We start from the raw sequence: 57,671 nt of genomic DNA on the forward strand, positions 1-57,671 counted from the left end.
TCCATTTCTGTCGTCTTACCCGCCTCGCGCGAAGGTAAGTTCTGGTGAAAACTCTATTCGTTGGGGACCGCTTGGCCTGACACTAATTGCTATCTTTGTTTTTCAGGCCGCCAATATGGGGCTTTTGGCTTATATCATCAGACTTGGTCTCGACTACGGATTGACCCGAGCGTATGTATCGACAGCGTTGGGGCTTGCAACTTGGGTTGCTTTACTCGGGCCCCTGCTTGTGATGATTTGTGGACTGAGGTTTGGCCGCTTCAGGCTATTGCTGGCCTCTATCGCATTGACCCTGATCGGGACTGCGGTGTTCCACTATAGTGCCAACCCCGCTGCCTACATGATCGCGAATTGCGGTACGGGAATTACTTGGGGATTCGTTATTGCCTACCTTCTTGGCATGACAGCGGAGTTCGATAAGGCAGGACGTGCGTCAGCATTCGGTGGCTTTGTCTCGAAACTTGGCCTGGCTTCCGGCCCTATGGTTGCAGGTTGGGTATTGGCGGGAGGGGGCGGATACTCGGTTTTGATAAATCTGGCGGTAGCCGGTCTTGGGATAAGCGGCCTGATCATGCTGGTCCCGGCGTTGGCGCTGGACCGTGCACGCGCGCCGGGTGGTTGATCCGATCTGGCGCAACATACGCCCTCGAACTGGCTCTATGGGTTGGGCCAGTTCGGCTTAATCTGCACCAACACATATTTCAGGGATCATGCCTCCATGTCTGACCGCGACATTCAATGCCCAGTGAAGGCCTACATTGACGGGCGCTGGTCCGACGCCAGCGATGGGCACACATTTGATGTCACCAATCCAGCGACGGGCGAGATTATCGCGACTGTGGCAGATTGCGGAGTTACTGAAACACGCAGGGCAATCGCTGCTGCCGGTGCGGCCCAAAAAGCTTGGGCCGGTTGGACGGCCAATGACCGTGCAAATGCACTCAGGCATTGGCGTGATTTGATGGTCGCGCATGCAGACCGGCTCGCCAGGATCCTGATGCTTGAAAACGGCAAGCCTTTAACAGAGGCGCGAGGCGAAATTCTGTATGGCGCATCGTATCTCGAGTGGTTCGCTGAGGAAACTCGGCGCATATATGGCGAGGTCATTCCAGCTCCGGCGTCCGACAAGCGGGTCGTTGTGATCCGCCAACCTGTCGGAGTCTGCGCTGCGATCACACCTTGGAACTTTCCTAACGCCATGCTCGCGCGAAAAGCCGCCGCTGCGCTTGCGGCAGGTTGTACCTTGGTGGCAAAACCCGCGGAAGATACGCCCCTGTCAGCATTGATCATGGCAGAACTAGCCGGCGAAGCGGGTATTCCAGACGGAGTGTTCAATGTCCTGCCAACTTCTCGGCCAGCGGATGTTGGAGGGGAGCTGACGTCCAGTGAAACTGTTCGCAAAATCAGCTTTACGGGGTCAACCGAAATTGGCCGGCTTCTCCTCGGACAAGCTGCGGGTACAATCAAAAAGGTCTCTATGGAGCTTGGCGGTAATGCGCCGTTCATAGTGTTCGATGATGCGGACCTCGATGCAGCGGCTGATGGCCTTATGGCGTCAAAATTCCGAAATGCTGGGCAGACCTGCGTTTGCGCCAACCGCATTTTCGTCCATGCGAAAGTTATGGATGCTTTCGCTGAAAAAGTGCTCGACCGGGTAGCAATGCTTAAGGTCGCAGACGGCAATGTTGCTGGTGCAGAGATTGGTCCACTGATTAATGAAGAGGCGGTCAAGAAAGTTGAGCGCCTCGTCGGCGCGGCTGGAACGGCGGGAGCCCGGCTTGTCACAGGCGGTCAGCGTCATGACGCGGGGAGGCTATTTTACCAACCGACAATTCTGTCCGGCGTGACGCCATCGATGGATATCGCACGTGAAGAAATCTTTGGGCCGGTTGCTGCGATGATTGCCTTTGACAAGGAGGATGACGTCGTGGCTATGGCGAACGATACGCCCTATGGGCTGGCCGCCTATGCCTATACGCGTGATCTCGGTCGTGCTTGGCGCGTTTCCGAGGCCCTCGAATATGGCATGGTTGGAATCAATGAAGGCGCCATTTCAAATGCCGCGGCGCCGTTTGGCGGGGTGAAGCAATCCGGTATGGGGCGCGAAGGATCTCACCACGGCATCGATGACTATCTGGAACTCAAGTACATCATGATGGGAGGCCTCGGCGCTTAATCGCCGAGCGAATGATATGACAAATGAAACGCTTTGGTCGAAACGCGAAGCCGCTGTCCCCCGTGGTGTTGGCAGCATGCATCCGGTCTTTGCCGTTCGTGCCCTCAATGCTGAGATCTGGGATGGTGAAGGTCACCGGTATATCGACTTTGCGGCCGGGATTGCAGTTACCAACACAGGTCATAATCATCCGAAGGTCAAAGCCGCGGTTGCGGCTCAGTTGGATAATTTCTCGCATGTGTGCTTTCAGGTGACGCCGTATGAAAGCTATATCTCTCTTGCCGAAAAACTAAGCGCTCTCGCGCCCGGACCTTCTCCAAAGAAAACCATCTTCCTGACAACTGGTGCCGAAGCGGTAGAGAATGCCGTCAAGATTGCCCGAGCCGCAACCGGCCGGCCTGGCGTCATCGCGTTCTCTGGCGGTTTCCATGGTCGCACCATGATGACGATGGCCCTGACGGGTAAAGTGGCACCGTACAAGACCGGGTTTGGTCCGTTCCCGGGAGATGTCTGGCATGTGCCGTTTCCTGCACCATATCTCGGGATATCAGAAGCCGATTCGCTCAACGCGTTGGAGGCTCTGTTCAAAGCTGATGTAGAGGCTACCCGTATCGCTGCAATCATTATTGAACCGGTTCAGGGTGAAGGTGGCTTCTATGCAGCAAGTCCAGCTTTTCTGAAGTCTCTGCGCGCGATTTGTGACGCAAACGGTATCCTGCTCATCGTGGACGAAATCCAATCTGGATTTGCGAGAACTGGAAAAATGTTCGCCACAGAATACGCCGGAATTGAGCCTGATCTGATGACGGTTGCCAAGGCGATGGCCGGAGGGCTCCCAATTTCTGGCGTCATTGGCAAAGCTGATATCATGGACGCGCCTGCTCCGGGCGGGCTTGGAGGAACCTATGGCGGGTCTCCGCTCGGGTGTGTAGCTGGCCTGGCGGTTCTCGACGTGATCGAAAGTGAAAACCTGTGCGCGCGAGCCATTGAAATTGGCGACAAGATCGTGCGTCGGTGCGAAGCGTTACGTCAGTCTGATCGCGGCATTGGTGAAATCCGGACGCTTGGCGCCATGACCGCAATGGAATTGATACAGGACGGAGACCCATCACGCGCAGATCCGGATCGCACGAAGCGCATCGTGTCGGTGGCAAGAGAAAAGGGGCTTTTGCTGTTATCCTGCGGCGTGCGGTCCAACGTCATCCGCTTTCTGTCGCCACTCACGATTCCGTTCGAAGTTCTGGATGAGGGCCTGGACATCCTTGCCGATGTTATCAGGGAAACAGCTTGAATTTGGCTAATGAGCACTGTCAAAAGACCGGGCTTAATGTGAGCAATTCTGATTATTAGCCAACGATAAATGGCGAAAAATCCAAATCGCTAATTCAAGACGTCACTCGAAATGATCCAGCTTGCGGTCATGATGTATGTGCGATTCTTGCTGTCCTGTGGAATGCTGAAGATCTGCTTCACGAACGCAGCACCGACATTTTCTATGAAACGGTCGGCCACTGGGTCGATCAGTACAGGGCTTATTTCGCGCACAAGATTCGCAAATGGCACGAGCTGATTACAGCCTTGGATCTACTGCCTCGCGAAAAAACGGCGGCTAGCTCGCATTCATCTGACAGCACTCTTCCGATAGGTATCTCAGCAAATCGGCGGCCTCAGCACATTAAAGAAATTGACATCAAATTCAATAAATAGGACTCTGGAATCAATATCGGGCATCCCCGATCGAGCGGTTGATTTAGCTGTTCGGACAATTTGAACGAAATGGATCGTGCGCGGCTGAGGCCTGTGAGGCGATTGTCGTGATCGTTGGAGACAGGAGATTTGGAATGCGCAGTTTGATCTTGTTAGTCCTCGCTTTTTTTGTGCAGCAGCCTCTTTCATATGCTGAACTTCGCCCGGATGTGGCGGCTGCCCTGGGTGACTTTGCCAGCCAGGTCCAGTCACCTGGGGCGTCCCTTACCATCATTGAAGGCGAAGAGATTGTTGTGGACAAGGCAATCGGCGTTGCAGATCTTGAACAGCAGGTTCCGATGAGCACGGACAAGCTCAATCGCATAGGTTCGATTTCCAAAACCGTGACTGCTGCTGCGGCTATCCGTATGGCGAGGAACGGTCAGATCGATTTTGACGGCCGAGTATCAGACTATCTCGAAGGTTTCGACGGGCCAGCCCGAGATGACACACTCCGCCAGCTTGCCTCCCACACTGGGTGCGTGAGGGGATACCGGGATGGAGAGGGAATCTCCTATATCCATTATAACGATGTCTTCGCTGCCCTCGCGCTTTTCCGCGATGATGCCCTGGAATGCCTTCCGGGCGCGCAGTTCATCTATTCCAGCTATGGCTATACTTTGCTTAGTGCTGTGATGACCCGTGCGGCTGGTAAAAGTTTGGAAGCCGTCATGCATGACGAAGTCTGGGGCCCCCTCGGGTTGGATCACTTTGACTTTGATGATCTCCGCGAAGTTATTCCCGGTCGGGTCCGAAACTACGAAATGGGGGCTGGCGGTGAGCTGATCAATGCGCCCTATAGTGACAGTAGCTACAAATATGCCGGCGCTGGAATGATCGCATCTACGCAGGATCTTGCGCGCTTCGGCGCTGCGCTCATTGATGGCAAATTCCTGACCGCGGGCGAGCAGGGCAAAATGTTTGCACCGGCGACGCTGAATGATGGCTCAGCCATCGACTATGGTTTGGGCCTCTATGTCGATTTCACGAAATTCATCGAAGCACGCCGCGAATACATTCCGGCGCAGCTCTATGACAGCCTCATAACCCAAGCATCTGGCCGGAAAATCTACTGGCATTCCGGTACATCAGAAGGCGCAGTGGCGATATTGATGTTCGAGCCAGAAGAGGAACGTGTCCTGGCGCTGGCCTTGAATAGGGGCGGGGTTGAGAAGGAGGCAATCGTCTTCGCTATGGGGGTCATGACAATGCTCCGGGAACAGGACGAGGTGTTCCAAACAGGCGGCATTTCGGAAGCTAAGTGACCATTTTGGTGGCGTGCCTCGGCCATATGACAAGATAGATCCAAATAAATATTGAAAGTGATCTCATTTTTGATAAAAGGGGCGTTGGAACTTGGAGCGGATGATTGCTTGGGTCGGCAGCTGACCGCATTTGCCTGAAAACCGGAGGGTTGAGAGAATGATGTTGCAGGAAAAAGAAAAGCCGGTCGGGGCGGCTTCGTGGAAAACGGCGCTATTTGTGGGTGTGGCGATGGCCGCCTGTCTCCCAAGCCCGGCTGCGGCGCAGGAAAGCGCTGCGCAAGTCGCAGACGATGCCGCGGATGAGGCGGTCTTTGACGTCGTCACTGTCACGGCCCGGCGCCGGGTGGAAGCCATCACCGATACGCCGCTGGCCATCACCGCTTTCAGCAAGAATGTCATTGAAACTGGCGCACTCGACGATGTGGGCGACCTGGTTGCTCTTAGCCCGAACGTTTCCTTCGAGCCAGGCGGCGACTTCGTCAGCTCTAACATTGCCGTGCGCGGTGTCAGCCGGGAGCGTTCTACCGAAGAACCCGGCGTTGGCATCTATCGGGATGGTGTCTATGTCGGCGGCCCGGTCACCAGCTTGTCCGACCTTTATGATCTGGAACAGGTGGAAGTTCTGAGGGGCCCTCAGGCGGGTCTCTACGGCCGCAACGCCGTTGGCGGCGCCGTGAACATCACGACTGCCAAGCCGGTTTTCGAGAATGCCGCGAATATCATTCTTCAGGTGGGTAATAAAGAACGCCAGGAACTGGTCGGCATGGGCAACTATGCCTTCAGCGACACGCTTGCAGGGCGTCTCAGCTTCAAGGCTGTTAATCAGGATAAGGGCTTTGCCCGCAACGTCTTTCTCAATCAAGAACTGGACGAGAAAGAAAACGTGTCGGCTCGGGCGCGCGTCCTCTGGCAGCCCTCGGATGATCTGGAAGTTCTCATCACCGGTCTCTACCGGAATGATAAAGGTCAGACGCCGCCCGTATTCCGGGTAGGTGACGACACGCGGCAGCTGTCTTACAATACTGAGACACCCTACAATTCTGAAGAGAGCCAGGTCTCGTCTGAAATCAACTGGCGCATCGGCACTGGCACGCTGACAAACATTCTCAGCTATCGCTCCATCGATGTGTTCCAGCAGGACGATACCGATTTTTCGAGTGCCTATCTGCAAACCTCCACGCGGGACATCACGCTGGACAATTTCTTCGGCGAGCTTCGTTATGCGTCTGCGGACGATCAACGTTTCCGCTACCTTGTGGGCGCGACCGTCCTGAAAGAAGATTCCTTTTTCGACACGGACTTCCTGATCTCGGTGGGCGTTCCGGGCCTCGGCACGTATTTTCCGCCGGACAATGGTGGCCTGACGGGCGATAATCTGGACAGCGTGCTGTTCGTGCTCGACAACAAGCAGGAGCTTCTCTCCTTCGCCGCGTTCGCCGAACTGACCTATGACATCACCGATCGGCTGACCCTGGATACGAGCCTGCGCTATACCCGCGATGAGCGCGACGTGACGTTCGACCAGACAACGCCGGGCTGCACATCCTGTATCTATATCGTTGGGCGTTCACTGGACTATTCTGTCGCGACCGATCCGGTTTTCGAAAACTGGTCGCCTGCCGGAACTCTCAGCTATGATGCGTCGGATGCTGTCATGGTCTACGCGACGGTCTCCACAGGCTTCAAGGCGGGCGGCATAAACGAAGGTGCAAGCCAGCCGCAATACCTGCCGTTTGATAGCGAAACGTCCATCAGTTTCGAGACGGGTGTCAAAGCCCAGTTAGGCGAGCGCGCGCAGCTCTCCCTTGCGGCCTTCTCTCAGACACGCAAGGACGCGCTGATTTCGGTCGATGAGTCTGTGATCGACCCGACCTTCCCGGCGGGTGTGAACGGTCTTGGCATCAATGCGGGCAAAATCGAATCGGTAGGCCTCGAAGCCGAGCTGACCGCCCGTCCGCTTGAAGGGCTGGATGTGAATGTCGCTTACGGATATCTTGATGCGACGTATGAGTCATTTGTTGTGCCAATGTCTGGCGGCGGCGAAGTCGACTATTCCGGAAATCAGGTGCCCCGCAGCTTCAAGCAGAGCTTCAGCATCAACTCAATTTACCGCAAGCCCCTGAACGATACGCTCAACCTGTTTGCCTATGGCAGCTATAGCAACTCGTGGGATGGCTTCCAGAACAATGCCAACACGATCGAGTCCGAACTGCCGGAGATGGTGAACCTGCGTCTCGGTGTTGAGGGTGACAGCTGGAGCTTCAGCGGGTTTGTGAACAATCTCCAGGATACGCGCTACATTACCTATCAGGTCGGCCCATACATCCAGCGTGCGCAAGGGCGGACCTATGGCATCAGGGTCGAGAAAAGCTTCTAGACTGCTTCCGAAAGCTGCGGGCGGAGAGTTGGAAATGAGTAGAGTCAACGCGCCTTACCTGGTGTTTCTCGGCAATGAGGCGCGTCCTCTGATGGCCAAGACCGGGATCGGCATAGTGCAATGGGCGCCGGAACACTGCGTGGGACAGTGCCGGCTATCAGACGATGCGATCAATCTGGGTCTTGAGGACCTGACGCCAGCGGAAGCGGCCGCAAAGGGAGCCCGCTCTCTGTTGATCGGTATCGCGAATGTGGGTGGCACCATATCGCCGGCTTGGCGCCGGGTTCTTGTCGACGCGCTGGAGGCCGGGCTTGATGTAGTCGCCGGAATGCATGAGCGTCTTAAGTCGGACCCTGAACTTGCCGCGTTGGCAGAGAAAAAAGGCCGGAGGCTGGTCGACTTGCGAGATCCGCCCGAAGCTCTTCCGATTGGTAGTGGAAAAGCGCGTTCCGGCCGGCGGGTGCTTACGGTGGGAACCGATTGCGCTGTCGGCAAGAAATACACGGCACTCGCAATCTGGAAAGAGTTACGCCGACGAGGTCAGCATGCAGACTTTTGTGCCACGGGTCAGACCGGTGTGCTTATTTCTGGAAAAGGCTTCGCGATTGACAGTGTCGTGAGCGATTTCATCTCTGGTGCTGCTGAGTATCTTTCTCCCGCTAGCGATCCTGAGCACTGGAGCGTTATCGAAGGGCAGGGGTCTATTTTTCACCCTGCTTATGCCGGTGTGTCTCTTGGTCTGCTGCATGGCAGTCAGCCGGAAGCCATCGTGCTATGTCATGAGGCCGGTCGCGAGCGGCTTGGTTTCTTCGAGGACTTTCCAGTCCCGGATCTCCAGCTCGCAATTGACCGCCATCTGGAGGCGGCCCGGCTGACAAGTCCGGACGTTCGGTGTGCCGGCATCAGCCTCAACACAAGCCGAAAGAATGAGACAGAAGCGCGCCAGCTTTGCGAGGAGTTGGCTGACAGGCTGTCCGTTCCTGTGATCGATCCTATCCGGATAGGTGCTGAGCCAATTGTTGATGCGCTACTTTCCGTGCCAGCCGGGACGTAAGCGCTATGATAAGCATGCGGGTGAGTCAGAAGTCCTGGCCTCTGAAGCAGCCATTGAAGTTTGCGTTTGCTGAACTGCACTCCATCGACGTACTGACCGTTGAACTGGACTCCGGCGCTGCACGGGGACGAGGCGAAGGCATTGGCGTCTTTTTTCATGGCGACAATCCGGAGAAAGGCGCGATTGAACTTGCGGCCTTCGAGAAAGGCTTCGGCAGTCAGGTGGCAGTTGAAGCCGCATTGGGTGGCCTAAAATCCTATGCGGCTCGCAACGCGCTGGATTGCGCCTTATGGGATTTGCGCTGCAAGGAAGCATCGACCTCCATCCATGAAATGATTGGCGCGCCGGCTGGCACAATCCAGACTTTCCAGACGATCAGCCTGGATGCGCCCGGTGCAATGGCGGCCGCTGCCGAGAAGGTTACTGGCCCGCGCCTGAAGCTGAAGGTCGATGCGCCACGCATTGTGGATCAGGTTCGGGCTGTCAGGCAGGTCCGCGGTGATGCAATCCTTATGGCGGATGCCAATCAGGATCTGAGCTTTGAGCGCTTGCGCGAAGTTGCCCCGGCATTGGCGAAGCTGAACCTGATTATGCTTGAGCAGCCACTGACGGCTGGTGAAGATGCAGATCTGGCAGGTTTTCAGTCTCCCATTCCGCTTTGTGCGGATGAAAGCTGTTTCACGGTATCAGCGCTAGAGGGGTTGGCCGGTCTCTACGATGCGGTGAACATAAAGCTCGACAAGACCGGCGGGCTGACAGGCGCGCTTGCTCTGTTGGCGGAAGCTCGGCGGCTGGGGTTTGATGTCCTGGTCGGTTGCATGGCAGGCACATCACTGTCCATGGCGCCGGCGCTCGCATTGGCGACCATGTGTGATTTCGCCGACCTCGACGGACCGCTGCTGTTGGCGGACGATTATGACAATGCGGCGCGATATGTCGATGGTACCGTCTATCCGCCGCCCAAGGAATTCTGGGGATAGTTATCATGCGAGTTCTTAAAGGTCAGACAGCGCTTGTCACCGGCGGCGCCCGTGGAATTGGCTTTGCGGTCGCCGAGCAGTTGGCACAGCAGGGCGTCCGGGTCGCGATCGGAGATCTTGATGCCGATCAGATGCGAATTGCCCAGGCGTCACTGGAAGCCGCCGGTGCAGAGGTGATCTGCGTACCGCTTGACGTCAGCTCCAGTCAGCAGTGCGATACTGCTGTCGAAGCTGCAGCCGAGTTTGGTGGTGGAAAACTCGATATCCTTGTGCACAGCGCAGGGATCGGCCTTGAACGGTCATTCCTTGATACAAGCGATGACGAGTGGGCCAGGATGATGGATGTTGACCTGTCCGGTGCCTTCTATTGCTGCCGGGCTGCCGGGCGAAAGATGAAGGAGGCGGGCTATGGTCGGATCGTCACGATCGCATCGACAGCAGGTGTTGCCGGTGGAACAGGCCGGGCTGCCTATGGCAGTGCGAAAGGCGGCGTGATCATGCTGACCCGCGTGCTGGCTGTAGAGCTGGCGACATATGGCGTTACGGCGAATGCCTTGGCCCCCGGTGCCATCGAGACGGATCTGGTCGCGAAAATGCACAGCGAAACGACTCGCCGGGTCTACCGCCGTGCGATCCCGGCAGACCGCTATGGCACGCCTGAGGAAGTCGCTGCCGCTGCTGTCTTTCTGGCAAGTCCTTCATCTGCCTATGTGAATGGTCATGTTCTGGCAGTGGATGGCGGTTTCCTGGCTGCTGGCGTATTGCATAAAGACTGAAATTCGCTTGTCCGCTGCGAGTGATTGAGGTTGTCGCCAAGCCGTTCGTCGGTTTATACAGCGATATGAACGCGACCTCAGTTTCTGAAGAATCTCCGGCGGCCGAACCGTCAAGCTTTGTCGACGCACTTGCCTTGCGCTTGGAGGAGGCCCCTCCGAGCCGGAAAGGCGAGCGCACCCGTGCCCGTATCAAGGTCGCCACGGCCAGGATGCTTGAGCGTCTGGGATACCACGCGATGCGCGTGCTTGATATCACCCAAGAAGCCGGCATCGCTGACGGATCCTTCTACGTCTATTTCAAGGACAAGGGCGACGCGGCGCTGGCAGTTTTATCGGAGTTTGTCGAATTCATGCCACCCGGCGGTACGGTTGGCAGTGCGAGCCGGACTGCGTTTGAGACAATTCGTGAAACAAACTATCGCTTCGTCAGGTTGGCCCGTGCCAATGCTGGGCTGATGCGCTGCATGCTTCAGGTTGTAGACGAACATCCGGACTTCTCGGTGCTTGTGCAGCGCGTTAACCGCGATTGGTACACGCGTGTTTCCCGCAGCGTAATTCGTCATTATCCGGGCGGTGCGGTGGATGAAGACGCCATGCTGCTGATGTCTTATGCGCTGGGCTCAATGATGGATGAGCTTGTTCGCAGGCTTGTAATCTATCCGGATGAGAACTTGCTCAAACTCACCGACAAGATTGTACCGACTGACAAGGCGCTGGCCGATGCGTTGAGCGTCATCTGGTATCGCGCGATGTATCCGGCTGCAGAGATTCCCAAGGGCTTGCGCGGGACAGCAGCCAAGCTTGCCGAACTCAGTCAGAAACAACCACTCAACTAGGCTGGGTTCGCACGCCACACCATCGGATAAAGCGGGCCGGTAAAAGGTGCGCCATCAGCAAGATCCGGTTGTGTTGTGGGTATGGCAACTTCGCCCTGAGGCTTGCGGTAACGCGCATCATCGCCAAGCCAGCGGGTGGACAGAACCCGGCGCCTGCCGGCTTTCGGATTTCCCGGCGCGCCGTGGACGACCATGCCCTGAAATATCAGACAGTCGCCGGGTGATACGTCCCAAGCCAAAATCTCGTATTTGTCCCGTTCGGCTTCAATGTCGGGTAATTCCGGCAAGCCCGTGCCGACATAGGGCGTGCCGTCTGCAAAGTGAGAAGGGTTGTAGGCGTGCCCCCAATTGTGACTGCCACCGACAAATTGAAGCGCGACATCGCTCGGGGCCTCATCCACCGGCAGCCAGATGGAACTGACCTGACGTCCGGATACTGCCCAGTAAGGTTGGTCCTGATGCCAAGGGGTCCGCTCCTGTGATCCTGGCTCCTTCACAAGCAATTGATCGTAGAGAAACGTCGAGGTGGAAGACCCCATGATCTCACCCGCAAGTCTGGCCGCGGGGGATTCCCGGACGAATTTCTCGAATAAAGGCGAGCGTGTCCACATGTCGAGGTCGCCAAAGAAAAGCTCTGCGCCCGCAGGGCCATACCGTTCTGCATGTGGGCCGGGGTTCTGTAGGGCTTCGTCGATGGCTTCTTCGACAAGATCGAGCCAGTTTGAGGCAAAAGCACCACGCAGGATGCAGACACCATTTTGCTCATAGTCTTGTCGTGCTTGGTCCATATCCAGCATGGGTTCGCTCTCGCTATTCTTCTGTCTTGGAAAAGGCGAAGGTGGCGCCTGTATAATCCACCTTCAGATCTGCCCCGTCATCATTGCCGAACGAGAAGACCATCTCGTCGTCATTTTCTGCGTAGAAATTCATGCCCGAAATACGAACCAGCTTTATGGCATCGGTCGGCGCTGCTGTCCCACCGAAGCGAAAGGCTATGCCGTCATCCTGTTCGACGATGCCGATTCGGTCGAGACCGATCCGCATACGTCCAATATCGTAATCGCCGACAAGATTCGAGATTTCGCGGTCTGTTAGAGCGTCTGCGGCCTTCATTGGGCGAGGCATATTGAAAAGGATTCGCGCAATTTTCTGCTCTAGGCCGACGGGAGTGGGGGAGACGTCACGCGTGTTCGCGAGGATGACAATTGAAACGTCATCATCCGGATAGTACGCCATATAGGCGGAGAAGCCATCAATGTCGCCGGCATGGGCAATCTTGCGGTGTCCTTCCCAATCGCGGATCACGAGGGCACCCAGCGCATAAGGATTGGTTTCGCCGTCTGGAAAGGTTTTCTGCGTGTACAGCGTGTCGCGGATTGCGTCACCGAGGACGTTCTTGCGATGGACCATGTCGATATAGTGCTGAATATCCTGAACGGTTGAGGCGAGCGATCCGGCTGAGAACGGGACAAGTGGGTCCAGCAGCGGCGCATTCTCATACCCGTCCTTGGTGACGGTGTAGCCTTCAGCCCTGTTGGGGATAACCGTGGAGGGGCGATTGTAGTAGGTGTGCTCAAGGCCGAGGGGCGCAAGAACGTTTTCGGAGAGATACCGATCATAAGTCTGCCCGGACACGGATTCGATGATCAGGCCCAGAAGGTAAGTTCCGGAGTTCGAATAGCTAAACGCGCTACCCGGCGGAAACATCAGATCATGGGTTTCGAACATGTCACGTATCTCACGCCGCGTGAATTCCCGGCGGCTGCCTGCAGGAAATTCTGGTTGGGCATTGAAATTTATCAGTCCGGACGTGTGGTTCATCAGTGTCCACACTGGTACGTCCTTGGCCGGGCCAACATAATCGGTCAGGTACGTGCCAACGGATGCATTCAGGTCAACTTCTCCGGCTGCGACGAGTTGCGAAATCGCGATGGACGTGAAGGACTTTGTGATTGACCCGATAGCGAAAACCGTTTCCGGTGTGGCAATTGAATTCTGTTCAAGATCGGCAATGCCTACAGCGCCTTCGTAGATGACCTCATCGCCTTTGCGAACCGACACGGCGATTGCCGGATAGCGTGCGCTTTTCTGGACGTCACTGACCAGCGAAGCGATCTCCGCCGCCGGTGTCACCTGCGAAATGGAGGGCGTGTCCGAGGTCGCTGTGGCGCAGCTGGTCAAACCCAGAATGGTGGCCGCTAGGACCAGGATACGAAATGACATGATGAAGCTCCGGGAAGAGATTTATTGGTCTTTTTTGGTCGACTGGATGATGGCGCGAACTCTGTCCTCTGGAAGTGCGTACACGAACCCGCCACGCCCGCCCGGCATGTCTTCTGCCGCCACGAGCGCATTGAGAATGGCTTCTTCGGTGGCATCGACAACGGCGTCGAACATTGGATCCAGGGCTTCGCCCGGAAGACTGACATAAGTGGCTGGCGCGTCAGCGCCCAGCGTCACTCTGTTCGCGGTCGAGAAGGCGAGGAAAATGTCGCCTGAGAGGCTGTCACCCTGGCCGCCTGTGCGCCCCATGCCGATGGCTGCCCGCCGAGCGAGCCGCTTCAGCTGACCTGGCAGGAGAGGCGCATCCGTGCCTATCACGATGATAATCGATCCATCCCGTTCCGTGTCCGATTTCGGGGGGCGGGTGGGCTGTAGGTCGGTGATCATTTTGCCGACATCAATGCCGTCAATGACCAGTTGTTCGCGATTGCCGTGATTGGCCTGAACCAGAACGCCAACGGTGAAGGCTGTATCTTCTCCGTAACGGGCAATGCGGGAGGATGTGCCGATGCCGCCCTTGAAGTGATAGGCCACCATGCCTGTGCCGCCGCCGACAGAGCCTTCCTCGACGGGCCCGGTTTTGGCGCTGTTTAGGGCATCCACCACGTCCTTGGATGTCAGGGGGAAAGACCAGGCGTCGTTGAGGCCGCCATCATATGTTTCGCCGACGACGGGCAGGACGCGGCTGAACTTTACGTCGTCATTGCCTTTGAAATGTTCTGCCGTCCATTCGAGGACGCCGTCGCGGGCCTCACCAATGCCGAGCGTTCCGGTTAGCGTGACGGGGCCAAAAAAGGCGCCGAATTCCTCGATGAAGTGCGCGCCCGTCAGTTCGCCTGTGCCGTTGAAGGCGAAATAGCCTGCGCTGACGCCTTCAGTTGCTTCCTTGCCCAGTGGAAAAACGACGGTCGCGCCGGTTCGCGCGCCCTTGTCGGTCAGGGTAACCTGGCCAACCTCCAGTCCCGGTAGATCAGTGATGGCGTTCAGTTTGCCAGGCTCACCGTCAAAGGTGATGCCCAGATCGCGAGCTCTTGGGTGGGTTTGGCAGGCTGCAGTACTGGTCAGACAGATGGCTGCGAGCATGAATGCCAGCCCGGATCTAGTGAGTGTAGCAGCAACTTGCATGGCTTTTCCCTTGCGGTTTGATTCCGGCGGTCTGACACTGCGTTTCTGACGTGTTGCTGTGTCAACACTGGGGGTTGTGATTGCGAAGGTTTTCAAATAAATGAAGTTGATCTCAAAATCAATAAAAATTTGAACGACGATTCGGAGCGAACGTGAAAATCTTTGTCGGCGGTATACGGACTGAGACCAATACGTTCGTCTCCAGAAAGACGAGCAAAGCGGATTTTCGGGACGGCGGCATTTGTCCAGCGCATGCGCCCGTCGTCGATCCGGGGCTTCACCCAGGTTATGTAGGCATCATGCAGGCGGCATGTGACGCGGGCTGCGAGATCGGGCGTGGCATCGTTGCTTACGCTGTCCCGGGCGGGCCGGTCGAGCAGCCCGTCTATGAGGCATTGAAAGCCGAGCTGCTGGAAGACCTGCGACGAGCCCTGCCGGTAGACTTGGTTCTGCTGGATCTCCATGGCGCAATGGTTGCGGAAGAAACGTTGGATTGTGAAGGAGAGATTCTCAAAAATGTCCGCAACATAGTGGGCCCGGATGTTGTGATCGGTGCACTTCTGGACCCTCATGCTGTTCTGACCCGGGAGATGCTGACTGAGGCCGATTTGCTGCACGCCTATAAAGAGTATCCACATATTGACGTTATGACGCGCGGAATCGAGTTGTTCGATGCCAGTCTGGCGATGGCGAAAAATGGTCACCGCCCAAGTGCGACAATTGCGGACTGCGGCCTTATCGGAGGCTTTCCGACTGTTGCGCAGCCGATGGCGGGCTTTGTTGAATGGATGAAGCGGGCGGAATCCCGGCCGGGCGTGGTGTCGGTTTCGCTCATTCAGAGCTTCCCTTGGTGTGACCATCCGGAAGCAGGCGCAAAGTTGCTGGTTTATGCGGACGAGCCAGATACGGGACGAGAAATTGCGGAAGAGGGGGGCGAGCGGTTTCGTGCCTTGTTCGAGGCCGCAGTGATGACTGCGCTCGAGCCCTATGAGGCCGCCTGTATTGTCAGGGACAATCCCGGGCAGCGCTACATAATTGCCGATGTGTCCGACAATCCCGGGGGCGGTGCGAGCGGGGATGCGACGCATGTCTTGCGTGCCCTTGTCGAGCAAGGCGTCGATGGGATTGGGCTGGGCATACTCAATGATCCGGGTACGCTGGAATTGGCCCACAGGCTCGGACTTGGCGGTGAGGGCGAATTCGCGCTCGGCGGCAAGGAGACGTCGTTTTCAGGTGCGCCGCTTGCCGTTCTCGGCCGGGTGGCAGGCCTGGCAGACGATGACGGGGTGGATGCGCGCGGGTCGGTGGGGGGGCCATCATCAGGGCCTCTGGCACTGATCGAGACAAGTTTCGGAGGTGTTGTTGTCGGCCGTGAGCGCCGGCAGGCGCTATCGCCCTCCTTCTTTACAGCCGTTGGTGCGGACCCGCAGGCGTTCCGGTGTATCGTCCTGAAATCTTCAGCTCATTTCCGGGCCGCGTTTGCCGACTTTGAAAATACGATCCTTGAGGTGGGGTCCCCGACAGCTATGAACACCAATCTGGACGAGATGCCATTTGAGCGGATTCTCCGACCGCTCTGGCCATTCGACCCACTACCTCCGCTCAAGATTTGGGCGATTCAGGGGGGAGCAGGGGAGGCAGAGGGCGACTGAAAGCGGCAGGTTGTGCTCTTGCTACAAATAAAAAATTGAAGTTGACATCATAATTAAATATAACTCCTATCAGAATGGAAAGCTGGTCCTCTGTCCGGGGGAGGCGAGAGCGGAGAGGAGCTAAAAATGCGCACTCAGGTAAAAAGGAATATTCGTATGCATAACATTGCGAAGATAGGCAGCGTGTCTGCGATATCTCTTGCCCTTTTTGGGACGGCGCAGGCCGAGGAAGTCAACAAGCTGGATACAATCATTGTCACGGCGCAGAAGCGGGAACAATCGATCCTCGAAGTGCCGGTGGCTGTCAGCGCTGTTTCTTCAGAGTCGCTCGAGGCAGCGGGTGTAACGCGTCTGGACGATCTCTCGTCCGCTTTCCCGAACGTGTACATGAATACGAACAATTCACTTCGCACGACATCGATCTCAATTCGGGGTGTCGCCTCGAACCCGAACAATCCCGGGGTCGATCAGGGCGTCGGTGTCTTCGTGGATGGCGTCTATCAGAGCCGCCCAACGACGATTAATACCAACCTGTACGACCTTGAGCGCGTTGAAGTGATCCGGGGGCCGCAGGGGGCACTCTATGGCAAGAACACGATCGCGGGCGCTGTAAACCTGATTTCCAAGCTGCCAGGCGACAAGAGCGGCATCGAAGGTGCCGTCAATATCGGTGACTATGATGCGCTGAACCTTTTTGGCGCGGCTGACCTGGTCGTCAGCGACACTGCAAAGGCGCGTATTTCGCTTTCCTCCCAGCGTCGGAGCGGCTTCACGGATAATGCCACCACCGGCACCGATCTGGATGATGTCGATGGCACGTCGCTTCGGTTTGCCGTTGTCCTTGACCCGGCCGAAAACTTCCGCGTGATTTGGCGTGGCGATGCGGCGGAAGACCGTACAAATATGGGCGCCAGTGAGGTGCTCGCGAATGGTGTCCTGGCCGGTTCACCGCTCGCAGATGCGAACCCGGAAGACCGTGTTGTCTCGAACGATTTTGATCCGGTCCAGAACCGTGACCTTTGGGGCACCTCTCTGGAAGCGGAATGGACCTTCGGTGGAGGCACATTGACGTCGTTGACGGCGTTTCGCGAATATCAGTGGTTCAATGCTGCCGACAATGACTTTACGCCGCTGAACCAGCTTCGCTCGGGTATTTCGGAAGAGCAGAGCCAGTTCTCACAGGAAGTGCGGTTCACATCTGAAAAGGGTGAGCACTTCGATTATATTGTGGGCGCCTATTACCTGAAAGAAGACCTGAGTGCGGTGTCCAACGCCATCATCGGTCCGGATTTGGGTGTGTATCCGGCCGAGACCCCTATCGACATTTTTGCCGACCTCACGACGACCAGCTATGCTGCGTTCGGCCAAATGAATTTCCACTTCAATGAGCAAGTGGGAATCACGGCGGCCCTAAGGGCGTCCAAAGATGAGAAGGACGTTGCGCATTCCGCCGTCGGTGATCCCTACGGTGCGGTCCTGGCAGATTCCGCGCTTCGGAAACTGTCGCGTAAGGACGAGGAATTGACGCCGTCAATCAGCCTCAACTGGACGCCTTCCGACAATACGCTGCTCTATGCGTCCTATGCGCGTGGCTACAAATCGGGCGGCTATAACGTCTTCTCGATCAACGCTGGCAGCGACGCTGAATACAGGCCGGAATTTGTCAACAATTACGAGCTTGGCGCTAAGTCGACCCTCGCAGATGGCGCCATCTATCTCGCGGCGGCTGCCTTCTTCCTGGATTATACCGACCTCCAGGTGAACCAGCTTGTGACTATTGGTGGTGTGCCAACCTTCACAACATCCAATGCGGCCGCTGCCGAAAGCTGGGGCGTGGAACTGGAGGCGACTTGGGAGCCGATCGACGCTTTGCGTTTCACGGCAGCTTACGGCTACCTCAACGGCGAGTACTCTGACTTCCAGAATGCGACATCTTCCGGAGAAGATTATTCCGGCAACAGCTTGCCCGAGGCGCCGGAGCATTCTCTGTCCATCAATGGTGATTACCGTCGGTCTATGACGCCGTCGATTGATTTTGTCCTGCACGCAGATACGAGCTATCGAAGCAAGATATACTTCTCCGCCAGCAATGATTCCGACTTCACGCAGGATGCAGTAACGCTTCTGAATTCGCGGATCGGTATTGCCGCCAACGACGATAGCTGGAGCCTGATGCTCTGGGGTCGGAATCTCAGCGATGAAACCTATGCAGTGAGCCGGTCTTCAGGGGTCATCATCCCCGGACAGCAGATCCAGTCGCTCGGTGCCCCCCGCACCTTCGGTGTGGAGCTTCGGGCGCGCTACTAGCGGCGTGGCTCCAGCAGAACAGATCTGATAATGTCGCGCATTGCCGCCTTCATCATGTTGCTTCTCACCGCCCTTTTGGGTGTGGGACTGGCCTATGTGATGGGGGTGGCCGGCATTCTCGGATTCTACGTTGCTGGTCTGGGTGACTTTCTCCAGGCTTTGCCGCGCCGGGCCTTCTCTCAGCTGGACGTCTTCGCCCTGATGGCAATGCCTTTGTTTGTGCTTGTTGGTGAGCTGATGAACAGAGGGGGGATCACGCGGTCTCTGATCAATCTCGCATCGCTTGTTGTCGGACGAAGCCGGGGCGGTCTCGGACATGTGAACGTCGCCAGCAGCGTGTTCTTTGCCGGCGTTTCCGGGTCTGCCATGGCTGATGCTGCGGCACTCTCATCGACGCTTGTTCCGGCAATGAAGGAGAACGGATATTCCGGTGTCTATGCCGGCGCGATCACTGCGGCTTCCTCCGTTATCGGGCCGCTGATTCCACCTAGCATTATTCTGATATTTTACGGTGCGATCATGAATGTGGATGTTGCCGCACTGTTCGCCGCTTCGATCGTGCCGGGGCTTTTATTGAGTCTGGCACTATTTGCGGCAAATGCCATCTTTGCGCGTCTGCATAATCATCCCTCCCTCAATGAACGTCCACCGTTTTTCCGAACGGTCCGGAAGGCCGGGCCGGCGATGCTGTTGCCGTTCATCATTATCGCCGGGATTGTGTTCGGGGTCGTCACCCCGACGGAGGCCGCTGCGCTGGCGGTTGTGACAGCGCTTTTGATTATCGCCCTCGGAGGCGAATTGAAGCTGGCGAACGTGAAAGAGGCCGTTTTTGGAGCGACCATCTTCACCGGCGCGATTTTTGCGATCATCTTTGCGGCGGCGAGCATAAACTTTCTTGCCGCTGTGGTTGGCGCGCCTGCGATAATCGCGGCATGGTTGGATGCGCATGCACTCAGCCTGAATACCTATCTCGCTGTTCTGACCATTATCTTCATCCTTGTTGGCATGGTCTTGGATACACAGATCGCGCTCATTCTGCTCGCGCCAATTCTTGTTCCTGCGGCTTATACACTGGGCGCCGATCCCGTGCATCTGGGAGTGATCGTCTGTTTCACGATCACGCTGGGTCTGATTACGCCTCCGCTGGGCGGGGTTGTTCTGATCGTCTCCGCCGCCACGCGTGAATCCTACTGGGCTCTGATGAAGGTGCTGATGCCGTTCATCCTGATAGAGTTTGCGGTACTGTTTCTACTGCTATACGTGCCGGATATTGTTTTGACCCTGCCACGCGTGCTGGGGCTACTATGATCGGCGTCCTGGACAGAAGAACGCTTTTAATGGCGACAGGTGCTTTGGCCCTGACTGGGTGCCAGCCTGCGTCGCGCTCCCGTATGAGAGTTGCGCTGGCCGGATCCCCCAATGAAAACTGGAACGGCGTCTGGGTCTGGATGCGCGCATTCATTGAAGCAATGGAAGCTTCAGGTTCGCCCATATCGCTTAGCACAAATGCCTCTCTTGGCCGAGAAGAAGACCGGACCGAGCTGACAGGGCTTGGCCTATTGCAGCTCAACGATGCCAGCGTTTCCGAAGCGACAGCGTTGAGTGAAATGTATGTGGTCGCACAATTGCCATTTCTATTCCGGGATCTGGTTCAATTTGACCAGTTGCTGTCGGACGAAGCCTTCCTTTCCGAATTAAACCAGAAGCTGGCGCGCGCGGGGCTTGTGCTGATTGATGCGGCATTCCTTGGTGGAATGAGCGGGCTTTTCACAACGCAAAGGCCCGTGCGTGAAATAGAAGATATGAAAGGTTTGCGTCTGCGCGCGATGGATCAGCGAGACCTCGTTCTGATCGAATCCTTCGGGGCGTCAGGCGTTCAGGTCGCCTGGGAGGAAACACCGCAGGCGCTGCAGACCGGGATTGCATCTGGCTACTTCAACCCTCCGCTTGCGCCGGTCCTTTTTGGTCACGGTGCCTACCTGAAATATTTTACAGACCTCAAAGTGGCGCCGGCCCACCGCCTGATTGTGGCATCATCAAAGTGGATGAATGCGATGGATGCCTCGACGCGGAAAGCGGTCGAGGCAGCATTTGCAGCGGGTAGGCTGGCGAACCGGAAATGGTCGGAGCAACGCCTGCAAAGCGATCTCGAACTGCTTAAGGATACCGGAATCGAAACGGTCCACGTATCGGAAGAAGCGCGGAGCAAATTCCGCGAGGTCGCCCGGCGGTCCTACAGTGCGTATGCGCGAGACTCCGTGATTGATCATGTGCTGAAAATTTCTGGCAGGTATTTGTGATGTCGGAAGCGCCTGGGGAATTCAACGCATTTTTGATCAATGCGGATCGCCGTCTGAACACCGGGTTGCTGTGGGCCGCGAGCGGCTTGCTGAGCCTGATGGTCCTCCTGGTAATGATACAGATCGTAGCACGCTACGTTTTGCAGGACGCGCCAGCATGGACCGAAGAGGGGGCGCGTTACTGCATGGTTTGGAGCGCATTGCTCGCGGCGACCTGTGCCTTCTATGAAGGCGCAGACCCGGCTTTGATCAAGGTCGATGCGGGCTCACCGCCTGCACTGCAGAAAGCCAGATCATGGCTTCGTTTCATGTGCGTTCTGGTTTTCTCGGGCACGTTGCTTGTCTATTCCCCGGGGATGATCCTGCGCTCTGCGCTGCGCCAGTCTGAGGCGCTGGGGGTGAATCTGGCTCTTGTCACAATGGTCGTTCCAGTCTTTGCGTTGGTCATTCTTTTTCATGCGTTCGTTCAGATTCTGACCGGCCGTGCAGCAGAAAGGCGTGTGACCTGAATGCTTATGGACATTATTTCGAACGCAGTACTGCCCGGAGCGCTGGCTTTGATCATGCTCGGGATGGGCTTGTCGCTGACGCCCGCCGATTTTCTCCGCTTCCGCGGCCGCCTGGCGCCGGTACTGGGCGGGCTGGGTAGCCTGCTTCTCCTGTTGCCGCTCGCTGCGCTGGTCATCGCATTGCTCTTCAAGCTGCCGCCACCCCTGGCGATTGGTCTCGTTCTGGTCGGCGCCTGCCCGGGCGGAACGTTCTCAAATCTGCTGACACACTACTCACGGGGGGACCTTGCGCTATCGGTAACGCTGACAGCGATCGCCAGCGTCTGTGTGATCTTCACGATGCCATTGGTCGTTGAGTTTGCGCTGGAATTTTTCCTCGGGGAACAGCGCGACATAAGCTTGCCTGCGCTGGATACGATGGGGCGGATCTTTCTGCTGACGATCTGCCCTGTGGCGGTTGGAATGTTGGCCAAACACTATTGGCCTGACTTTGCGGCCAAGTGGGCAGACTCCGTGAAGAACATTGCCGGCATTCTCATCGTGGCCGTTTTCCTCAGCATTATTTACGCTGAACGGGAAAGCTTTGCGGCGGCATTTTCCAGCGTGGCGCCGCCCGTTATTGTTCTCAATTTCACATCCGTTGCGCTTGGTGCACTGGTCGGGATGCTCACGACACCCAGCTCAGCTGAGCGCCGCGCAATCATTCTGGAGCACACAATCAAGCAGGAAGGGCTTGGGATCTTTATCGCCATCAGCCTTCTGAGCATTCCTGAAATGGTGTTGCCGCTGATGCTGAACTCTCTTGTCGGCATCACCGTCGGCACCGCAATCGTGATGGTCACCCGACTCCGTTCAAAAGATAGTCAGACTGAAAATGAATAATAGTAGTAATTATATCCCACCACTTCTGGAACGGATCAGTGATTATCCGTCCCATTATGCTGCGGTTACACCTGACGCTGAGGCGCTGTCAGGTGTTGGGGGTGACCATACCTATCAGGCGTTCTCTGTGTCTGTGGATGAGGCCGCTTCTGCGATGCTCGCTCGTGGGGTCAGCAAGGGTGATGTGGTTGCGACTCTTTCACCTCCACGTGCCGAGTTCTTTATCCTTTTCCTCGCAACAGCCCGGATTGGCGCCATCTGGCTAGGGCTCAATCCGAAGTCGACCCAGCGTGAGTTGAACCATATCCTTGGGGATGCCAAGCCGGCTCTCGTATTCAGTGTCGAGGCTTCCGGCAGTCGTGTGTTCCGCGATGAACTCGCAGCTATGGGGATCAAGCCAGATCAGATTGTCATTCTGGATGATGCGCTTGCATTTGCCGAGTTCAATAGAGCAGGTGAGGGCGTCGACCCGGCACAGTTGCGCGAGGCCGTTTGCGCTGTTGGATCCGACGATCCGGCGCTGATAGTTTACACATCCGGTACTACGGGAGCGCCGAAAGGCGCGCTCCTGTCCCAAGGAGGTATGGTTCGCAGTTTCCATACCCAGGCCAGTGTTGCTGGTGTTCAAAACGTAAGAATACTGAACAATCTACCGATTAATCACATTGGCAGCGTGGGAGATGTCTCATGTTATGCATTGATCTGTGGTGGCCTTGTCCATTTCATGGACGCATTCGATCCGGCGGGGTCGCTTCACGCGATTGACGAAAAGCGCTTGACGGTTTGGGGGCAAGTGCCGGTACAGCTTCTGCAATCGCTCGAAAGCAACTCGGCGGGAAAATGTGACCTGTCTTCTCTGGAGTTGATATTCTGGAGCGGGGGCGTTGCGTCTCGGCAACTGGTTGAGCGTCTGCGCGATATCACGCCACGCCTGCTGAACGCCTATGGTATGACCGAGGCAACAAGCAATGTAGCCTATACGCCTTTTGGCGCGAGCATATCTCAGCTGTCCGAGACAGTTGGTCTGCCTGCGCCGGATTGCGAAATTAAGATTCTGGGGGATGACGGCAAATCACTTCCAGTCGGACAGGAAGGCGAGGTTTGTGTTCGGACAGACCGCCTTATGCTCGGGTATCTGAACAGACCAGACGCGACGCGCGAGACAATCGATGCAGACAATTGGTTGCGGACGGGTGATGCCGGGACAATCGGAGCGGACGGCTTCCTCCGGCTGACTGGGCGGAAGAAAGAAATGTTCAAGTCGGGCGGCTATAACGTCTATCCGAGAGAGATTGAGCAGGTGCTGGAGGCGGCCGCCGGAGTGAGTGTTGCTGTGGTTGTTGCCGCGCCCCATCCGGTCTTCGGTGAGTCAGGCGTCGCCTATCTAATTCCGGCTCCTGGTGCCAGTCTGACGGAGAAGTCGTTGCGGGACTGGTGCAAGGAAAGGCTGGCTAACTACAAGATTCCCAAACAGTTCCGGGTACGGGACAGTTTGCCGATGCTGGCCATCGGCAAGATAGACAAAGTAGCTTTGAAAAAAGACGCCGAACTGGCGTTCCACGGTTTGTAGAGGTTGGCAAAATGAAGGTGGTTATTTGCGAAATCGAGGGCGGCGTTGCGCGTATAACGCTCAATCGTCCGGAATTCCTCAACGCTATCAATAGCGTGCTCCTGCAGGAATTGGCAGATACGATGGATCGCGTCTGTGCGCTTCCCGATGTGAAGATCATTATGTTGACGGGAGCCGGGCGCGCTTTCTGCGTTGGGGATGATCTGAAGGAAATGAATTCCGACCTGGGAATACAGGGTCCATCCGGATTCCTTGTCGAGCGGTTGCAGGACATTTCGCGCGCTATGATGTTCAGTGACAAGATCGTTGTCACACTGGTGCATGGCTGGGCGATTGGCGGTGGCCTTTCCTGGGTATTGAATTCCGATCTTGTTCTCTTTGAAGAAGACGCAAAGTGCTTCTTCCCCGAAATTGGTCTTGGATTGTACATGAGCGGTGCTGCAACGGTTTTGCTTCCGTCGCTGGCGGGGCACGCGCGCGCTATGTCCTTGTTTGCCAAGGGCGAGCATGTGGATGCAGCTGAGGCCCTGCGCATGGGGATGGCTTCGCAGTTGGTGCCGACTGGGGAGGGCAAGGAGGCCATTGAAGTGCTGTGCCAAGAACTGTTGAGTTTGCCAGACGAACTTCTCGGCACCGTGAAGAAGGCGCGCAGCTGCCATTCCGGTGCTGCTATTGAAGAGACGCTGCGACGGGAAAGTGAGGCGCTGACGAAGTCGATCGCGTCGGTTCGCGAGAAACAACAACAGCAGCAATAATCCGTTGCCGGGCACTGAGCAGAGAAGTGTGCCGATGCTCGATGGGGTTCAAACATGAATAGTGATTTTTATGCATATTTGAGCGCAGAGCTCAGCGGCATTCGTGACGCAGGCTTCTTCAAGCATGAGCGCGTTATTACAGGCCCTCAAAGCTCGGAAGTTCCTGTCGAGACGGGCGAGACGCTTATAAATCTTTGCTCGAACAACTATCTCGGCCTGGCCCAGCATCCTGACTTGCGCGATGCCGCTCGCGCTGGACTGGAGCGGTGGGGGTATGGGATGGCCTCGGTTCGGTTCATCTGCGGGACTCAATCCGTGCACAAGGAACTCGAAGGCACGCTGACAAAGTTCCTGCAAACGGAGGACACCATTCTCTATCCGTCTTGCTACGATGCAAATGGCGGCCTGTTTGAGGTCCTTCTCGGTGAGAATGACGCCGTGATTTCTGACGAGCTGAACCACGCGTCCATCATCGACGGGATCCGCCTCTGCAAAGCCAAACGGTATCGCTATCGCAACAACGATATGCAGGACCTGGAAGATCAGCTGCGCGCCGCCGAAGCAGCCGGATCACGCTTCAAACTGATTTCGACGGATGGCGTGTTCTCAATGGATGGATCGCTGGCAAAACTGGACGAGATTTGTGATCTTGCCGACCGCTATGACGCCATTGTCCATGTCGACGACAGTCATGCGACCGGTGTCGTTGGGCCTGGCGGGCGGGGAACGCCTGAGTACTTCAACTGTGCAAATCGTGTCGATGTGCTGACGGGTACGCTCGGCAAGGCGCTTGGTGGTGCCAGCGGCGGCTACACGTCCGGAAGGCGAGAAATTGTCGAGCTGCTTCGTCAACGCTCACGGCCCTATCTCTTTTCCAATACGGTCGCGCCACCGCTCGTCGCAGGCGCCATTGCGGCGGTTGAGTTGGCAGAGAAGGGGCGTGATATTCGTGCGCGGTTGGCCGAGAACACTGCAACCTTCCGGCACGGCCTCGAAACTGCTGGCTTTGACGTTCTGCCGGGACAGCACCCGATTGTACCTGTTATGCTCTATGATGCGCATCTTGCCACGGAGCTGGCAGAAGCCCTTCTGAAGTACGGCGTGTATGTGATCCCATTTTCTTTTCCAGTCGTTCCGAAAGGGAAGGCGCGCATTCGCTGTCAGATGACCGCGGCTTTCACTTCCGACGAGGTAAACCGAGCTGTGGAGGCATTTTCAAAAGCCCGCGCGGAGATTGTTAAATGAACTGGTCGTGAGGCGGGCATTCCTGGCGTTTAGTTTCGGCAAAAGACCAAATGCCCTTGCCATTCCTTCAAGACCTTAGCCAAAAGTTTCTATACTGAGATACATGAGAAGCGCCACGGTTCGGTACGGCAATCCGGAGGTCGTCGTGACTGGCAGGTGCCACTCTTGTCTTGCGGCGATGAAAAGTTATCGGAGGTTCCGGACGCCAGGGTGTGGCTCTTCTCGAATGGCACGACCTGAGGCCTGCTTGTCCGTGAAAAACGGAAGGCGGTTTGCATTCGCCTGACAACGCCACCAGCGAGTCTTGCTGAAAAAGGAAATTGTCTTAGTCAGGGGTACTAGGGGTTGGCTTTTTTGGACCCTTTACAGGCCTCGCGAAAACCTGCGGCCATGAATCTCGCCATTCGCTCTTTAATGGATTCGAAGTCATCGGATTTGCAAAGTCCACCCGACAGTTTGTCAATTCGTCCAGTACGAGCCAGGGTCAGAAGAAGTGCGCCACTCACGAAGTGATATCCCCAGAAAATGTCTTCCTCGGCACAGTCTGGCATCGCCTTCTTCAAGAGGTCGATCAATCGCAGCACGACCGGGTCGAAATGCTCGTCCATCATTTCGGCGCCCCATTCGGGGGTGTTTGCGATCTGCGCGCTGAGGGCTCCGTAATTCTTCCAGCCGGGACCGCCCTGACTGTACAGCTCGAGGTCCGTGTCGAGAAACGCGCGTAGGGCACCTTCAACCGTTGGCTTCCCGTTTACAGACTTTTCGTACGCGTCCAGAGCCGCGATCCGGGTTGTGCTCGTGATGACGGCGCGCCGCCCGAATGCCTTGTCGAGGAGCTGTTTCTTGTCCTTGAAATAGTAGTGCAGCAGAGTGTGGTGGACGCCTGCGCGCTTGGCCACGTCCTTGAGGGTCACGCCGTGGAAACCGTTTTTCGAGAACAGGTATTCGGCTTCGTCGAGGATGAGTTCCATCGTCTCCGCCCGCTGTTCGGCTTTCGACATTCGACGACGGCTGTTTGTTTGCTTGGTCACTACGGCATTCGCTTATCTGAGTTCCATTTTATCAATGGTGTAATGTGTTTTCAGTCAACCTTCACACTGAGTTGCACAGGCCGGAAGCGTTGCTGGTGGCGGTCTGATTAGCCTCGGCGCGGACAGGTGCGTCCGTTCTCCGGGGGGTAGACGTGGCTCCCACTTCAAGAAGTCTGCGTTGTTTTGAGGGTACGCGCTGCGGTGCCAATTCGCGCCGTGACTTTCTCCATTTCTAACCGAGAGAAGCGCAGATCCTGGGGCTAAGTCACGGTGATTTCTTTTTTCATTCACGCGAGAGTGAATTTTGTTGACATGCGTTCCCAACTGGTCTCCAAGTGCCACACGAGAGGCGACCAAACGTCTTCGCCTAGGGAGGAAAATATGAATCTACGGCTTCTGGCTTCCGCGTCAGCAATTTCGATTTCTGTTTTGGCGGCTCCTGCATTCGCGCAGGATAATGCGACGGATAACGAAGCAGCGCGTGCAACACCTGAGGGTGAGGCACGTCAGGACAAGATCATTGTTACAGCAACCCGGCGGGAACAAAGCCTGCAGGATGTGCCGCTGGCCGTCACGGCCTTCCAGCAGGAAGCCATGTCGGAAAAAGGGATCGTCAGCTATGACGGCCTCGCCCGCGAAACACCCGGCATCGTGCTGAATCAGCCGACGGCCAACTTCAACACAATCACGACGCGCGGCATTGCCACCAATGGCTACGGCGCCAATCTGCAGGCCGCCACCGCGATCTACATCAACGAACTTCCGATCTCCTCGAACGGCAACTCGACCATTCTCGACCCGACGCTGTTCGATGTGGAGCGGGTGGAAGTGCTGCGCGGACCGCAGGGGACGCTGTTCGGCGCGAACTCGCTGTCCGGCGCTGTGCGCATCCTCACCAAAAAACCCAATCCGAACAAGTTCGAAGCGTCCACGCTGGTCGATTTCGGCGTGACGGATGGTGATGCTGTCCGTCAGCGTTACAACGGGATGGTCAACATGCCGCTCATCAAAGACCAGCTGGCGTTGCGCGTCGTTGGCTTCTACCGCGATGAGGACGGCTGGGTTGATAACCTCGGCACCGGAATTGATGGCGCGAACTCATTGAAGGCGGTCGGTGGCCGCGCGCACCTGCTGTGGGAGCCGACCAGCAAATTCGATGTCGGTTTGCTCATTATTCGTGAGGACAATGAGCCTGCGGATTCGAGCCTTACCAACCCTGACCGGGGAGAGTTCATTCGCTATACGGACCGTCCCGACCTCTTCCAGTCTGATCTGACCAGCTACAACCTGACAGCCAACTGGGATATGGACTTCGCGACCCTTACCACTTCCTCGAACTATTCCAAGATCGACGGCAAATTCATTGTCGATCTGGCTGGCACATTTGCTCAAACCATCCCCTTCGCGCTCGATGCGGTCGGCCATGACGAGAACTTCGTGCAGGAAGTCCGGCTGGCTTCCGCAGATGGCGGAAGCTGGGACTGGATCGTTGGCGGCTTCTACTTCAATAAACGTCGCGACATCGATTATGACTACCGCTCCTCACAGGAATTCCTGGATACGCGCGGTCTGACCGGTCTGCCGGATGAGTATTACTACCGCTACAAAGGGTATTTCGACGCCATCGAGTCGGCAGCGTTCGGTGAGCTGACCTACCACTTCTCCGACAAGCTGTGGGCGACCGGCGGCCTGCGCTATACCGAAACCTCGGTTCAGGCCCACACACTTGCCGGTGGCTACAACTCCAACTACCTCGTTGCCGCGCTCTACGGCCTGACCAACACAGCTCTCACGATCACCCCGGTGGTTGGGGCAGACGGGCTCAAGGTCGAAGCCGATAATCTGTCCTACAAAGGTAGCCTCTCTTACAAGCCGGTAGAGAACCTGACGACCTATGCGTCGATTGCGACAGGCTTCCGCTCGCCGGTGGCGAACGCCCGCGCGGGCCTCGCCAGCGGGGTGGATCCCAACGACATCATCATCCCGAACGGGGCTGATTCGGACGAGCTCATCAGCTATGAGGTCGGCATGAAGGGGACCTTCTTCGACAACAAGCTGACCGCGAACCTCGCCGCCTATTACATCAACTGGGAAGATATCCAGGTTCAGGCAAACCGCCTGTCGGACCAGGCGCAATTCGCGACCAATATCGGCAAGGCCGTCAGCCAGGGCCTCGAATTCGAGATCGGCTACATTCCGGGCAATGGCTTCAGCCTGTTCGCGAACGGCTCGCTCAGCGACACCGAAATCACGGACCTGACGGATGAGGAAGCTGCAATCTCGGGTGCCGAGGAGGGGCTGCAACTTGCCATGCCCGATTTCCAGGGGGCCCTCACGGCGCGCTACGATTTTGATATCGGCGACAAGGACGCCTTCGTGACGGCCACGGCCGCCTATGTCGGTGACTTCCCGGCCATGTTGCCGAACGTGCCGGGCAATCCGGGCACGCCGGCTCCGACGTTCGACTACACCGAAGCGTACACGGTCGTGAATGCGCAGGCCGGCATCTCGAAGAACGACTGGAAAGTCGTAGCTTATGTCGAGAATCTGTTTGACGACAGCTCGATCACCTACGTCCACCCGGAAGGCTTCCTCGACAGCCGCTATGCCCGTGTGCGCCCGCAAACGGTCGGCGTCCGGGTCAGCTACGAATACTAAGCAGGCCGGGAGTGATACTGATGCTGACAGGCTTTTCAGCCGGCAGGTGGCAGATGATGCCGAAGCCTGGTGTGATTGCTCTGCTCGTTCTTGTGTGCATGCCGCTGCTGGTGGTGGGATGCGCAACGGAACAGGCCGGAAAGCCGGTTGGCGAAATTGTGACGGACACGCCCGCGGGCGCAATCCGTGGGCAGAACATGGGGGATGTCGCGGTCTATCGCGGCATCCCCTACGCTTTGCCGCCTGAAGGTGCGCGTCGGTGGATGCCGCCGCAAGCGGTTCCCGACTGGGAAGGTGAACGGGACGCCCTCGCGTTCGGGCCGGCCTGTCCGCAACCGGCGTCCCTGCCGGGGAATATCTATGCGACCGAGCTTGGCGCAGTCGATGAAGACTGTCTCAGTCTCAATGTCTGGACGCCGGAAAATGCGGAGAACGCCCCGGTCTTTGTCTGGATACATGGCGGATCGCTGACCACGGGGGCAGGCAGCCTCGACATGTATGATGGCGCCCGGATGGCGCGCGAGCAGGGGCTTGTGGTCGTCACGATCAACTACCGTCTCGGCGTGCTTGGCTATCTCGCTCATCCGGGTCTGAGCGCCGAGTCCGAGCAGGGCATCTCGGGCAATTATGGCCTGATGGACCAGATTCTGGCGCTGGAATGGGTCAAGCGGAACATCTCTGCCTTCGGCGGTGATGCCGACAATGTTACGGTGGCCGGAGAGTCGGCCGGCGCCCTCAGCGTCGTCATGCTGATGACTTCTCCCAAAGCAAAAGGCCTGTTCGACAAGGCGATTGCGGAAAGCGCCTATATGGTGACGATGGCATCGCTGAAGGAACAGAGGAACGGCCTGCCGTCCGCTGAAGCGACCGGTGAAGCGCTGGCCCGGAAAATGGGCGCTGAAGACGTCGACGCCCTCCGCGCGATGTCTGCTGACAAGCTGGTCAACCTGTCCCGCAAGGCTGGCTACTTTCCTTTTCCTGTGATCGACGGGGTGTATGAGACCGGCCAGATGGTTGAGGTCTTCGACAAGGGCGAGCAGGCCCCTGTGCCGGTTCTGGCGGGTTTCAATGAAGGTGAAATCCGCTCCCTCCGTTTCCTCCTGCCGCCCATCCCGAAGAATACCGAGGCCTATGAGGCAGCGATCCGGAATGGCTATGGCGAACTATCCGACCGCTACCTGGAGATTTATCCGTCCGATAATCTGGAGGCGAGCATGCTGGCCGCCACGCGTGATGCCATGTACGGATGGACTGCAGAGCGCCTTGCCGCGTCTCAGACCGCATACGGACATCCCTCCTTCTTCTACCTGTTCGACCACAGCTATCCGGCGGCCGACCGGCTCGGCCTGCGCGCCTTCCACGCCTCCGAGATCCCTTACGTTTTCGGAACCATGAAGAAAGCTGTCGCGCCATGGCCGGAGATCCCGGACACCGAGGAAGAGCGGGCGCTGTCGGAAGACATGATGCAATATTGGGCGAGCTTCGCGCGGGATGGCCAGCCGGTTGCCGACGGCGCTCCGGAATGGCCCGCCTATGGCAATACGGGCACCGGAATGGTATTCGCCGAACAGCCGAAGACCTGGGACCTGCTCGCCCGTGAACGTTTCGACTTACATGAAGAAGTGGTCTGCCGCCGCCGCGCCGCGGGTAATGTTCCCTGGAACTGGAATGTCGGCATTCTCTCTCCCCCTCTACCACCAAAGGAAGCTGCATGCGAATGATCGACGGTTCGATACAGGATTATGCGCTGACCCTCGACAAGCTTCTCGACCATGGTGCCAAATGGCATTCCGGGAAGGAGGTCGTGACGGCATACGCCGATGGCAGCACGAGCCGTATCAATTATGTGGGGCTTCGGGACCGCGCCAAGCGCGTCACTGCGCTGCTCAGGAAACTTGGCGTGTCACAGGGAGACCGGGTGGCGACGCTGTGCTGGAACACGCAGGCCCATATGGAATGCTGGTATGGCATCATGGGGATGGGCGCGGTCTGCCATACGCTCAACCCACGCCTGACCGCGGAGCAAATCGCCTGGATGCTCGGCCAGTCCGAGGCGGAAATCCTGTTCGTCAGCGCAGACCTTTCGCCTCTTGCTTCGCAAGTGGTGGAGCAGGCGAAAGGCATCCGGAAAATTCTGGTACTTGATCCGGAACAGGCGGACTCTGTGAATCTGGACGCCCTGCCGTCAGCGCAGTACCTGGAAGAGCTGCTCACGGACGACTATGAAGACCTGCCCTGGGGGGCGTTTCCGGAAACGACGCCCTGCGGCCTCTGCTTCACTTCGGGCACGACGGGTGACCCCAAGGGCGTCACTTACACGCACCGGGGAAACTTCCTGCATACGTTGCGCCAGCTGCAGGCGGATGTCTCGGGAATGACATCTCATGATGTCGTGCTGCCGGTTGTTCCGATGTTCCATGCCAGCGCATGGGGGCTTCCATTTTCGGCGCCGGCGACCGGCGCGAAGCTGGTTTTTCCCGGGCGACATACAGACGGCGAGAGGCTCGCCCACCTGATCGTGGAGGAAGGGGTCACAATCGCCGTCGGGGTTCCAACCGTGTGGTTGGGCGTGTTCGACTATGCCGATGAGGCCGGGCTGGAGCTTCCCTCGTTGAAGAGCGTGATGGTCGGGGGTGCCCCGATGCATCCCGCCCTGATGAAGCGGATCGAAGACCGCGGAATCTGTGTGCAGACGACATGGGGCATGACGGAATTGTCTCCACTCGGGACCGCCGCCCCACCGGGGGATGCGCGTTCGCCGGATACGGCAGGCCGGCCGGCGATCGGCATTGATCTCATGCTCGCTGACAGCACAGGAAACCCGCTGGAAGAGCAGAGGAGCCATGAAGGGCACCTCTGGGTCCGGGGCACATCTGTCGTTGATCGCTATTTCGGCCAGACGGAGCCGGCATCACAAAACGGCTGGTTCCCGACCGGCGACCTTGCCCGCCTGAATGAAGATGGCCAGCTTTTCATTACCGGCCGTGCCAAGGACCTGATCAAGTCCGGCGGTGAGTGGATCAATCCCACCGAGATCGAAACGCTGGTGTCCGGCTTGCCGGAAGTCGCGCTTGCAGCCGTTATTGGCCAGCCGGATGAGAAATGGGGGGAGCGGCCTCTGCTTCTTGTGGAGTTCCGCAATGGAAGCGACCTGAGCGATGAGGCGCTGCTGGAACCTCTTAAAGGGCAGGTGCCGTCCTGGTGGATTCCTGACGACATCGTCCGGCTGAACGAGATCCCCCTGGCGCCGACCGGGAAGATCGACAAGCAGCGCTTGCGCGGTATTTACAGTACTCTGGAAGTCGCCGGCGGCTGAGGAGAATGACTATGGCTTCGCAAACCCGGTTCCGGAGTCTCCTTCTGGCCTTTGCAGCCACCGCTCTGTCTGCCTGCAGCAATCCGAGGCCTGATGTGTCGACACGGCCGGTGGTCGACCTCCAGCAGGGCAGGCTGGCGGGGGAACGCGAAGGTAACCTCGATGTGTACCGCGCCATCCCTTATGCGGCGCCTCCGGTGGGAGACGCACGATGGAAAGCGCCGGGACCGGCCCCGTCCTGGAAAGATGTTCGCGATGCGTCGGTTTTCGGCCCGGCCTGTATTCAGCCACCTGTTCCCGAAACCAGCCTCTATTACGATCCGCCTGCGGACTCCTCTGAGGATTGCCTTACATTGAATGTATGGGCCCGCACCGGTGCGGAGACGGCACCGGTCATCGTCTGGATCCATGGCGGATCCCTGCGGATCGGGAGCAGCGCTGAGCCGATGTATGACGGCGCCGAATTTGCGCGGCGTGGTGCCGTGTTTGTTTCGATCAACTATCGCCTGGGGGCGTTGGGCTATCTGGCCCATGCAGACCTGAGCGCTGAGGCGCCAGACGGGGTGTCCGGCAATTACGGCCTGCGGGACCAGATCGCGGCGCTGAAATGGGTCCGGGACAATATCGAGGCGTTCGGTGGTGATCCGTCCAACGTGACCATCATGGGGGAGTCGGCGGGCGCGCTCAGCGTTTCTTACCTCCTGACCAGCCCGGAAGCCGACGGCCTGTTCCACAAGGCGATCATCGAGAGCCCCAATTCCCGGAATTTCCCTAAGCTGAAAACGGCGGCCTACGGTCTGCCATCGGCGGAAGCCATCGGGGCGTCAGTCTTTGCAAAGCTCGGCGTCGACACGCTGGAGGCTGCGCGCGCCATGGACGCGCAGGACCTGACGAACCGGGCGGGGTTTGCGCCGCAGGGCACGATCGACGGCAAGGTGCTGCCGCTGCAGATCATCGACGCCTTCGACGCGGGCCGCTTCGCGAAAGTGCCCGTCCTTGCCGGATTCAACAGTGGGGAAGTCCGCGCCCAGCGTGCCTTCGCGCCGCGTCCACCGGAATCTCCTGAAGCCTACGAAGCGGAAATCACCGCGCGGTATGGCGATATGGCGGAGGCGTTCCTCGACATCTATCCCGCCGATGATGTGCAGGGGTCGATCCTCGCCACACTGCGCGACGCGATCTATGGCTGGTCGGCTGAACGGATCGTCCGGAAGGAAACTGCGGCAGGGCAGCCGGCCTTCATGTACGTGTTCGATTACTGCTACCCGGCTGCAGAGGCCGAGGATCTCTGTGCCTTCCATGCGAGCGAGGTGCCGTTCGTGTTCGGTAATCTGGCTCCGGAAAGCCTGCCGCCGAACTGGCCGGTTCCGGATGGGGAAGAGGATCGGGGCATCTCCGACGCGCTGCTGGACTACTGGACATCCTTCGCCGCAACAGGTCGGCCGGAGAGCGCTTATGGTCCGGTATGGTCACCCTATGGTCAGGATCAGTCATACCTTGATATTGGTCAGACCCTCGCAAGTCGCACCGATCCCATCCCCGGAATGTTCGAATTGCACGAGCAATTGGTCGCCCAGCGTAAGTCGGCCGGCGAGCCCTGGTTCCTGAATATCGGCTTGGGAGCCCGTCCCCTGGGCGGTGCCGCAGGGGAGCAGGCGGAGTAACAAAGCCTATTCGTGCTCGGCCTTGTTCGGCGCGGTGTAGGTGATCCCGGTATCGTAATGATCACGCCAGTTTTCGGGAGGCAGCGGCAGCGCACGGCTGTCCTCGCTGCGGGCCGGCGTGAAGGCCTTTTGCGGCGCTGGCGTGCGCAGCTGCTCCAGCCAGAACACACCGTCATAGGTCCCGCTGTTCCCACGCGTCGAGACAAGATCAACGTCGCCGTCGCCGTCCATATCCAGCGGGATAAATCCGTCATACATCCCCCGCACGCGCCGGGAAATATCGTGTCTTTTCGAGTCCTTACGCGCATCGCCCGGGTTCTCGAACCAGGTAATGCGCCCCACCGAGGAGCTCGCCGTTACACCAGGGCTGTCCTCGGCACGGGAGGCGCCTGAATAGGCGCCGGCGAGGATGTTGAGACCGGAATATCCGCCGGTGATCGCATCAAGGTCGCCGTCCCCATCAATGTCAGCCATCGCAATGCCGGCAATGAGATCCGGGAGCGTGTTGCCGATCCTGAAAAAGGTCCACGGCAGATCCAGACTCTCCGGCTGCTTAAGCCAGCCCAGCCCGCTGATCATCGGATTTCCGGATTGCTCGGGCGATGTCTCGTGAACAGATACGATCAGGTCTTTGCGTCCATCGCCATCAAGGTCTGCGAAGACGGACTGAAACGCGTTGGACGTAGCGGTCCAGTCAGGCGGAACGGGAAAGCCCGCCCTGATCGCGATAGGATGGGCAGTGACCGCAACCTTCCCATCTGGCTCGGCTCCGGTGTTTTCAAGCATCGCCATTTCCATCATCTGGCGCGCCGCGACCAGCACGTCCGGGTCACCATCATTGTCGATATCTACCGGCATCGCTGTATTGGGAACGACTTCCCATGACAGGGCCTGTTCCTGCCAGCTGGCCTGTTGCAGCGGGTCTCCATGGATGCGGAACAGGGAGGTCGGATGCGCCGCGCTTGGATGGCTTGGGTCGAGGATGTCCGACGTGCCTTTATTGGCGGCAAGTACATCCTGGCGTCCGTCCCCATCCATATCCGTGATGAAGACACGCAGCCACGAGCCGCGTCCCTCCGTAATCTCCGGAATGATGCGCTCCCACTTTGCCGTGCGGAAATCCTTGCCGGGGTTTTGGATGTAGAGCAGGTGGGCCTCTTCGCATGCCGCGACGAGATCGAGCCAGCCATCGCCATCGATGTCACCGATGGCAATATCTTCGATAGCGCCGACCTCTGCGCCCTCCGCGACAGTGATGTTCACCCAGGTGTCCGGATCGCCTGTTCCAAAGGCGATGCGCAAATGGTTCGAATCCTCGTGAACCGACACGATGTCGAGGTAGCCGTCGCCGTCGAGGTCTGCCATGGCGAGCCCGTCACCGCCACGGATCGGCAGCCCGCCATTTACCTGCTCATCGTCGACCGTATGCTCCCGCCATGAAATGAACTGGCCATCAGGCGCCTGTGCGTCACTCGGCGTGTCGGCGACTGTCAGGGGGGCGGACGGCATGTCTGCGGGCGCGGAACTGATCGCTGACTGGCAGGCCGATGTCATCAGCATGGCGGAACCAAGCAAAAGCGATCGGCGATACAGGATGCGGGCGTTCGTTTTCTTCCTCACAGCTCCAGCCTCTCAATGTCTGCTCTGATACTTTTTGCGGCGAGCACATAGTGCAGGCAAGCCCAAAGCGCTCCGATCACACCGCAGATCAGCATGGCTGTTCCGAGCGGGGAAGTGACGCCGGAGTTCGTGAAAATGTCGCTGAGTGTGCCAACGATCAGCGGTCCGAGGCCGAGGCCAATCAGGTTCAGGATGAAGAAGAGAATGGCTGACGTCAGGGCCCGCATCCGCGCGTTGACCAGGCTATGCGAGACGGCAATGATCGAACCCAGATAGGCGGCACTCAGAAAGTGAAATGGAGCCGTCAGGATCAGGGCGACAAGAACGGAGCCCGACGTCAGCGCGACGAGCAGGACGGGTGCGATCAGGAAGGTGAGGATGCCCGGTATCCAGAGATACCAGCGGACATCACGTGCCCCGAACTTGTCGGCCATCCAGCCGCCAAAGAAGGATCCCAGCGCGCCGCCGATGCCGTTCGTAAGCGCCATCCAGGTGCCGACCGTGCCGAGGCTGAGCTCGAAATTGCGCAGGAAGTAGGAGGGGAACCAGTTGCCGATGCCATAGATGAGGAAGGCCTGAAGGCTGGCGGCCATGGCGATATGCCGGAAGGAAACCCGAGTCCAAAGAAGGCGGGCCACATCGAGGGCCGGTGGGGCAGGGAGGGTCGTTTTTTCGGCTCCCTCGGACCAGCCTCGCGCTGGTTCGCGGACCGTCAATCGTACGATCAGCGCGATCACCACGCCGGGCATGCCAACCACGAAGAAAGCGAGGCGCCAGCTGAATATCTCGGCAATATGGCTGCCGACGGCAAAGCCGATCAGAATGCCGATATAGATGCCGATGGAATAGACTGACAGTGCAAGGGCGCGGTTCTTCGGCTTGAATATGTCGGAGATCATGGAGTGGGCCGGCGGGCTGCCGCCGGCTTCACCGACGCCGACCCCGACGCGGGCCAACAGGAGGTGCGTGTAGTTGCCGGCAAGGCCGCACATGGCGGTCATCGCACTCCAGACCGTCAGGGCAAGCGCAATAATGTTGCGGCGTACGCCCCGGTCAGCCCACCGCGCAATCGGGATGCCGCAAATCACGTAGAAGAGCGCAAAGGCAAACCCGGTCAGCAGGCCGAGTTGAGTGTCTGACAGGTTCAGTTCAGCCTTGATCGGCTCCTGCAGGATCACCAGCAGCTGTCGGTCCACGAAATTGAGGACATAAACGATCGTCAGGACCAGAAGGACATAAATGCGGTAGGGCCCGCTCGAATAGGCTGTTCGATGTTGATCCGTCGCCGGCTCCGGTGCAGGCGTACCCGTCTGTGCGGACTGAACGTTTTCGACCGTCACTGTTTCCTCCCATATGGAATTTTTTTGCGCCGCTTGCTGCGGCTTAAATGTACGAAGATGCGCGGTGTCTCCCGTGCGAAAAGGGGCCTTGCTTTGGCTTGGGGAAGAGGGCCCCGGTTTTCCAGAACGAGCGCAGGCGGCGAGGTAGGCGAGTCAGCAGATCGCGAACTCATTTGCGATATATTCACTCAAAAGTGAGTGAAGTCAATTATGTTGAGTTGATGGTTTGGCATTGTCAGAGGAGCTGGGCGTGAGGCGGTCGATTCTGGCATCGACATTTGCGACCAAGACTTGAGGCAAGGCTTCCGCGTTGAAATTCCTGAGAAAAGCCATGATCCGCTACGGCGACGACTGGTGGTCGTGCCGGACCGTCGCCCTCATAACGTGCCGCCACGAAAGAAATCGGAACCGCGAGGCGCCAGTATTGCGGGAGGCTGGCGCTGATCGCTACCTGAGGCCTGCTTGTCTGTGAAAAACGGAGACTGGTTCAAGTTTGTCTGACAACACCCGGGCTTCCATAATACGAGGCTCAGATAGTAGGGTGGCGCAATACCATTCCTTAAACGCTCGTCGGCACGGCCGCGTTCATCAAATGAAAGACAAACCAATGCCTGCTATTTCAATTACACCAGAGCAAGTGTCCGATTATATCGCGAAGGCGGGGCGCGATGCCTGGATTGTGCCTGACGTTCCCGCAGATACCCAACGCCGTAAAATTCAGAAAGTCGGTGTCATCGGCGCCGGGACGATGGGCGGTGGGATCTCGATGAACTTCGCCACGGTGGGCATCCCGGTTCTGATACTGGAGCAAAAGCAGGAAGCCCTTGAACGTGGTCTCAGCGTGGTGCGTGGTCATTATCAACGCAGCGCCGACAAGGGACGGTTTCCGCAAGACGAACTCGAGGCGCGTATGGCCTGCCTGACCGGCACGCTGAATATGGAAGACTTTGCAGACTGCGATCTCATCATCGAGGCTGTCTTTGAAGACATGGACTTGAAGAAGAAAATATTCTCTGATCTGGACCGGATTATGAAGCCGGGTGCGATCCTTGCCACCAATACATCAGCATTGGACATCAACGAGATCGCCAGCGTCACCAAGCGGCCAGAAGACGTCATTGGACTGCATTTCTTCTCCCCCGCCAATGTGATGAAGCTGCTGGAAATCGTTCGAACAGATCACACGGCAGATGATGTGATCGCAACCTGCATGGACCTGGCCAGGACCATCAACAAGATCGCAGTGCTCGTCGGTGTCTGCCCCGGATTTGTGGGCAACCGCATCCTGTTTGCTCGCCAGGCACAAGCGCAGAAGCTCGTCGCCCAAGGTGCAATGCCCTGGGATGTCGATGCGGCCCTGAATGCGTTCGGGTTCCGGATGGGCCCTTATCAGATGTCAGATCTTGCCGGTCTGGATATCGGCTGGAAGAAGGGGGCGAAGACGGCAAACCCGATCCGCGATGCACTTTGCGAACTCGATCGGCGTGGCCAGAAAACCGGTGCGGGCTATTATGATTATGATGAAAACCGCCGTCCGATTCCGTCGGAGGTGACCGCAAAAATCATTGCTGACATTACGGGCGTGAAAGCGGGATCTGCGCCTGGCCCGGAAGAAATTATCGCGACCTGTATTCACCCGATGATCAATGAAGGGCTTAAGATTCTCAAGGAGAAGAAAGCGCAGCGGGCTTCCGATATCGATATTGTCTGGCTCAATGGCTATGGCTGGCCATCAGACAAGGGCGGACCCATGCTCTATGGGGACATGGTCGGGGCAGACGCGGTGCTCGCCACCATGGAGCGTCTTGGCGCAGAAGATGAGCGTTTTGCGCCGAGCGAAACGCTCAAACAGCTCGCTAAAGACGGTGGCCGCTTCATCGACGTTCAGCCTGGTTGATGGAGCGACCTTCTCGTCGCTTAGGATCAACTGACCCGAGAACAGCGGAGACTGGTTTGCATCAGTGTGACACCACCCTTGTGGGGGTTCCGTCACGCTGATGCGTTTCCCAGCTCTCGGGAAGCCAGGACTCTACCTTCTCTGGAGGTAGAGTCGTCTTGCCAAGAATGATATCTGAGGCTTTCTCTGCGACCATGATGGTAGGGGCATTTATGTTGCCGTAAGGAACGGTTGGAAAAATCGAAGCATCGACGACGCGAAGCCCATCCAGCCCATTCACACGGCATTCCGTGTCGACAACGGCACCTTCATCTTCTGCAGAGCCCATCCGGCACGTTCCGCAGGGGTGGTAGGCGCTCTCAACATTCTCTCTGACCCATCTGTCGATCTCTTCATCAGACTGGATGTTCTTCCCGGGTTGGATCTCCTCGCCACGGTACATGTCCATTGCAGGCTGTGCGATGATCTCTCGGGTCAGTCGGATACATCGGCGCCAGGCGGCGATATCGTCTTGGTGCTGTAGATAGTTGAAAACTATCTGTGGTGCAGCAGTGGGGTCGGCAGATGAAATGGTAACGCTGCCGCGACTTTTTGGCTTGTTAGGACCTACGTGAACTTGGAACCCGTGCCCTTTGATTGAGGCAGTGCCGTCATAACGCATTGCGGCCGGCAGGAAGTGATACTGAATGTCCGGTGACTTGCGTCCTGCTTCTGAACGAATAAACGCGCAGGATTCGAAATGGTTCGTGGCGCCAAGCCCGGTCTTGAATAATAGCCAGCGCGCGCCAATCAGAAACTTGCTAAACAACCCAAGCTTTGTGTTCAAGCTGACTGGCTGCTTGCAATGGAATTGGAAGTAGACCTCGAGATGGTCCTGCAGGTTTTGTCCGACGCCCGGAAGTGTGTGAACAGGCTGGATGCCCGCTTCGTGCAACGTTGCCTCCGGGCCAATGCCGGAACGTTGTAGTATCATCGGCGAGGCGATTGCCCCGGCCGAAAGGATGATTTCCTTGTTGGCGCGCAAGATCATGTCCTTGCCCTTGTGTTGCGCCACGACACCGACTGCACGTTTCCCGTCGAAAACGACCTTGTCGACCAGAACATGTTTCATCACCGTCAGGTTTTGGCGCTTCAGAACCGGTCGCAAATAGGCGCGCGAAGTCGATTCACGAACGCCACCACGGACGGTCATGTGCATCGGGCCAAAGCCTTCCTGGCGGTATCCGTTATAGTCGTCCGTTCTCGGATATCCTGCTTCGACGCCAGCATCGATGAACGCCTGATAGAGCGGATTTCCCTTCATATTGTTGCCGCCGGATACGCCAAGCGGTCCGGCGCCACCGCGATAGTCGTCTTCACCACCCTGCCAAGTCTCCGCGCGTTTGAAATAGGGCAGACAATCGGTATATCCCCAGCCTGTTGCGCCCGCTTCGACCCATTCCTGGAAGTCACAGGAGTGCCCACGTACATAGACCATGCCATTAATCGATGACGTGCCGCCTAGCCCTTTTCCGCGTGGGCAGGAAATTTGCCGGTTGTCGATGCCTGGTTCGGGTTGGGAATAATAGCCCCAGTTGAAAGTGTCTGACGCCATTGGATAAGATAGCGCTGTTGGCATCTCAATCAGGAGATTACGGTTGCTGCCCCCGGCCTCCAACAACAGCACACTATTATTGGCGTCAGCCGATAGCCGGTTAGCGAGTACGCAACCGGCCGACCCGGCGCCAACAATGATGTAGTCGAATGTCTTGTTCATCTGATTGGAGCTCTTTCTACGGAAGAAGTCTTCAACAGCGCTCTGCGCCGGAACGTCAGTGCATAGATGCAGCAATAGATCCCGATCACAACGAGACCAATCCATTCAATCTTAAGGGGGGTGAATTGGTAGAGGAGGATCAAGCCGAAGATCATGGTCCAATGTGTTGCAATGTATCCCGGACCCGTCAGGCGGGCCACCGTCATGTTCAGGTTTTCCGAATAAAGCCTGATTAGCGAATCCAGCGAATTGGTTACGAAGATCACGCCGACAATGACCATGCACAGGCGCGGCAGGACGCCCAGAGTGATCGCTGAGTTGTAGATGTAGAACAGCAGCGAAAACCACAAAGCGATCGGAATAGAAGGCAATATCAACAATGCGAGCAGCAGCTGCCAGACCTTCAATCCGCTAACGAACCGGGCAACGAACTGACCGATCATGATGCTCCAGGCAAACCACCAGAACAGGTAAAAAGCGTGATAGTCGGAGATAGGAGACGTGAATCTGTTTAGGTGCTCAAAATAGCCGAGGAGATTGGCCGCGCTTGCGAGGAATGGACCCGGTCCTATTCCACTGACGAACCAGAGCAGGCCAATAAGCCCCAGGAACAGGGCCGTGGAACCTATGCTGAGCCATTTTACATAGCGAATGTCGGTACTTGAAACGACTGACACCAGAACAACCAAAGCAACCAGTCCAAAGCGGGCAGGCTGTGTGATCCCGACAATATAGCTCGGCAGATAACTCAGGAACAGGAAGCCTGTGAATGCGCAAGTCGCAATGACAACCGCTGAATTGATCAGTTTGATCGGGCGCAGCTCGAACAGTTTCAGTTTCGGTTCGACAATACAAAAGTAAAAAGTGGTCAGGAAGTAGAACCCCCAGACCAGAAAGCCCCAAAAGCCAAACTCAACCGCGAGCGCATTTGTGAATCCGTATTCGGCTTCCGCTTCGTAGGTTGGAAATTCCGTCAACGGGAACATGATCAGCCCGACATCAAGGCCGGACGTGAAAAGGATGGCCATGAACGCGCCAAGAGGCTGGGGATCTGTGCCGGCTAAGTGCAGGTGATTGAAGCGAATGACTATCAGGGCCGAGGTCAACAGGGTGACCGCAATAGCCACTGAAAGGATAAGATTCATATTGATTGTGCCTTAGGTGTTGCCAGCGGAACTGTGCTTGAGGGGCGTGAGCCTGGAATCTAGCTTAGGAAACTGACAAAATCACCCTTCCGTCATTCCAAGTCTTTGTCTGAAATCATTCTGTTCGTTGGTTTGCCTTATGCTCGCATGTCGTGAGTAGCGCGAGAAGATCGCTGCCTGACATCCGCTTATCCGCGAAAAACGGAGACTGTCTCGAGGTAACTGACAGGTCCGAGCAAATGCCGTTTGCATACCAGATGCGGCATTTTATCAACCCGTGTTTGGCAGCGGAGTTGCGTGCAACTGTTACAGATTGCCTTGTCGTCCGACATGCAATGAAAGCGTCGCAAATTGTTCAATTATCTGAACACGAAGCGTCGCGCGATCGTCACATTCATTCCCTAGCTGGTGGCAATCTTCTCGAGCTCTTCGGAGCTGGATTTTCGAAGGTAGCGCCGAGCTGCGCGGAAGCGAGGGTTCCGCCAGCTCAAGAAGCAAAAGAGCGGAATTACAATGACATTATTTAAGAGCGGTCTTCTTGTGTCCGCGAGTTTCGTGCTGGGGTTCTGCGCAGCCGCGCAGACAGTCGAACCGACACCCGTTGGCGCAAATGCAGACGAAGCGCGCGAACTCGATACGGTCATCGTTGTGGGGCAGCAGCAAACCTATTCGTCAGCTGAGTCGACGGAGTCCATGGCGCTTCAGCAAGCGCCGGTAACGAGCGTACTGGCGCAAATCGACAACCTGCCTGGCGTGCAGGTCCAGGAAGGTGACGCCTTCGGCTTTGACGACTGGTCGACCGGCGTGGCCGTTCGCGGCTTCCAGAATAATCTCGGCGAACAGCAGGTCGGCATCACGATCGACGGCATGCCGAACGGCGGGTCGAACTATGGCGGCGGCGCCAAGGCCAACCGCTACATCGACACGCAGAACGCCGGCGCGATCGAAGTGTCGCAAGGTACAGCAGATATTGCTTCGCGCACAAATGATGCGCTTGGTGGCACGCTCAACTTCACGACCCAAAACCCACTGGACGAGCGCCGGGTGCGCGTCTCGGCGTCGCTTGGTGACTTCGACTCTCAGCGCTTTTACGGCCGTTATGACAGCGGCTTCCTGTCCGATAACAAGACCAAGTTCTGGGTCTCTCTGTCGACCCAATCGGCTACCGACCATGTGAACCAGTCGGCGGATAACAGTCGCGACCACATGGCTGCCAAGTTGCAAACCGAGCAGTTCGGCATCGACTGGACCAGCTACCTTGCCTACGACGACACGCACGAAAACAATTACCAGCGTCTGTTCTCGCCGGCCGACTTTGCAGCCAATCCGAATTCTGACGGGCTGACTGCTGAGTGGACCGGCGTCCCTTATATTGATCAGCTTTATCGGAAAGCCTGGGGCACGCTGCGGACAAACACGTTCTTCTACCTGAAGGGCGAGAAGGAAGTGTTCGACGGTTTCAAAGTTGATGCCGGTGTCTATCGTCATGACAATGACGGGCGTGGCGATTGGGTTCCGCAGTATGTGGTCAATGTCGGCCAGTACGGCACGTCCACTGTGCCGCTCGTGACGTTTACAGACCCGGCGGGTTCGCCTCTGACACCTACTCCGGGCTGTGTCTCATCGATCACGTACCCCTATGGCGGTGCAGGTCCGGAGTACGATCCGGCTTGTTTCCCTGCGAATTCCATTCCGGTGTCGTCTTACAGGCATACCCACTACCAGAAGGAACGGACCGGGGCTTATGCCGACTTCGAGTGGCAAACACCGATTGGCCAAACCGTGGACAATACCCTGCGTGGCGGTCTCTGGTACGAGGATGCAACGCGGTACGAATATCGCGATTGGCACAAGCTTATCGATTCTCGTGTCGGCGCCGATTATGACTACACGGCATATTGGGTTCAGTATAATCGCGAATTCCCTCAATCGACCTTCAAATGGTACCTCGAAGATGTTGTGAAGGTGTCTGACTTCTCATTCCGTCTCGGGATGAAGCAGTTCAGCAACGAGATCGAACGCGCTGACAATTTCGCGCCGAATGACGCGGCATTGAACTTCAAAGTGTCGACCGATTCCGACGTACTGTTCTCCGGTGGTGCAGCTTGGACCCCCAGTGCCGTGCCTGGCCTGGAAGTCTTCGCTGGCTATGCCGAAAACTTCAAAGCCATTCCCGATACGGTTCTCGAAGTGCTGGCACCGGGCGGTACGCCCGATCCGGAAACGTCTGAAAACAGCGAAGTTGGCGTGCGTTATTCCGGCCAGCGCTTCCGGGGCTCGCTCGTCTACTTCGACTCGACGTTTGACAACCGCTTGCTTGCGGTCGCCAACCAGACCGTCAACGGGATCGACTATCTCGAAGCATCCAACGGCGGCTACATCAATGGCGGCGGCATCGAGTCGAGCGGCTTTGAAGCGTCAGGCGAATTCCGCGCAACGGACAACCTGTCATTCTTTGCATCCTATACCGGTATCAGCGACGCCAAAATTCTGGGCTCGGGTATCGTGACACAGGATGCTGCGACCGGGCTGACCGTGCTGGACAGCAACGGCAACATCGTCAGCACAGTTGTTGGTAATCAGGTTCCCGGTATCGCCAAGAACATGGCAGTCGTCAGCGCGGATTATACCGACGGCAATTTCTTTGCTGGACTGTCGACCAAGTGGGTTGACGATCGGTTTGTTGACGTCGGCAACACGTGGACGGCCGAGGGCTACTACGATGCTGATCTGTATGCAGGTATCTCCGGCGAAGCGATCTCCGACGACCTGTCCAACCTGGACTTCCGCCTGACCGTCAACAATCTGTTTGATGGCGATTGGCTGGCGGGAATTTCCGGCGGTGGCGCCTGGATTTCAGCGCCGCGGACCGTCGTGTTCACCGTGACTGCAGATTTCTAGGAATGATGTAAGTTCAATCATTGAGGAAGGCGGTCTCTGTGAGACCGCCTTCTTCGTAATTACAATATATGCCCGTCGATAGAGTTTCAGAAAAGGAACGGCACATGCCCCGGATCAACCGCCGCCATGCATTGGCATTGATGACAGGAACTGCACTCACGTCAGCTTGTGCGACGCCGGGTGAGGAGGCTGCGCAATCTGCGACGAGTGAATCATCTGACCCAGCCGTGTTCCGTCACGGTGTGGCAAGCGGTGACCCTGATGCGTCCAGCGTTGTCATCTGGACACGGATCACGACGCTCGCATCGGAAGTGGACGTTACGTGGTCGGTCTATGACGATCCGGAAATGGAATCCCTCGTCGCAAGCGGTGCCGCTAAAGCGACGGACGAGACGGACTACACCTTGAAAGTAGTGGTGGACGCCCTTCAGCCAGGGCAGACTTACTACTATCGTTTCGAAGCGGAAGGGGTCAGGTCCCGGCTTGGGCGCACGCAGACTCTGCCTGTCGGAGCAGTGGACCAGCTCGGTATCGCGCTTGTTTCCTGTTCGAATTACCCGTTCGGTTTTTTTAACGGGTATGATGCGATCGCACGCGATCCGGAGATCGATTTCGTCCTGCATACTGGTGACTACATTTATGAATATGGTGGTCCAGAGGGATGGGGAGAGGAGACCGCCTCCGTCATCGGGCGGCCGCATGATCCACCGCATGAAATCATCACGCTAGCCGACTATCGCCGTCGACATGCCCAGTACAAATCCGACGCGGGTTCGCGCGAAATGCATGCAGCGCACCCTCTCATCTGCTGTTGGGATGATCATGAAAGCGCCAACAACCCATGGACGGACGGCGCTCAGAACCATCAACCTGAAACCGAAGGCAGCTGGGCAGCACGACGAGCGGCTTCGATTCAGGCCTATTATGAGTGGATGCCGATTCGTGAGCCCATGCCGGGTCGAACAAGAGCACAGTTCTGGCGTTCCTACATTTTTGGTGACCTCGCCACGCTCATTACGCTGGAGACGCGCCACACGGCGCGTGGAAAACAGGTGGATTACGCAGAGTGGGCGCCGAAGTTAAATACCGAAGCAGACTACGCAGCCTTCCGCCGCGATGTGCTGGGCGACCCAGATCGGCATATGATTTCGCCGACAGAATTGGAAGATATATCCGTAGCCCTTTCCGAATCCGTAGCGAAGGGTCAGCCTTGGCGCGTGATTGGTAATCAAATTCCAATGGCACGCATGCCTGTGCCAGACGTCATTGGCCTCGGTGTGTTATCAACTCCCCTAGAGACTTCGCTCGAAGCGCATAAGCGGTTGGCTTGGTTGGGTAAGCATGGACTCCCATTCTACACAGACACTTGGGATGGTTACCCTGTCGCGCGTGAAGCGTTCTACGATTTATGCAAGTCGAATAAGGCCGCCGACCTTTTGGTGCTCACAGGGGATAGCCACAGTTTCTGGGCAAACATTCTCCACGACAAGAGTGGTGAGAACATGGGCATTGAACTCGGCACTGCCGGGATTACGTCTCCTGGGGATTTCGTTGATTCCGGCTTCGACGCTGAAACGGCTAAAGCGCTCGATCAGGTATTTTCGGATCAGCTCCCCGAAGTGACCTGGACGGACAATTTTCATCAGGGGTATGTGCGAGTTGTGCTCTATCCGGACTCGGCCAAAGCCAGCTATGTCGCCGTTAGCACAGTGCTCAGCCCAATCTACAATACGAGAACAATAAAAGCTTTTGATATTCAAACAGATGGCAAGAACCTTGCGCTTCGTCAGGCTTGAAAAGATTCAAGACTGACTTCGCTAACAAGATCCGAAGCATGCGACGGAGCCTGCAATGACAGTGGCACTTAGGCGAAGTCTTTGTGAAGCCCCGCGGCAACGTCTTGCTCGACGAACTTCAGCGCCAGCTCGGGTCGGCGGTGCCCGGTGTTACTGTGAAGGGGTATTCGAAGCCAACTATCAGCGCAGTGCTCTTGGTGTGGAGAATGCTCGCTATGTCCTCGTTCCACATCCTATCCAAGATACCACGATGCGCGCATTGCTTCGCGAGGGTGCGAAGTCTTCAGAAATTCGCATCAGTCCATAGTAGGGGCTCGAACGATCGCTGCAATCGTCTGCACAAAGTGTTCGAGAACGCGATCATTCGACCAGGTGGAGTGCGTCCGGGTTGAGTCGGCCAAGCGTGTTTCCCGGGCAGAGAGGACGCCGCCAAGGTAGGCTTCAATAAACACAATTCGCTCTGTCTGTTCGCGTTTTGGAATGTGTGTCATCCAGCCACGTAGCATCTCGACACATCTTTTGTATCCCGTGTTCCAGCGGTCTTCGAGCGCATTCATGAAGAGATCGCGATGGGCCATGGAGAGCAGGACAACAAAGCGGTTGTAGCACTCGATCTCTCCGCGCGGCGCCAAGTCGATCGAAGGATATACAAGGATCCGTACGATTTCTTCCAGCTCGGCAGGGCCTCCCGCCGCCATTAATGCATCCAGGGCTTCGTTCCGTCTGGCATCGATCAGGCTGGCGCCATCTACGACCAAAATCCGGATCAGTTCGGCTTTGGAGCCGAAATGATAACCGACGGCGCCGTGGTTCCTTTGTCCTGCCGCAGCGGCGATTTCGCGGACGGTCACGCCGTCGACACCGCGTTCGGCAAACAGTTTCAGCGCCGCGCGCTTCAGCGCGTCGACGGCATCGCTCTCATTTTTTTCCTGCAGGCGGACCATAGGGAAGGCTTGCAATCTGATCGTCTCCGCGTCAACCATATTATCCAATTGATTTAATCTGGAGAAGCGGGTGGACGCGCTGGTAGATCTTGAGACGCTAGCTGGTTGGATGGACAGTCAGGAGCTGGGCGATGGTCCGATCCTGCAGGTCGAGCGGCTGGCCGGCGGCACTCAGAACATTTTGCTCAAGTTCCAGCGGGCCGGCCGGACTTACGTCTTGCGACGTCCGCCGCCGGTCCTGCGTGCCAATTCAAACGAGACCATGCGCCGGGAAGCGCGCGTGCTGGCGGCGCTGAAAGATTCTGCAGTCCCGCATCCGGGACTCATTGCTGCGTGTGAAGATGAAAAGGTGCTGGGTGCCGCATTCTACCTGATGGAACCGGTTGACGGGTACAATGCCACACAGGGATTGCCTGAGCCGTTCGCGAGTTCGCCTGACTTGCGTCACCAGATGGGGCTCTCACTCGTTGATGGGATCGCGGCGCTCGGCGCCGTCGACTATGTCGCTGTAGGGCTGACAGGACTGGGCAAGCCGGAAAACTATCTGGAACGCCAAGTCAGCCGCTGGAAAGCGCAGCTCGAAAGCTATGCGGAGATTCCGGAGTGGGATGGCCGCAAGGATCTGCCGGGTGTCAATCGCATTGGGGACTGGTTGGAAGAAAACCGTCCCTCCGGTTTCCGCGCGGGCATTATTCATGGCGACTATCATCTCGCCAACGTCATGTTCCGGTTTGACGAACCAAGGCTTGCCGCCATCGTCGATTGGGAACTAACCACTATTGGTGATCCATTGCTGGACCTCGGTTGGCTCCTGGCGACTTGGCCTGATGAGGCTGATCGATCCGACGCCGGAACAGTTGCGGTCCAGCCGTGGGATGGTTTCCCGGAGGCGGAAGAACTTGTCTTGCGATATGCGACTCAGTCGGATCGCGACCTTTCAGGCATCCACTGGTACAGCGTCCTGGCCTGTTACAAGTTAGGCATCATCCTGGAAGGCACCTATGCGCGCGCCTGCGCGGGTAAGGCACCGAAGGCGACGGGCGACGACCTGCACAGACGAACCATATGGCTGCTTGAGCGCGCGCTACGCTGGATCAGCTGAGAATATTCAAACACATGGAGGAGCAGAGATGCTGTTCGAGCATAGCCAGAAAACCAAGGACTTGATCAACCGGATGGAAGCGTTCTTCGACACGCATGTCTATCCGACTGAAGAAGAACACCATGCCTGGAATGAAGATCCTGCGAACCTCTGGCAACGGTGGCCCGGCATCGACAAGATCAAAGAACACGCCAAAGCCGAGGGCCTGTGGAATTTGTTCCTGCCGCACGAATATGGGGAATACAGCCCCGGGCTGACCAATATGGAATATGCTCCATTGGCGGAGATCATGGGCCGGGTGCCGCATTCGTCGGAATTCTTCAACTGCTCGGCACCGGACACAGGCAATATGGAAGTGCTGGCGAAATATGGATCGCCGGAACAGAAGGAACGCTGGTTGAAGCCGCTGCTCGCTGGCGAAATCCGTTCCGCCTATGTGATGACTGAGCCGCAGGTCGCGTCTTCCGACGCGACCAATCTCGAACTGACCATCCTGCCTGATGGCGACGACTACGTCATCAATGGCCGGAAATGGTGGATCTCAGGTGCAATGAACCCGAACTGCAAGGTCTTCATTGTCATGGGCAAGACCCTGCTGGACAATCCACGCCATCTGCAACACTCGCAAATCCTGGTGGAACCCGGCACGCCGGGATTGAGCATTGTCAGACACCTGACCGTGTTTGGTTCGAAGAACTCACCTGGCGGCGAATGTGAACTACGTTTTGAAAACGTCAGAGTTCCCAAAGAGAACATGATCCTCGGTGAAGGCCGCGGATTTGAAATTGCGCAAGGACGCCTTGGTCCCGGCCGCATTCACCACTGCATGCGCTCTATCGGCCAGGCCCAACGGGCGTTGGAAATCATGGCGCGCCGTGTTGAGAACCGGGTGGCCTTCGGCAAGAAGCTTTCCGACCAGAGCTCAATCCGCCAGGATGTTGCGCGCAGCTTCTGCGAAATCGAAATGGCGCGCCTCCTGACTCTGAAAGCCGCTGACTCCATGGACCGCTTTGGCAACAAGGACGCCAAAGACCTGATCGCTGCGATCAAGGTGGTCGCTCCCCAGATGGCACAGACTGTATGTGACCGCGCAATCCAGGTGCATGGCGGTATGGGTGTCAGCGACGACACACCGATCGCAAGTTTCTTCACGCTGAACCGCTTCCTGCGTATCGCGGATGGTCCGGACGAGGTCCACATGTCCCAACTCGGGAAGATGAAGATCCGCGAATATAACGCCATGTCAGCGCGCTGAACCTCGCATAGGAGACTTGGCATGAAAGCACTCGTGTATCGCGGACCGAAAGACATCGGCTTCGAATCTGTTCCTGATCCGATTCTTGAAGATGACCGGGACGCAATCATCAAGGTCGACAAGTGTGCGATCTGCGGCAGCGACCTGCACATCTATCACGGTGAGACCTTTTCGGAGGACGTTGGTTATTGCGTCGGTCATGAAGCGGTTGGCGAAGTCGTCGAGGTCGGCCGATCTGTCCGCCAGCTGAAGGTTGGCGACAAGGTCATGATCTCTGCAGCGGTCGGATGCGGGCAGTGCCGGTCGTGCCTGGCCGGAAACGTCGTGAATTGTGAGACAAATTCCGGGCGTTGTTACGGCCTGTCCAGCGCGCTGCAGGGGTGCCAGGCGGAAGCCGTACGCGTCCCGGCAGCCGATTTTAACGCAGCGCGCATTCCTGAAGGTGTCACAGCGGAGCAGGCGCTCATGTTGACGGATGCGTTGGCGACCGCCTGGTTCGGTGCGCGCAATGCGGATATCGGGCATGGCGCAACGGTCGCCGTTGTCGGGCTGGGGCCTATCGGGCTCATGGCAGCGGAAAGTGCCCTGGCCATGGGGGCCGCAAGAGTGTTCGGTATTGATCTGGTCGAAGAGCGGCGCGCCATGGGGCGTGCAATTGGATTGGAAACGCCAGAACCGGGCGAAGCCAGAGACTATATCCGTGAAGTCACACACGGCCGGATGTGTGACAGTGTGATCGAGGCGGTGGGGCATTCCGCGACGATCCGTGCGGCGCTCGGACTGGCCGGGCGCCGTGGCACCGTGTCGGTCATTGGCGTAAATCAAGACCGGACCATGGATTTTCCGATGGCCAAGGCGTTCGCCATGGGGCTGACGTTCCGGATCGGAACCTGTTCAGTGCTGCAGGAGTGGCCTGACCTCGTCCCATTGATCCAATCAGGCCGTATCAAGCCGGAACGCTACATCAGTCACACGCTGGGTCTGTCGGAAGGCGCGCATGCTTATGACCTGTTCGATCGCCGGGCCGAAGGTGCCATGAAGATGGTGCTGGATATCTGAGCAAAATGCGATGTCTTTGTTTGGTGAGTTTCGCCAGGCAAGTCGGGCGGGAGGTTCGACTCCCATAGTGGCATCCGGACGAATCCTCTGTTGGTGCTTGAATGGCAACTCAGCGTCGTCCGGCGGACAATTCTATCACTTCGGTTGTCATCTGTTCCTGGCGCGCCTGCTGGTAAGCCTGTTCGACGTCCGTGCGGCGGGAGCGCAGATTGTTTTGCGCCCTTGCCATGGCCTCCACCCGTGCACGCGCCTCGGTCTCGGCGCCTTGCATCATCACGTGGGCGACGTTGGCAAAAAGGGCTTCCTGCAGGAGCCCGGTCAGGAGGTCCGCCGCTGGCAACGTCATCAGCGGCGCTATCTGTGACGTCACCCCTTCAGGCGGTTCCGGAGGGAAGAGGCGCGACACGATGGCGGCATGCCCACCATGGGGCGACCCGGTAAGTGCGCGGATTGGGCCGGAATAATGCGTTGATTGTTCAACAAGGACATCCGTCGTGCGGCTGGCCAACGCCGGAATGGCGGCCGGATGCCCTGGCAGGTCATCGGACCACAGGACCGACAGACCGGCGGCGCTCAGCATGTCTGCCGTCCGTGCGCCCACGACAACCAGTCCCATGCCGGGTTCGAGCGTCGCCTGAGTGGCCTCGACGATATGTTCCGGATAGGCGCCGCAGAAGCCTTGCGCCGCGCCGACGACCAGCAACAGACCGGGTCCCTCCGGTTCCGAGTATGGCGCAGCGGCGGCGATGGAAACGGCGAGCGCCTGCGTCACTGTCCCGGCATAGGCGGTAATGGCCTGCATGGCCGTTTCTGCGGAACCGGCATGGCTTGAGGCAATGGCACGCAGCGCTCCGACAACATTGCCGATCTCATCGAGACTGCGCAGGCGATGCTGAATCTCTTCCGGCCGCTTGCTCATGCATGTTTCAATGCGGTTTGCACTGCCTCCAGGATCGCGGATTGCGTGTCTTCGTCCAGTTTGGCTGTGGTGAGGTCCAGTTCGGAAAAGGCCGAGTCCGCCGCGAAGATCGATGGCAATGCGGTTTTCAGACGGGCGATCTCTTCCACGTCCACATCATCCAGAAGACCTTCGTTCAGAGCGCTGAGCAGGGCGATCTGCGTCAGGAGATCCAGCGGAGAGAGGCGTGGCTGGGCAAGCAGAGCCGCGATGCGTTCTCCTCGCTTCATCCGTGCAGTCATGGCATCGTCCCCGAAACCGCCAAACCGTGAGAAAAGCTTCATTTCGAGGTATTGCGCGTAGTCGAGCCTTAATCGTCCGGAGACGGATTTCATTGTGCCCCACTGCGCCTTGCCGCCGACCCGGCTGACCGACAGGCCGATATCGATGGCTGGTCGCTGATTGGCCGCAAAGAGCGATTGCGACGTGACGATCTGGCCGTCCGAAATCGAGATCAGGTTTGTTGGAATGTACGCAGAAAGGTTCCCGGCCTCGATCTCGGCAATCGGCAGGGCCGTTAGCGAGCCGCCGCCGCGGGCTTTTGACAGCTTAGAGGCCCGCTCCAGCAAGCGCGCATGAAGATAGAAGATGTCGCCGGGATAGGCTTCGCGACCGGGTGGTTGCCTGGAGAGCAGCGCAAGCTCCCGATGGGTCGCAGCGTGCTTGGTCAGATCGTCATAGACGATCAGCACATGCTGCCCGCGGTCGCGAAACCATTCGGCAATGGACGTGGCAGAAAAAGGTGCCAGCCATTGCAGCCCGGGTTCTGCAGACGCTTCTGCGACGATGAAGATGGTCCGCTCCATTCGGCCATGTTCCCGAACCGCGTCAATCACATGCCGGACCGCTGACGTCCGCTGGCCAATGGCGACATAGATGGAGATGATGTCGCTGTTGGCCTGGTTGATGATCGTGTCGACGGCAATGGAGGTCTTGCCGGTCTGGCGTTCGCCGACAATCAGTTCACGCTGCCCGCGGCCAATCGCGAACAAGGCGTCGACGACCAGAAGGCCCGTTTCGACAGGCTCGCTCACAAAGTCCCGGTCGATGATTGAGGGAGCAGGGCGTTCGACTGGCAATCGCTCCGTACTGTCGGGGACGGGGCCTTTGTCCAGCGGTCGTCCCAGCGGATCCAGCACTCGCCCCAATACCCCTTCGCCGATGGGCACAGATGCGAGCTGACCTGTCCGGACGACGCGCGTACCAGCTGAGACGTCGTCGGCGGGGTCGAGACAGGCGACGTTAATGTGGTTTTCCTCCAGTGTCAGGACGAAGCCACGGCCGCCGGTCGAAAAGGTCACGATCTCGTTGAGCTCTGCGCCGGGAAGACCATCGACTGTCGCGAGGCCGTCGGCGATCGCGATGACCTTCCCGCGCTCCTCCGCTTCGGCGCCGAGCTGGGCCTCGGCGATGCGCGCCTTCAGCGGGTCCAGTGCAGGATCAGTTGGGCCGGTCATCACGCATCGCTTCGGTGATTTGTTCAAGATCGTGGGCGAGTGAGTTCCGGATTGCGCCGCTGTCTGAATGCAGTTCGAGACCGGCGATCAACTCGGGTGCAGTCGAGATTTCGGGGGCTATGTCGAACGGCGCTATGGCAGACTTCACCAAAGATTCTTCGTCTTCGGAGAGCGGCGTGGCTGTCAGCACCTTCAGGTTTCCGCCCTTGAGCAGGGCACCGCGTTCGGCCGGTGGCATTTTCTGGAGGGATGCGATCAACCGGCTGACATAGCTGCCGAAATCCTGCGGCTGCGCGGTCAGGGCGCGCTCTGCGATGATGGCGGCCAGATCCCGGGCCCGTGCCAACGCCTGTTCTTCGAGATCGTGAGCGCCTCGCTCGTGTGCGGCCTTGCCTTCGGCAACGATCCTTGCAGCCTCTGCATGGGCCTTGTCGATGAGGGCCTTGCTTTGTGCTTCGGCTTCCTTGTGTGCCTTGGCCAGAACGTCTTGCCGCGCAGACGCAGTTGCGTCGGCTTCGGCAAGGGCCTTCCGGGTCGCTGCCTCAGCCTCTGCTTTTGCCTTGTTCGCCGCGTTCAGTGCGGCGTCTGTCTCGGTCTGACGGCGTGCGATGACGTCCGCAACCGGACGGAACAGGAAATGCCGCAAGATCGCCAGTAGCAGCAGGACATTGACGATCTGGAATCCGAAGGTGACCCAGTCAAAATTCATTGGATGAAGGGATTGGCGAAGAGCAGTAGCAAGGCGACCACAAGACAGTAGATCGCTGTGGTTTCGATCATGGCGAGCCCGACGAACAGCGTGCGGGAGATTGCGCCGGCAGACTCCGGCTGGCGGGCGATGGCTTCCAGCGCCGCGGCAACGGCCCGTCCTTCTGCCAGCGCTGGCCCAATGGCGCCGAACGCGACGGCGAACGTCGCGGCTATGATACTGATGACCGGAACATAATCAGTCATGGGTCTTTTCCTTTTGTTGTGCTTCCGGGCCCGGGCCCGCTTCACTGACCGTCGATCCGACGAAGACGAGCGCCAGGGTTGCGAAAATGTATGCCTGCACCGCTCCGGTCAGCATCTCCAGCGCCATCAACGGGATCGGCACCAGCAGTCCCGCCAGGGACAGGACGATGCTGATGATGAATGCGCCGCTCATCACATTGCCGAACAGGCGGATCATCAGGGAGAAATGACGTGTGACCTGTTCGATCAGGTTGAATGGGAGCATGAGCCAACTGGGTTTTGCAAATGCACCAAGCCAGCCGCCCACACCAAGTGACCGGATGCCCCAGAAAATCGAGGCGGCGAACACGATGATGGCCAGCGCGGCGTCGGTTTCCAGATGTGCCGTCGGGGGTTCAGCGCCAGGGACCAGTGAGGTCCAGTTCGCCGCCAGGATAAAAACCAGAAGCGTGCCGATCAGGGCGCGGAACCGGGCAGGGTCGCCGGGTACGGTCGCCCGGATCTCGCTGTCGATCGTGCTGACGATCAGTTCAAGGACAGCTTGTGCACGCCCGGGCTTGAGGCTGAGCCGCCGGGTCATCAGAATGGATGCCACGGTTAGCACAGCCATGATGGCCCAGGTGACAACGACCGGCGTGGTGATGGCAACCGGACCGAGCGTGAAGGCCGTCCCGGCTTCAAACGGAGAAGACTCCATCACCGCGCTCCTCTCAGGACGATCACCCGGCCAAGCAGGATGCCCGCTGCGCCGGCTATCAGAACCAGCGCGCCGCCTTGGGCGAACAGAAACAGGATACCGCCCAGCAGAACGATCCGGCCAAGCTGCAGCCCGATGGCGGACAGGCGGCCTTCGACAATCCTGTTCGCGACCCATTCGAGACTTGCGAAATGGAGCCAGCCGGCGCCCAGTCCGGCGAGACCGGCCAGCAGGGCGAATATGAGTGAGCTAACGTCAGGCATCATTGCTCCTGTATCCACCGCCAGGCCAGCACGAAGCCGAGGACGGCACCGGCCATCAGCAGGGCCGCGGCCATCGTGATGCCGCTTTGCATCCACCTGTCCAGCCAATGCCCGATGAACAGCCCGGTCAACATAGGCACCACTATGATCCAGCCAAGTGCGCCTATGGTCGCGAACCGGCGGGCAAGAGACGGCTCCGGGTCTGCTTTGCCAGCCTTGTCCAGCGCGTCGGCGCGGCGGGCAGCTTCCTCGGTGGGGTCGTTGTTGTCACTCATTTGTCGGCATCCGCCTGCAGGCCGAGTGTGTCACCGCCAGCGGCGAGTTCGTGCATGAGGCGGCGGACAGCTTGCGCATAGAGCTTCACGCCCTGTGCCCGGGCCCGACGGGACTCATCCAGTGCCTCCTTTCTCGCCTCTGCAACGCCTGGCCTGAGGGAAGCAAGGTCATCGCTGACGATCGCTTCCCGGCAAGCCACGCGCACCTCATGACCGCCGCTCACGCTAAAGATGCCGCCCCTGAGGGCGCAATAGCGAAACGGGCCTTCCGCCACCCGCCAGCGCATCACGCCGGCATCGATGACGGTCAGGAAATCCGTGTGACCTGGTAGGATGCCAAAATCCCCGCTTGCATCCTCTGCCCGAATGGACACGACCGCATCCTCCTGCAGGATGATTTGTAGGGGCGTGGTCACCGTGAGTTTCAGGACGCCTGTCATGACGCCACTTTCCGCCGCGCCGTCTCCTGCGCGCGCGCTTCGTCCAGCGATCCGATCATGTAGAGCGAGCTTTCGTCCCAATCGTCGCACTCACCGGACAGGATGGCACGGCAGCCGGCGATCGTGTCTTCCGTCGAGACGCTGCGGCCTTCCATGCCGGTGAAAGCCGCTGCAACGAAGAAAGGTTGTGTCAGGAAGCGTTGCAGCCTGCGTGCACGGCCGACCAGAAGTTGTTCATCGCGGCTGAGCTCTTCGACACCAAGCAGGGCAATCACGTCCCGCATCTCATAATAGTGCTCAATCAATTTACGGACTTGAGTGGCGGTATGGACGTGGTCTTCACCGACGATCAGCGGGTCGAGCAGTGTGGAGGTCGTGCGCAGTGGGTCGATGGCCGGATAGATTCCCTCGGCGGCGAGGTCTCGCGACAGCATGACCATGCTGTCCATGTGCGTGCTGATCGCGGCGATGGCCGGATCCGTGAAGTCGTCTGCAGGCACGTAGACGGCTTCGATTGCAGTCACGGCAGCGCGGCTGGACGAGGTAATGCGTTCCTGAAGATAAGCCACTTCCGTCGCCAGCGTCGGCTGGTATCCCACACGGGAAGGCATGCGGCCGAGCAGGCCGGAGACTTCCGCGCCCGCCTGAACGAAACGGAAGACGTTGTCCATCATCAGGAGGACATTGCGCTGGTCTGTATCGCGCACATGCTCCGCAATCGTCATCGCCGCAAGTGGCACCCGCCAACGGGCGCCGGGCGGCTCGTTCATCTGGCCATAGACGAGGATCGTGCGGTCCAGCACGCCGTAATTCGTCATGTCGTGTAGCATCTCGTGGCCTTCGCGGGAGCGCTCGCCGACACCGGCAAAGACCGACACGCCGTCATAGTCTTTCACCATTGCGTGGATCAGTTCGGTGACCAGCACGGTCTTGCCGACGCCCGCCCCCCCGAAGAGGGCCGCCTTGCCGCCCTGGGCGAGCGGAGCCAACAGGTCCAGCACCTTGATCCCGGTGGAGAACAGCCGCACCTGCGTGCTTTGTTTTGCCAGCGGCGGAGACGACTGGTGAATGGACCGGCGCGGCGTATCAGCGGGCAGGGGCGGCCCGCCATCGCCGATTTCGCCTACCACGTTCAACAGGCGGCCCAGTACCTGGTCGCCAACCGGCACGGTAATGGGCGCGCCCGTCAGGCGCGCCTCCATCAGCCGGGACAGGCCTTGCGTCGGCTGCAGCGCGATGGCGCGGAAATGTTGAGTATCGAGATGGGCTTGCACCTCGCATACGACGGCAGCGCCGTCCGGGTCC

The 57,671-nt window shown here is 57.9% G+C and carries 46 protein-coding genes and 1 pseudogene (2 of these 47 running past the window's edge); 29 read left to right on the forward strand and 18 right to left on the reverse strand.

Translation table 11 applies throughout. The features are described 5' to 3' along the window. From HAD_RS10930 to HAD_RS18040, 10 genes and pseudogenes are all read left to right on the forward strand, one after another. On the forward strand, positions 1 to 622 hold the 3' portion of the coding sequence (locus tag HAD_RS10930; RefSeq protein WP_035571006.1) for an MFS transporter. The gene continues 563 nt to the left of window position 1, outside the view; 622 of the gene's 1,185 nt are visible here — the last part of the coding sequence; its start codon lies off the left edge, out of view; its stop codon occupies positions 620 to 622. Between the two features lie 96 nt (positions 623 to 718). Beyond that, the gene (locus HAD_RS10935) at positions 719 to 2,176 is read left to right on the forward strand and encodes an NAD-dependent succinate-semialdehyde dehydrogenase (protein WP_035571007.1); all 1,458 of its coding nucleotides are present in this window, start codon (positions 719 to 721) and stop codon (positions 2,174 to 2,176) included. Between the two features lie 16 nt (positions 2,177 to 2,192). Further along, the gene (gabT, locus tag HAD_RS10940; RefSeq protein WP_035571008.1) at positions 2,193 to 3,467 is read left to right on the forward strand and encodes a 4-aminobutyrate--2-oxoglutarate transaminase; all 1,275 of its coding nucleotides are present in this window, start codon (positions 2,193 to 2,195) and stop codon (positions 3,465 to 3,467) included. A 111-nt stretch (positions 3,468 to 3,578) separates the two neighbouring features. Then, positions 3,579 to 3,733, forward strand: a pseudogene (locus tag HAD_RS18880) (IS6 family transposase); the annotation flags it as partial. Between the two features lie 284 nt (positions 3,734 to 4,017). Further along, complete coding sequence (locus HAD_RS10945) at positions 4,018 to 5,187, forward strand: serine hydrolase domain-containing protein (RefSeq protein WP_035571010.1); 1,170 nt, start codon at positions 4,018 to 4,020, stop codon at positions 5,185 to 5,187. Positions 5,188 to 5,344: 157 nt separating this feature from the next. Continuing rightward, positions 5,345 to 7,564, forward strand: a complete 2,220-nt coding sequence (locus HAD_RS10950; RefSeq protein ID WP_035571011.1) for a TonB-dependent receptor — start codon at positions 5,345 to 5,347, stop codon at positions 7,562 to 7,564. Positions 7,565 to 7,598: 34 nt separating this feature from the next. Continuing rightward, positions 7,599 to 8,618: an N-acetyltransferase DgcN family protein gene (locus HAD_RS10955; RefSeq protein WP_199285849.1), complete on the forward strand. Its 1,020-nt coding sequence runs from the start codon at positions 7,599 to 7,601 to the stop codon at positions 8,616 to 8,618. A gap of 53 nt (positions 8,619 to 8,671) precedes the next feature. Then, positions 8,672 to 9,598 (forward strand): enolase C-terminal domain-like protein, encoded by a 927-nt coding sequence (locus HAD_RS10960; protein WP_162177507.1) that lies wholly within the window; start codon positions 8,672 to 8,674, stop codon positions 9,596 to 9,598. Between the two features lie 5 nt (positions 9,599 to 9,603). Next, positions 9,604 to 10,374 carry an SDR family NAD(P)-dependent oxidoreductase gene (locus tag HAD_RS10965; protein WP_035571014.1) on the forward strand — a complete coding sequence of 257 codons (771 nt, stop codon included), beginning with the start codon at positions 9,604 to 9,606 and terminating at the stop codon, positions 10,372 to 10,374. A gap of 20 nt (positions 10,375 to 10,394) precedes the next feature. Further along, positions 10,395 to 11,210 carry a TetR/AcrR family transcriptional regulator gene (locus HAD_RS18040; protein ID WP_051596152.1) on the forward strand — a complete coding sequence of 272 codons (816 nt, stop codon included), beginning with the start codon at positions 10,395 to 10,397 and terminating at the stop codon, positions 11,208 to 11,210. On the opposite strand, the gene HAD_RS10975 is transcribed toward HAD_RS18040, so the two are convergent. Genes HAD_RS10975 through HAD_RS10985 form a run of 3 tightly spaced genes read right to left on the reverse strand, consistent with a single transcriptional unit; the run spans position 11,207 to position 14,576 of the window. Then, positions 11,207 to 12,007 carry a phytanoyl-CoA dioxygenase family protein gene (locus HAD_RS10975; RefSeq protein ID WP_035571016.1) on the reverse strand — a complete coding sequence of 267 codons (801 nt, stop codon included), beginning with the start codon at positions 12,005 to 12,007 and terminating at the stop codon, positions 11,207 to 11,209. The genes HAD_RS18040 and HAD_RS10975 overlap by 4 nt on opposite strands. A 13-nt stretch (positions 12,008 to 12,020) precedes the next feature. Further along, positions 12,021 to 13,433, reverse strand: a complete 1,413-nt coding sequence (locus HAD_RS10980; protein WP_035571017.1) for a serine hydrolase domain-containing protein — start codon at positions 13,431 to 13,433, stop codon at positions 12,021 to 12,023. Between the two features lie 21 nt (positions 13,434 to 13,454). Next, positions 13,455 to 14,576, reverse strand: coding sequence for a DmpA family aminopeptidase (locus HAD_RS10985; RefSeq protein WP_035571018.1), 1,122 nt, complete (start codon positions 14,574 to 14,576; stop codon positions 13,455 to 13,457). A 194-nt stretch (positions 14,577 to 14,770) separates the two neighbouring features. Between HAD_RS10985 and HAD_RS10990 the strand changes: the two genes are divergently transcribed. From HAD_RS10990 to HAD_RS11030, 9 genes are all read left to right on the forward strand, one after another. Then, a complete protein-coding gene (locus HAD_RS10990) occupies positions 14,771 to 16,270 on the forward strand; it encodes a M81 family metallopeptidase (RefSeq protein ID WP_084331891.1) in 1,500 nt (499 codons plus the stop codon). Positions 16,271 to 16,453: 183 nt separating this feature from the next. Further along, positions 16,454 to 18,577: a TonB-dependent receptor gene (locus HAD_RS10995; protein ID WP_162177508.1), complete on the forward strand. Its 2,124-nt coding sequence runs from the start codon at positions 16,454 to 16,456 to the stop codon at positions 18,575 to 18,577. A gap of 30 nt (positions 18,578 to 18,607) precedes the next feature. Then, positions 18,608 to 19,885 carry a TRAP transporter large permease gene (locus tag HAD_RS11000; protein ID WP_156942230.1) on the forward strand — a complete coding sequence of 426 codons (1,278 nt, stop codon included), beginning with the start codon at positions 18,608 to 18,610 and terminating at the stop codon, positions 19,883 to 19,885. Beyond that, entirely contained in the window at positions 19,882 to 20,877 is a 996-nt protein-coding gene (locus HAD_RS11005; protein WP_084331893.1) for a TRAP transporter substrate-binding protein, read from the forward strand. The genes HAD_RS11000 and HAD_RS11005 overlap by 4 nt, the downstream gene beginning before the upstream one ends. Beyond that, positions 20,877 to 21,386 carry a TRAP transporter small permease gene (locus HAD_RS18045; RefSeq protein WP_051596154.1) on the forward strand — a complete coding sequence of 170 codons (510 nt, stop codon included), beginning with the start codon at positions 20,877 to 20,879 and terminating at the stop codon, positions 21,384 to 21,386. Before HAD_RS11005 ends, HAD_RS18045 begins: the two co-directional genes overlap by 1 nt. Then, the gene (locus tag HAD_RS11015; protein ID WP_035571024.1) at positions 21,387 to 22,268 is read left to right on the forward strand and encodes a bile acid:sodium symporter family protein; all 882 of its coding nucleotides are present in this window, start codon (positions 21,387 to 21,389) and stop codon (positions 22,266 to 22,268) included. It begins immediately after the preceding gene. After that, a complete protein-coding gene (locus HAD_RS11020; protein WP_084331894.1) occupies positions 22,261 to 23,838 on the forward strand; it encodes a class I adenylate-forming enzyme family protein in 1,578 nt (525 codons plus the stop codon). Before HAD_RS11015 ends, HAD_RS11020 begins: the two co-directional genes overlap by 8 nt. A gap of 11 nt (positions 23,839 to 23,849) precedes the next feature. Next, positions 23,850 to 24,593, forward strand: a complete 744-nt coding sequence (locus HAD_RS11025) for an enoyl-CoA hydratase/isomerase family protein (RefSeq protein WP_051596155.1) — start codon at positions 23,850 to 23,852, stop codon at positions 24,591 to 24,593. 54 nt (positions 24,594 to 24,647) lie between these two features. Then, positions 24,648 to 25,838, forward strand: coding sequence for a glycine C-acetyltransferase (locus HAD_RS11030; protein WP_035571027.1), 1,191 nt, complete (start codon positions 24,648 to 24,650; stop codon positions 25,836 to 25,838). Between the two features lie 338 nt (positions 25,839 to 26,176). Here the strand turns inward: HAD_RS11030 and HAD_RS11035 are convergent, their stop codons facing one another. Continuing rightward, the gene (locus HAD_RS11035) at positions 26,177 to 26,839 is read right to left on the reverse strand and encodes a TetR/AcrR family transcriptional regulator (RefSeq protein ID WP_035571028.1); all 663 of its coding nucleotides are present in this window, start codon (positions 26,837 to 26,839) and stop codon (positions 26,177 to 26,179) included. Positions 26,840 to 27,250: 411 nt separating this feature from the next. Here HAD_RS11035 and HAD_RS11040 point away from each other — a divergent pair, with 411 nt between their 5' ends. From HAD_RS11040 to HAD_RS11055, 4 genes are read left to right on the forward strand one after another with little or no spacing between them, the layout of a single operon-like run. Beyond that, positions 27,251 to 29,527, forward strand: a complete 2,277-nt coding sequence (locus HAD_RS11040; protein WP_035571029.1) for a TonB-dependent receptor — start codon at positions 27,251 to 27,253, stop codon at positions 29,525 to 29,527. A 56-nt stretch (positions 29,528 to 29,583) separates the two neighbouring features. Continuing rightward, positions 29,584 to 31,248: a carboxylesterase/lipase family protein gene (locus HAD_RS11045; RefSeq protein WP_035572133.1), complete on the forward strand. Its 1,665-nt coding sequence runs from the start codon at positions 29,584 to 29,586 to the stop codon at positions 31,246 to 31,248. Further along, a complete protein-coding gene (locus HAD_RS11050; protein WP_035571031.1) occupies positions 31,245 to 32,843 on the forward strand; it encodes a long-chain-fatty-acid--CoA ligase in 1,599 nt (532 codons plus the stop codon). The genes HAD_RS11045 and HAD_RS11050 overlap by 4 nt, the downstream gene beginning before the upstream one ends. A gap of 11 nt (positions 32,844 to 32,854) precedes the next feature. After that, the gene (locus HAD_RS11055) at positions 32,855 to 34,507 is read left to right on the forward strand and encodes a carboxylesterase/lipase family protein (RefSeq protein WP_035571032.1); all 1,653 of its coding nucleotides are present in this window, start codon (positions 32,855 to 32,857) and stop codon (positions 34,505 to 34,507) included. A 6-nt stretch (positions 34,508 to 34,513) separates the two neighbouring features. Here the strand turns inward: HAD_RS11055 and HAD_RS11060 are convergent, their stop codons facing one another. Then, positions 34,514 to 36,127, reverse strand: a complete 1,614-nt coding sequence (locus HAD_RS11060; RefSeq protein ID WP_206741260.1) for an FG-GAP repeat domain-containing protein — start codon at positions 36,125 to 36,127, stop codon at positions 34,514 to 34,516. After that, the gene (locus HAD_RS11065; protein WP_035571034.1) at positions 36,124 to 37,467 is read right to left on the reverse strand and encodes a spinster family MFS transporter; all 1,344 of its coding nucleotides are present in this window, start codon (positions 37,465 to 37,467) and stop codon (positions 36,124 to 36,126) included. Before HAD_RS11065 ends, HAD_RS11060 begins: the two co-directional genes overlap by 4 nt. Positions 37,468 to 37,960: 493 nt before the next feature. Between HAD_RS11065 and HAD_RS11070 the strand changes: the two genes are divergently transcribed. Continuing rightward, positions 37,961 to 39,364 (forward strand): 3-hydroxyacyl-CoA dehydrogenase, encoded by a 1,404-nt coding sequence (locus HAD_RS11070; RefSeq protein ID WP_206741261.1) that lies wholly within the window; start codon positions 37,961 to 37,963, stop codon positions 39,362 to 39,364. A gap of 61 nt (positions 39,365 to 39,425) precedes the next feature. Here the strand turns inward: HAD_RS11070 and betA are convergent, their stop codons facing one another. Then, on the reverse strand, positions 39,426 to 41,120 hold the full coding sequence (betA, locus tag HAD_RS11075) for a choline dehydrogenase (protein ID WP_035571037.1): 1,695 nt from the start codon (positions 41,118 to 41,120) through the stop codon (positions 39,426 to 39,428). Further along, positions 41,117 to 42,265, reverse strand: a complete 1,149-nt coding sequence (locus HAD_RS11080) for a BCCT family transporter (RefSeq protein ID WP_035571038.1) — start codon at positions 42,263 to 42,265, stop codon at positions 41,117 to 41,119. The genes betA and HAD_RS11080 overlap by 4 nt, the downstream gene beginning before the upstream one ends. Positions 42,266 to 42,778: 513 nt before the next feature. Between HAD_RS11080 and HAD_RS11085 the strand changes: the two genes are divergently transcribed. Further along, entirely contained in the window at positions 42,779 to 45,166 is a 2,388-nt protein-coding gene (locus tag HAD_RS11085; RefSeq protein ID WP_084331895.1) for a TonB-dependent receptor domain-containing protein, read from the forward strand. Between the two features lie 104 nt (positions 45,167 to 45,270). After that, the gene (locus tag HAD_RS11090; RefSeq protein ID WP_035571040.1) at positions 45,271 to 46,962 is read left to right on the forward strand and encodes an alkaline phosphatase D family protein; all 1,692 of its coding nucleotides are present in this window, start codon (positions 45,271 to 45,273) and stop codon (positions 46,960 to 46,962) included. Positions 46,963 to 47,258: 296 nt separating this feature from the next. On the opposite strand, the gene HAD_RS11095 is transcribed toward HAD_RS11090, so the two are convergent. After that, positions 47,259 to 47,921 (reverse strand): TetR/AcrR family transcriptional regulator, encoded by a 663-nt coding sequence (locus HAD_RS11095; protein ID WP_241765344.1) that lies wholly within the window; start codon positions 47,919 to 47,921, stop codon positions 47,259 to 47,261. A gap of 94 nt (positions 47,922 to 48,015) precedes the next feature. Between HAD_RS11095 and HAD_RS11100 the strand changes: the two genes are divergently transcribed. From HAD_RS11100 to HAD_RS11110, 3 genes are read left to right on the forward strand one after another with little or no spacing between them, the layout of a single operon-like run. After that, positions 48,016 to 49,008 carry a phosphotransferase family protein gene (locus HAD_RS11100; protein WP_199285851.1) on the forward strand — a complete coding sequence of 331 codons (993 nt, stop codon included), beginning with the start codon at positions 48,016 to 48,018 and terminating at the stop codon, positions 49,006 to 49,008. Positions 49,009 to 49,036: 28 nt separating this feature from the next. Further along, positions 49,037 to 50,263 carry an acyl-CoA dehydrogenase family protein gene (locus tag HAD_RS11105; protein WP_035571045.1) on the forward strand — a complete coding sequence of 409 codons (1,227 nt, stop codon included), beginning with the start codon at positions 49,037 to 49,039 and terminating at the stop codon, positions 50,261 to 50,263. 21 nt (positions 50,264 to 50,284) lie between these two features. Then, positions 50,285 to 51,322 carry an alcohol dehydrogenase family protein gene (locus HAD_RS11110; protein ID WP_035571047.1) on the forward strand — a complete coding sequence of 346 codons (1,038 nt, stop codon included), beginning with the start codon at positions 50,285 to 50,287 and terminating at the stop codon, positions 51,320 to 51,322. Positions 51,323 to 51,431: 109 nt separating this feature from the next. On the opposite strand, the gene HAD_RS11115 is transcribed toward HAD_RS11110, so the two are convergent. The 9 genes in view from HAD_RS11115 to atpD are tightly spaced (each overlapping or abutting the next) and all read right to left on the reverse strand, a layout consistent with a single transcriptional unit that may run on beyond the window. Beyond that, the gene (locus HAD_RS11115) at positions 51,432 to 52,241 is read right to left on the reverse strand and encodes a F0F1 ATP synthase subunit gamma (protein WP_035571049.1); all 810 of its coding nucleotides are present in this window, start codon (positions 52,239 to 52,241) and stop codon (positions 51,432 to 51,434) included. After that, positions 52,238 to 53,737: a F0F1 ATP synthase subunit alpha gene (locus tag HAD_RS11120; RefSeq protein ID WP_035571051.1), complete on the reverse strand. Its 1,500-nt coding sequence runs from the start codon at positions 53,735 to 53,737 to the stop codon at positions 52,238 to 52,240. The genes HAD_RS11115 and HAD_RS11120 overlap by 4 nt, the downstream gene beginning before the upstream one ends. Then, the gene (locus HAD_RS11125) at positions 53,721 to 54,446 is read right to left on the reverse strand and encodes a F0F1 ATP synthase subunit B family protein (protein WP_035571053.1); all 726 of its coding nucleotides are present in this window, start codon (positions 54,444 to 54,446) and stop codon (positions 53,721 to 53,723) included. Before HAD_RS11125 ends, HAD_RS11120 begins: the two co-directional genes overlap by 17 nt. Next, the gene (locus HAD_RS11130) at positions 54,443 to 54,691 is read right to left on the reverse strand and encodes a F0F1 ATP synthase subunit C (protein ID WP_035571055.1); all 249 of its coding nucleotides are present in this window, start codon (positions 54,689 to 54,691) and stop codon (positions 54,443 to 54,445) included. The genes HAD_RS11125 and HAD_RS11130 overlap by 4 nt, the downstream gene beginning before the upstream one ends. After that, positions 54,684 to 55,388 (reverse strand): F0F1 ATP synthase subunit A, encoded by a 705-nt coding sequence (locus HAD_RS11135; RefSeq protein WP_035571056.1) that lies wholly within the window; start codon positions 55,386 to 55,388, stop codon positions 54,684 to 54,686. The genes HAD_RS11130 and HAD_RS11135 overlap by 8 nt, the downstream gene beginning before the upstream one ends. Beyond that, complete coding sequence (locus HAD_RS11140) at positions 55,388 to 55,651, reverse strand: N-ATPase subunit AtpR (protein ID WP_051596158.1); 264 nt, start codon at positions 55,649 to 55,651, stop codon at positions 55,388 to 55,390. The genes HAD_RS11135 and HAD_RS11140 overlap by 1 nt, the downstream gene beginning before the upstream one ends. Then, entirely contained in the window at positions 55,651 to 55,926 is a 276-nt protein-coding gene (locus HAD_RS11145) for an AtpZ/AtpI family protein (protein ID WP_035571058.1), read from the reverse strand. The genes HAD_RS11140 and HAD_RS11145 overlap by 1 nt, the downstream gene beginning before the upstream one ends. Beyond that, positions 55,923 to 56,366, reverse strand: coding sequence for a F0F1 ATP synthase subunit epsilon (locus HAD_RS11150; protein WP_035571059.1), 444 nt, complete (start codon positions 56,364 to 56,366; stop codon positions 55,923 to 55,925). The genes HAD_RS11145 and HAD_RS11150 overlap by 4 nt, the downstream gene beginning before the upstream one ends. After that, positions 56,363 to 57,671 carry the 3' portion of a F0F1 ATP synthase subunit beta gene (gene atpD / locus HAD_RS11155; RefSeq protein ID WP_206741262.1) on the reverse strand. It continues 98 nt past the right edge of the window, so the window shows 1,309 of its 1,407 coding nt (coding positions 99–1,407); its start codon lies beyond the right edge, outside the window — the gene reads right to left on this strand; it ends in the stop codon at positions 56,363 to 56,365. Before atpD ends, HAD_RS11150 begins: the two co-directional genes overlap by 4 nt.

The sequence above is a fragment of the Hyphomonas adhaerens MHS-3 genome (assembly GCF_000685235.1).
Lineage (GTDB): Bacteria > Pseudomonadota > Alphaproteobacteria > Caulobacterales > Hyphomonadaceae > Hyphomonas > Hyphomonas adhaerens.

Coding starts and splice junctions, on each gene's coding strand:
- HAD_RS10945 (WP_035571010.1), top strand. CDS start 4,018: ATGCGCAGTTTGATCTTGTTAGTCCTCGCTTTTTTTGTGCAGCAGCCT.
- HAD_RS11110 (WP_035571047.1), top strand. CDS start 50,285: ATGAAAGCACTCGTGTATCGCGGACCGAAAGACATCGGCTTCGAATCT.
- HAD_RS11120 (WP_035571051.1), bottom strand. CDS start 53,737: ATGACCGGCCCAACTGATCCTGCACTGGACCCGCTGAAGGCGCGCATC.
- gabT (WP_035571008.1), top strand. CDS start 2,193: ATGACAAATGAAACGCTTTGGTCGAAACGCGAAGCCGCTGTCCCCCGT.
- HAD_RS11015 (WP_035571024.1), top strand. CDS start 21,387: ATGCTTATGGACATTATTTCGAACGCAGTACTGCCCGGAGCGCTGGCT.
- HAD_RS11040 (WP_035571029.1), top strand. CDS start 27,251: ATGAATCTACGGCTTCTGGCTTCCGCGTCAGCAATTTCGATTTCTGTT.
- HAD_RS10950 (WP_035571011.1), top strand. CDS start 5,345: ATGATGTTGCAGGAAAAAGAAAAGCCGGTCGGGGCGGCTTCGTGGAAA.
- betA (WP_035571037.1), bottom strand. CDS start 41,120: ATGAACAAGACATTCGACTACATCATTGTTGGCGCCGGGTCGGCCGGT.
- HAD_RS11025 (WP_051596155.1), top strand. CDS start 23,850: ATGAAGGTGGTTATTTGCGAAATCGAGGGCGGCGTTGCGCGTATAACG.
- HAD_RS11125 (WP_035571053.1), bottom strand. CDS start 54,446: ATGAATTTTGACTGGGTCACCTTCGGATTCCAGATCGTCAATGTCCTG.
- HAD_RS11020 (WP_084331894.1), top strand. CDS start 22,261: ATGAATAATAGTAGTAATTATATCCCACCACTTCTGGAACGGATCAGT.
- HAD_RS11145 (WP_035571058.1), bottom strand. CDS start 55,926: ATGAGTGACAACAACGACCCCACCGAGGAAGCTGCCCGCCGCGCCGAC.
- HAD_RS11150 (WP_035571059.1), bottom strand. CDS start 56,366: ATGACAGGCGTCCTGAAACTCACGGTGACCACGCCCCTACAAATCATC.
- HAD_RS11100 (WP_199285851.1), top strand. CDS start 48,016: ATGGACAGTCAGGAGCTGGGCGATGGTCCGATCCTGCAGGTCGAGCGG.
- HAD_RS18045 (WP_051596154.1), top strand. CDS start 20,877: ATGTCGGAAGCGCCTGGGGAATTCAACGCATTTTTGATCAATGCGGAT.
- HAD_RS10935 (WP_035571007.1), top strand. CDS start 719: ATGTCTGACCGCGACATTCAATGCCCAGTGAAGGCCTACATTGACGGG.
- HAD_RS11130 (WP_035571055.1), bottom strand. CDS start 54,691: ATGACTGATTATGTTCCGGTCATCAGTATCATAGCCGCGACGTTCGCC.
- HAD_RS11105 (WP_035571045.1), top strand. CDS start 49,037: ATGCTGTTCGAGCATAGCCAGAAAACCAAGGACTTGATCAACCGGATG.
- HAD_RS11035 (WP_035571028.1), bottom strand. CDS start 26,839: ATGTCGAAAGCCGAACAGCGGGCGGAGACGATGGAACTCATCCTCGAC.
- HAD_RS10980 (WP_035571017.1), bottom strand. CDS start 13,433: ATGTCATTTCGTATCCTGGTCCTAGCGGCCACCATTCTGGGTTTGACC.
- HAD_RS11135 (WP_035571056.1), bottom strand. CDS start 55,388: ATGGAGTCTTCTCCGTTTGAAGCCGGGACGGCCTTCACGCTCGGTCCG.
- HAD_RS11045 (WP_035572133.1), top strand. CDS start 29,584: ATGCCGAAGCCTGGTGTGATTGCTCTGCTCGTTCTTGTGTGCATGCCG.
- HAD_RS10985 (WP_035571018.1), bottom strand. CDS start 14,576: ATGCTCGCAGCCATCTGTCTGACCAGTACTGCAGCCTGCCAAACCCAC.
- HAD_RS11090 (WP_035571040.1), top strand. CDS start 45,271: ATGCCCCGGATCAACCGCCGCCATGCATTGGCATTGATGACAGGAACT.
- HAD_RS10965 (WP_035571014.1), top strand. CDS start 9,604: ATGCGAGTTCTTAAAGGTCAGACAGCGCTTGTCACCGGCGGCGCCCGT.
- HAD_RS11080 (WP_035571038.1), bottom strand. CDS start 42,265: ATGAATCTTATCCTTTCAGTGGCTATTGCGGTCACCCTGTTGACCTCG.
- HAD_RS11085 (WP_084331895.1), top strand. CDS start 42,779: ATGACATTATTTAAGAGCGGTCTTCTTGTGTCCGCGAGTTTCGTGCTG.
- HAD_RS11000 (WP_156942230.1), top strand. CDS start 18,608: ATGTCGCGCATTGCCGCCTTCATCATGTTGCTTCTCACCGCCCTTTTG.
- HAD_RS11115 (WP_035571049.1), bottom strand. CDS start 52,241: ATGAGCAAGCGGCCGGAAGAGATTCAGCATCGCCTGCGCAGTCTCGAT.
- HAD_RS11030 (WP_035571027.1), top strand. CDS start 24,648: ATGAATAGTGATTTTTATGCATATTTGAGCGCAGAGCTCAGCGGCATT.
- HAD_RS11050 (WP_035571031.1), top strand. CDS start 31,245: ATGATCGACGGTTCGATACAGGATTATGCGCTGACCCTCGACAAGCTT.
- HAD_RS11005 (WP_084331893.1), top strand. CDS start 19,882: ATGATCGGCGTCCTGGACAGAAGAACGCTTTTAATGGCGACAGGTGCT.
- HAD_RS10975 (WP_035571016.1), bottom strand. CDS start 12,007: ATGCTGGATATGGACCAAGCACGACAAGACTATGAGCAAAATGGTGTC.
- HAD_RS11055 (WP_035571032.1), top strand. CDS start 32,855: ATGGCTTCGCAAACCCGGTTCCGGAGTCTCCTTCTGGCCTTTGCAGCC.
- HAD_RS10955 (WP_199285849.1), top strand. CDS start 7,599: ATGAGTAGAGTCAACGCGCCTTACCTGGTGTTTCTCGGCAATGAGGCG.
- HAD_RS11140 (WP_051596158.1), bottom strand. CDS start 55,651: ATGCCTGACGTTAGCTCACTCATATTCGCCCTGCTGGCCGGTCTCGCC.